Below are 51997 nucleotides of genomic sequence, written 5' to 3' on the forward strand. Positions count from 1 at the left end.
CATCACCGAGAATCACATGAACGACAAGGAGATCGAGATCGACGTGCTCGATCAGCCCAACACCCCGTTCGAGATTCCCGGCATGGGCGGCCAGGTCGGCATGATCAACCTCAGCGACATGCTCGGCAAGGCGATGGGCCAGCAGCCGCGCAAGAAGCGCAAGATGCGCGTCGCCGACGCCTGGGACAAATTGATCGAGGAGGAATCGGACAAGCGCCTCGATCCCGACGACGTGAACCGCACCGCGCTGAAGGACGCCGAGGCGAACGGCATCGTCTTCCTCGACGAGATCGACAAGATCGCTGTCTCGGACGTGCGCGGCGGCAGCGTCTCCCGCGAAGGCGTGCAGCGCGATCTGCTGCCGTTGATCGAGGGCACGACCGTGGCCACCAAATACGGGCCGATGAAAACCGACCATATCCTCTTCATCGCCTCGGGCGCCTTCCATGTCGCCAAGCCCTCGGACCTGCTGCCCGAGCTGCAGGGCCGCCTGCCGATCCGCGTCGAGCTGAAGGCGCTGACCGAGGAGGATTTCGTCCGCATCCTCTCGGACACGCGCGCGAGCCTCACCGAGCAATATCGCGCCCTGCTGGGCACGGAGGGGGTGACGATCGACTTCGCCGAGGACGGCATCCGCGCGCTCGCCCGCATCGCCGCCGAAGTGAACGGCCAGGTCGAGAATATCGGCGCCCGGCGGCTGCAGACGGTGCTGGAGAAATTGCTCGAGGACGTCAGCTTCGAGGCCGAGCAGCGCCAGGGCGAGACGCTCACCGTCGACGCCGCCTATGTCGAGGCGCAGCTCGCCGAGATCGCCCGCGACACCGACCTCAGCAAATACGTGCTCTGACAGGTTCGTTCTTCCTTTGTTCGCGCGCTGCCGCTAAGCTGCGGCGACTCGCGGACAGGGAGGACGAGATGCTGACTGGCGGCTGCCATTGCGGGGCGATCCGTTACGAGGTTGAAGGCGAGCCGGCGCACAGCGCGCTCTGCCATTGCAGCGATTGCCGCCGCCATGCCGGCGCGCCGATGGTCTGCTGGACCCTGTTCGGCAACGACCATTTCCGCGTCACGCAGGGCGAGGCGACGGTCTATGCCTCGTCCGAACATGGTCGTCGCCATTTCTGCCCGACCTGCGGCACCGGCCTCTTCTACACCAACGACCAGATCTTTCCGGGGCAGACCGATATCCAGTCGGCGACGCTCGACACGCCCGAGGCGCTGCCGCCGACCGCGCAGATCCAGGTGGCGGAGCGGGTCGCCTGGATGAAGGATGCGGATGCGCTTCCCGCCTTCCAGCGTTATCCGGGCATGGATTAGGGGCTCGCTCCCGCAACGAGCAGATTGAGCCGCGCTTCATCGCCCGACTCCCACGGTCCGTCCCGGGGTCGTGCAACCTCGATCAAGCCCGACCTTTGTCTCTCCAAAATAACCCTTTGGAGGATGACATGACCCTGAAGACCCGCTTTCTGGCGGCCGCCGCGGCGTTGACGCTGCCTGGCCTGGCCCTGGCCCAGCAACCGACCCAGAGCCCGCCGTCCGGCCCGCCTGCCGCGACCCAGCCGCCGCGGCCGAGCACGACCCCGCCGGCTCCGTCGAGCACCACGACCCCGCCGAGCCAGCAGGAGCAGGACGCGACGGAGACCGAAGCCCAGCAGCCCGAGAATAGCGACGACGATCAGCCGCCGCAGCAGTCTGCCCAGACGCCGCCGCCGGCGACCACGCCGCCGGCCACGACTCCGCCGGCGCCTGCCGCAAATGCCCGCGCCGGCACCACGCCGATGACGACTCCGCCGACGACCACCCCGCCGGCCAATGCCCGGGCGGGAACCACCCCGACCACGACGCCGCCCACGACGACCCCGCCAGCCAATGCGGCCCCGACCGCGCAGGCGCGTTCGCAGTCGCAGGCGACGCCGGGCGCTCCGGTGCCGCCGGGCGCGCTCGTCAGTGCGACCGCCGGCGATCTGCGCGCCGGCGCGCAGGTTCGCGATCAGCACGGTGCGGTGGTCGGCACCATCGAGTCGCCCGACGCGGGCGGCGCGGTCATCAACACCGGCACCGCCAAGGGCCGGCTGGCGCTGAACGCCTTCGGCCGCAACAGCCAGGGCCTGGTCATCGCCATGACCAGGGCGCAGCTCGAGGCCGCCATTGCGGCGGCAAGGCCGAGTGCTTCGACGACGCCGAGCACGACATCGACGCCGAGCACGACATCGACGCCGAGCACATAAAGTCGATCGCTTCCCAACACGATCGGCCAGGAGCCGCGCCGGTTCCCCCTCACCGGCGCGGCTTTTTGGTATAAGCGGGCGGCCATGGCCCGCTTTTTCCTGCCCGCCACTTTGCTGCTCCTGCCCGGCGCCGCTTCCGCGCAGGGACAGGAGGTGGTCGTTACCGGCCATGGCCTCGGCGCCGCGCCGGGCGACGCGGCCTATGACATCAGCGAGATCGGCCGCGACCGGCTGGAGCACAGCGCCTCGAACCGGCTCGAGGATGTGCTGCGCGCCATTCCGGGCTTCCAGCAATTCCGCCGCTCGGACGCGCGCAGCGCCAATCCGACCAGCCAGGGGGCGACGCTCCGCGCCTTGGGCGGCAATGCCTCCAGCCGCGTGCTCCTGCTCCTCGACCGCGTGCCGCAGACCGACCCGTTCGGCGGCTGGATCAGCTGGCCCGCCTACGATCCGCGCCGGCTCGAGCGCATAAGGGTGACGCGCGGCGGCGGCACCGGCGTGCACGGCCCGGGTGCGCTGGCCGGGACGATCGAACTGGAAAGCGCCGGTCCGGAAAGACTGGACGGCCCGACGGCAGGCCTGGCCTATGGCAGCCGCGACGGAATCGACGCCCATGCGGGCTATGGCGCGCGGCTCGGCGGCGGCTTTCTCGGCCTGTCCGCGTCCTATGCGCGCGGCGACGGCTTCATCCCGGTGGTCGCGCGCCAGCGGGGGCCAGTCGACCGGCCCTCGCCCTACGAGCAGGCCAGCCTCGCGGTCCGGGCCGTCGCCCCGCTGACCGGGACGATCGAGTTGCAGGCCAATGTCTCCGCCTTCGTCGACGAACGCGAGCGCGGAACCGCCTTCAGCGCGATCGAGACGCGCGGCGCCGACGCCTCGCTGCGGCTGGTCGGCCGGGGCCGGCTGCCTTTCTCGGCGCTCGCTTATGTCCAGGTCCGCGACTTCGCCAATGCCTTCGCCGCGGTGAATGCGGGCCGCACCACCGTCAACCAGACACTCGACCAGAATAATGTCCCGTCGACCGGCCGGGGCGCGCGGTTCGAGCTGCGTCCGCGGCTCGGCTTGCTCTCGCTGCGGCTCGGGGCGGACTGGCGCGACACGGAGGGACGGACGCAGGAGCTGTTCCAATTTGTCGCCGGCGCTCCCACGCGCGGCCGCGTCGCCGGCGGGCGCACGAGCACGATCGGCGCGTTTGCCGAGGCGAGCCTGGAGCAGGGCCCGCTCACCCTCACCGGCGGTATCCGGCTCGACCGCTGGCGGATAACGAACGGCAGCCTTCGCGAGCGCATCCTCGCGACGCAGGCGCCGCTGACCGACAGCGCCTTCCCGGACCGGAGCGGCTGGGAGCCGACGGCGCGCGCCGGTCTCGCCCTCAGCGTCGCGGCGCCGCTCACCCTGCGCGCCGCCGCCTATCTCGGCTGGCGGCTGCCGACGCTGAACGAGCTCTACCGGCCGTTTCGCGTCGGCGCGGACGCGACCGCGGCCAATGCCGCTTTGTCGCCCGAGCGGCTGGAGGGGATCGAGGCGGGCCTCGACCTCCGCCCGGCACGCTGGGCGCGGATCGGGATGACCGTCTTCGCCAACCGCCTCACCGACGCCATCGCCAACGTGACCCTTGGTCAGGGGCCGGGGGCCTTTCCCGGCGTCGGCTTCGTCGCCGCCGGCGGCGCGTTCCGGCAGCGGCAGAATGTCGACGCGATCGAGAGCCGCGGGATCGAGGTGGATGCCGCCCTGAGCTTCGGCCGGTTCCGGCTCGCCGCCGGCTACAGCTTCGCCGATGCCGAGGTGACCGCAGCGGGCATCGCCGCGCCGCTGGACGGCCGGCGTCCTGCGCAAACGCCCCGGCACAGCCTCACCGCGAGCCTCGCCTGGCAGAATGCGCGCGGCGCCCTGGCGTCGATCGGCCTGCGCTATGTCTCCACCCAATATGAAGACGATCTGGGCAGCCAGCGGATTCCCGACGCGCTTACCGTCGACGCCGTGGCCGTGCTCCCCCTCACGCGCAGGCTCGCTCTCGAAGCCCGGGCCGAGAATCTCACCGACGAAGAGGTCGTGGCGGGGATTTCCGGCGCCGGGATCGTCGAGCGCGCGACGCCGCGGACGCTGTGGCTCGGCCTACGCTGGCGCGGCTAGATTCTCCTCCATCCAGCGCGCCCCGAACGCGACGAGGTCCGCGGCGTCGATCAGCTCGCTCTGCGCCTTGCCCACCAGGCCCTCGCCATGTCGGCCGAGCGCCAGCCAGGCCTTGAGGATCAGTGCGAAATAATCCTCGCCTTCCCACTCGGCGATGCCGCGTGAATCGTCGAGGCAATCGATCCAGACGTGCTCGCCCTGCCCGTCCGGGCCCGCCAGGACATAGTCCCAGCGTGTGCGGCGCTTGTCCGGCAGGTCGGCCAGATATTCGGCATAATGGAGCGCGGTCACGGTGTCGGGATTGGCGCCGAGGCGCAGGATCTTCCCGCCCCGGCGGCAGAGCTTTTCGAGCGGCGAGCCCGGGCCGTAATAATCGTGCCAAGGCTGGTCCGCGAGCAGGGCCGCCGCCTGCGCACCGCGGGCGCCGAAGCGACCGCTCGGATTGTCGCTCAGCAGCGTTCCGGGCCGCTTGCGAAACACCTCGGCCAGCCAGCCCACATCCGGCATTGCCGGTGCATTCCGATGATCAAATGGCGGCACTCCGGCCAACAATTGCGCCCGCGTCTCGGGCGGCTGCTCGTTCACCCAGTCGGTCGGGCAGTCGGTGCCGAGCACCATCAGCAGCGTGCCCTCCGGCCCGACCGCCGCCTCGAGCGCGTCGAGCAGACGCTCCGCGGCACCTTCGCCAGCATCCGCGCGCCCGAGCCCGAGCCTCCTGAGCGAGGCATGGACCATCAGCAGATCCCCGGCGCGCACGCCCAGCGCCTCGAGATCCCCGCGCAATTCTTCCTTCGTCATGGCAATATCCCTTGTCAGAAAACGAAAACCGCCCGTCCCGGTCCAGCCGGGCGGGCGGTTCCCTTGCTCTGACGCCGGGCGATCGCCGGCGAAGCTTCTAGCTCAGGTGACGGGAAAGATGCTTGTTCATCTCGAACATGGAGCAGCGATCCTTGCCGAAGATCTTCTTCAGCTTGTCGTCCGCGACGATCTCGCGCTTGTTCTGCGGATTCTGGAGATTGTTCTTGCGGATATGGTCCCAGACCTTGCTGACGACCTGGCTGCGCGGCAACGGATCGGAACCCGTGATCGCGGCGAGGTCCGCCGACGGCTTCACCGGACGCTGCAACCCGCTCTTACCATCTGCCATTATTGCCTCCCTGTGGTGTTCGTGAGGTCGATAGAGCGCAATTCCCCTCTGTTGGCAATGGGGGCAGAGAGACGAAATGGGCTGGTTTCGCGTCGTTTTGCGCGATTTCTGTGGATTGAAGCCGTCAGAGAGGGGCCAGCGCTCAGAAACGGCCGAATGGAACCACCTTATTGGCTGAGTCGTGACCGATGTCGGCCCGGCCCAGAAAGGCGATCCCGGCGCGCTGGCACCAGTGTCGCGCGACGCTTTCCTCGTCCTCCCCGAAGTCCGGATCGTTGTCGGGAACGTCGCTCACCCGGCCGAGCCTGATCCCGGCGACATTGCGCACCGAGGCCTGTCCGGTGACGTGGGAGAAGCTGCGGTCGATCCGGTACATGTGCTCGGACACCTCCTCCAGCAGCAGGACATGGTCACTGAGGTCAGGCTCGAGCGCGGTGCCGAGCAGCTGGCTGAACACGGTCAGATTGAAGGCGGCATGGTGGTCGCCGATTGCGAGCTTCCGTTCGAGCGCATCGGCATCGCGCCGCACCAGCCAGTCGAGCCCGCGCGCGACCGCCGCCTCGCCGCCCTCATGCATGGCATCCGAGGGCATGGGCCCGTGCGCGAGATCGGGGAAGCCGGCCTTGTAGAGCGCGGCGAGCAGGTAGCCGGCGTCGCTATAGCCGAGCCAGGCCTTGCGGCGCGCCGCCTCCCCGAACCGGGCCAGCGCATCCTCCACCACGCGGCAGGCACCATAGCCGCCCCGCGCGAGCCAGACCGCGCCGAAGCCCGGATCGTTCGCCACCTCCACCAGGGCCGCCGCCCGCTCGGCGTCGGTGCCTGCGAAATGATTGTGCGTCAGGAAGCACTGCGGATGGAAGAAGAGCTCTACGTCCGGATAGCGGGCGGCAGCGATCTGGCGAACGCGGGCGGCAGCCTCCTCCTTGAAGCGTGAGCTCGGCGCTACGATCGCAATCCGCATGGTTGCTCCCTTCAGCATCCGCCAATAGGGCGGGCCGATGGGCGAGGCCAAATCCTATTTCTTCGTGGGCATCGGCGGCAGCGGAATGCTGCCGCTGGCGATGATCGTGCACGGCCGCGGGCATGAGGTGAAGGGCTCGGACCGTTCGCTCGACCAGGGCCGGCTGTCCGCCAAGTTCGAGGAGCTGCGGCGCGCCGGCATCGAATTGTTCAGCCAGGACGGCAGCGGCATCACCGGCGCCGACCAGATCGTCGTCGCCTCGGCCGCGGTCGAGGACAGCGTTCCGGACATGGTGAAGACCCGCGCCGTGGGCGCCGCCCGGCTCGGCCGGCCCGAATTGCTCGCCGAGTTGTTCAACGCCGCCGGGATGCGGATCGCGGTCGGCGGGACGAGCGGCAAGTCGACCGTGACCGGCATGATCGGCTGGATCCTGCACGCCGCCGGCCGCGACCCGACCGTGATGAACGGCGCGGTGATGAAGAATTTCGTCTCGCCCGACCGGCCCTTCGCCAGCGCGCTGGTCGGCGGCGGGCCGGATTTCGTCAGCGAGGTGGACGAGAGCGACGGCTCGATCGCCCTCTATCGGCCCGACATCGCCGTGCTCAACAACATCACCCTCGACCACAAGTCGCTGGACGAGCTCCGCCATCTCTTCCGGGACTTTGCGGCCAATGCCGGAAAAGTCGTCCTCAATCTCGACGACGATGAGACCCGCCTGCTCGCCGCAGCCCTGGCGCCCGAACGGCTGCGCACCTGCTCGCTCAAGGACCAGGGCGCCGACCTGTTCGGCGCGGACGTGGTCGAGGAACCCTTCGCCATCTCCTTCACCGCCAACGGCGTTCCGGTCCGGCTGCAGGTGCCGGGCCGGCACAATGTCGAAAACGCGCTCGTCGCGCTCGCGGCGGCCGAGGCGGCCGGCATTCCGCTGGGCGAGGCGGCCGGGGCGCTGGCCGGCTTCCGCGGCCTCAGGCGGCGCTTCGAGCTGGTCGGCGAGGCCGGCGGGGTCCGGGTGATCGACGATTTCGGGCACAATCCCGAGAAGATCGCGGCGACGCTCCGCACGCTGCACGCCTTCCCCGGCCGCCTGCTCGTCTTCTTCCAGCCGCACGGCTACGCACCGCTCCGCGTCATGGGCAGCGAGTTCATCGATATGTTCGCGCGCGAGCTCGCGGCCGACGACATCCTGCTCATGCCCGACCCGGTCTATTATGGCGGCACCACCGACATGAGCGTCGGCACCGGCAGCGTCACGGACGCGATCGTGGCGCGGGGCCGGAAGGCGGAGCATATCGCCGAGCCGCCGCCCGAGCGCCGCCTGTCGGCCGCGCGGCTGGTCGCGCTGGCCCGGCCCGGGGACCGCATCGTCATCATGGGCGCGCGCGACGACACGTTGACCCTGTTCGCCGAGGAGCTGCTCGCCAGGCTCGGCTAGCTTCGGTTCATCCAACGGGTCGTAAAGGAGCCGTCATGATCCTCGCCGCGCTCGCCCTGGCTGCCCAGCTCGCCAATCCCGGCTTCGAGCGGGGGCTGGACGGCTGGCAGGTCGAGGCCCATCGGGGCATCCGCGCCTATCCCGCCGACAACCGCCACGATGTCGTCCGCCAGTCCGCCGAGGGCGAGGCCTATGTCACCATGGGCTGGCGGGCGCGCAGCGCCGCCCCGCCCGGGGCCGGGGGCAGGCTGTTCCAGCGGATCGACGCTCGCCGCTATCGGGGGCGGACGATCCGCGTCTCCGCGCAGGCCAGGGCGCCCGGCTTCGCGCATCGCAATGGCAGCCTGATCGTCAGCGCCGGCGCCGCCAATGCCCGCGCCCTGATCGCCGCGAGCGAGCACTGGCGGCGGCATGGCGTGACCGTGCGGGTCCCGCGCGACGCCCGCACGATCGAAATCGCTTTCCAGGTCGAGGGCACGCAGGCCGAGCTCGCCGTCGACGACGTCCGGCTCAGAATCCTGCGCTGAACAAAGAAGCGGCGGACCGCTGGGTCCGCCGCAATTCTTCCAGGGAGACCGGCAGCCTCAGTTGGCGACGGCGGTGTCCACCTTCTCCACCCATTCGGGGAAGAAGACGGGCTCGCGGTTCGACCAGCCGGGCGCCGTCGCCGCGGCCTCGCTGATCGACTGGAGCAGGGTGCGCCGGCGATCCGGATGGAGGTGCGGCAGCGCGGAGGCGGCGCAGAAGGCGCCGGGCAGCCAGGGGCGGACGGCGGCGCCGATCAGCCGCTCGTAGAGGAAACGGTAGGAAGCGAAGCAGGGCAGCCGGTCCTGGCCGAGGTCGAAGGCGGTCATGGTGATGAGCGGCGCCATCAGCGGCTCCATCGCCTCGAGGCCGCTGTCGTCGGGAATGGCGGCGCGGATCGGATCGAGGCGGCGATAGATGCGCTCCTGCGCGCGGATGCCGGCGGCCTCGGCCGGATCGCGCGACCAGCGCTTCACCGCGTCGCGACGGGCAAGGCCCACGTCGAGCGACCGGCGAATGTAGCGCTGCGTGCCCTTCGAAAAGGACGCGAACTCGCGCATCTCCGCCAAACTTGTCGCCCCGCTTGCGGGCCGAGTCCTGGTACTCATGATCCCACTCCTTTTGCCCCCGAGAAAGGATCATGCACCAGAACGACTTTCCAAGCCGTTAACCACAACCCCACCCCTCGTTCATAAAAGTGAATCAGGAAAGAGTCGGGGCTGCAACGCCGAATTACTACGATTCGTCGCGGGACGGGCGAACTGATGCGGCCGGGCAACAGCCGCCGGAAGCGAAGCCGCGCAAATGCGCCCTGTTTGCGCAGCCGGAACGACTGCTCGTCCTTCAAATCGCAGGCGAAATGCTGGCGATGACCGGTCCCGCGGGCCATGCTAGAGGGGCGCGGGGCAAGAGAATCAGGCGTGGGCAACAACAAAAAAGAAAAGGGCGACGGGGACGGCGAGCCCCTGCTGGGCGAGCCTGACGCGTCAGGATATCGCCGTCCGCTGCCCGGCTTTTCGACCAACGCGCCACGCCTTTCGTCAAACGACCCCGCGGCGGAAAGCTTTTCAGGGGAGCGGGCGCTAGGAGGAGCCATGGACAAGGCCCTCCCGGACGGCGAGCACCGCCGGCTGCCCGATCTCGGCATCGCGATAAAATCGATCGTCGGGTTCTGGGTGCTCTATTTCGCGCTGACCACGGTGCGCTCGGTCGTCGTGCAATATCCGGATTTCTGGGAGATGATGGCGCGGCGCAGCTGCGTGTCGCTCGCCGGCATCTTCATCACCTTCCTCCTCTACCTGGCGCTGCGGCCGATCGCGGCGAAAAGCCTCAACGTGAAGGCGGCGGTGGCGGCGGTGCTCTGCCTGCCTGCGGCGATCGCCTACGCCTCGGTCAATTATTACGCCTTCTACGTCTATGCGCCGCTGAACGCCGTGAAGCAGGAGCAGGAGCGCAACTCGATGGGCTGGAGCCCGCTCGAAATGGCCGCCCGCTCGATCCTCGACAGCTCCTTCGCCTGGTTCTTCCTGTTTGCGGCATGGGCCGCCTTCTACGTGGCCATGAGCTATGCCCGGCAGCTGCGCGTCGCCGACCGCCACGCCGCCATGCTTGCCCGCGAGGCGCAGGAAGCGCAGCTCCGGGCGCTGCGCTACCAGATCAACCCGCACTTCCTGTTCAACACGCTGAACTCGCTCTCCTCGCTGATCCTCTCGAAGCGGACCGACACGGCCGAGCAGATGCTGATGAACCTCTCCACCTTCTTCCGGGCCACGCTCTCCGCCGATCCCACGGCCGACGTCAGCCTGGACGAGGAGATCAAGCTGCAGCGCCTCTATCTCGACATCGAGCAGATCCGCTTCCCGGAGCGGCTCACCGTCGAGGTGGACGTGCCCGAGGCGCTGCAGTCGGCGCGCGTCCCGGTGCTGATCCTCCAGCCCGTCGTCGAGAATGCGGTCAAATATGGCGTCGCCCGCTCCCGCAAACACGTGACCGTGCGCATTTCGGCCCATGAGGAAGCGGGCCGGCTGCACATCAAGGTGAAGGATGACGGCGAGGTCCCGGCCGAGGAGGGCGGCGAGGGCGGCACCGGCGTGGGTCTCAGGAATGTCTGCGACCGGCTGACCGCGCGGTTCGGCTCGCGCGCCGGCTGCCTTTCCGGCCCGGATCCGGACGGCGGCTATACCGTTCATCTCTATATGCCGGTGGTGAGGAATGGCTGAGGGGCGTGATTTGCGTGTGATGGTGGTGGACGACGAGCCGCTGGCGGTCGAGCGGCTGCAGCTGCTGCTCGCCCGGCTGGAGGGGGTGACCGTGGCCGGCACCGCCAATGACGGCGAGGCGGCCCTGCGCATCGCCGAGGCGGTCGCGCCCGACGTGGTGCTGCTCGACATCGCCATGCCGGGCATGGACGGGATCGACGTCGCCCGCGCGCTCTCCAGGTCGGACGTCGACCCCGCCGTGGTCTTCGTTACCGCCTTCGACAATTTCGCGGTCGCCGCCTTCGACGTCGCGGCGATCGACTATCTGATGAAGCCCGTCCAGTCCGACCGGCTGGAGCGGGCACTGGAGCGGGTGCGCTCCTACCTCGCCGGCGGCCGGCCCTCGGGCGCCAGGCCGGCCTCGCGCCATGTCGAGGAATTCTGGGTGCCGGACCATACCGGCCTGGTCCGCATCGCCGCGTCGGACATCCAGCGGATCACCGCCGAGCGCGACTATATGCGCCTCCATGTCGGCCAGCGTTCCTGGCTGATCCACCGCACCATCGCCAAGCTCGAGGAGGATCTCGATCCCGCCTTGTTCATGCGCGTGCACCGCTCCGTGATCCTCCGGCGCGACACGATCACCGGCCTCTACCGCGACGAGGCCGGCCACTGGACCGCGCGGCTCAGCGACGGCGCCGAGCAGCGGATCGGAAGGTCCTATGTCGACGAGGTGAAGAGGTTCGCGGGGCGCTGACTGACCGGCGCTACTGCAGGGCGTCGGCAGCAGCGGCCGTCCCCACGCCTTCGTCATAGAGATAGAGCGTTACGGGACTGCCCTGGGCATTTGCCCAGGCGACGGCCTCCTGGATCGAGAGTCCGTTTCTCTCTTCATAGTCCACCCTCAGCATAGGGTCGACGGATGGCGCCTGGTCGGAATCGGCGCAGGCATTGTCATGCTCCACCGCTTCGATGATCGTATTGACGCATTTCCAGCGATAGGGGCGTTGCCGCCGATCGATGATGTTCCAGATCATTCCCCGGCCCTAGCACGATGGCACGGGCGGCTGGACGGAATTGCGTTCGCCCAAATGAATAGGGAGGCGGCGATGGGGCATCGCCGCCTCCCATGAGCTTTGCCGCCTGGTGGGCTCAGTTGGCGGCGCGGCTCATTCTGCGGCCCGTCACCGCGAGGTCGCGCGCGCCGGCGAGGGCGGCGGCGGGAAGACGGGCGGACGCGATTGCTTCCTGGCGGCAGTTCCGGACCAGGGTGAACATCTCCAGGTGCGCCGGAACATAATTGCCGCAGATGCTGCGCGCGGCGCCGGCGATGCGGCGGTCGAGCCGGGCACGGCCTTCCGCGCTGGCGAGGTTGAGATCGGCATAGGAGACGCGGACGGTCACCGTCGCGGGCGTGACGACGATATCGGACGCGGCGGCCGGAGCGGCGGTCAGGGCGGTGGCCGCGCAGGCGGCCGCGGCGAGGGCAATGGTACGCAGGGACATCACTCTTACTCCTGTTCGGCCCCGGGGGAGGCCTTCGGTTCGGGTTTGCGGCCCGGCGATCGGGTGGGGGACCAGGTGCCGCCGGGCCGCTGTCCCTTTCCTCGCCGAACCGCAGCGCCTTCGCCGCTGCGTTTCGATCATGATGGACTTCGTTTCGGCCAATGCCCGTCCGGTTCGACGAAGCGCGGCGCCGGTTCGACCGGAGGCGGGCAACCCCGCCGGCGGCGGTTCGTTGAGCGGCAAAGGAGACGGATGATGCGCGAGCATGGCGGCGCCGAAGGCGGCAAGAACAACAACCGCAACCCGACGCTGAGGGATGCCGAGGCCGCGATGGGCAAGAGCGGCGAGGCGATTTCAGGCGAGAAGCTGAAGCAGGCCGAGCCCAGCCGCAAAGGCACAGCCGGCGGCTGACCCACCCCGTCATTGCGAGAAGCGCTAGCGACGAAGCAACCCAGTCAGGCCTGATGCGGCACTGGGTTGCTTCGCTCCGCTCGCAATGACGGACCTGGCTTCGACTGCCGCCTCGTTCTTTGCGCTTACGTCAACACTTCCTGCACCTCTGTCCACTATTGGGACGCCCCAAAATCAGGGGGCGCGGAGCGTGCGGACTGCAGTTATGCGACGCTCTGGGACACCTCGTCCCGGGCGGAAGGCATGGCGAACAGGATGCGCAGGAGCGGCAACAGGAGACGTGGCTTCGGCCGCGACGCGCGCAGCTTCGCGCAGCTCGCCCTGATCATCCCGATCGCCTCCTGCGTCCCCGCTCTGGCCGGCTCCGGCCCTGCTGCCGACCTGCAGGTGAGCGACGCTTCCGTCATCGCCGCGGCCGCGCCGGCAGTGCCGCAGCCCGGCGCCGCGACCGGCGTGCTGCCCGCCTTCGAAGGGGCCACCGGCTCGCTCGAGGGCGCCGGCGCCTTCACCGCCAATGCCAATCTGCCGATCGCCGGCACACCCAGTCCGGCTGCGGCGTCCTACGCCTTCCGGCCGACCACGCCGGTCGACCAGATGCGCTCGCTCGATTGCCTCAGCCAGGCGATCTATTACGAGGCGGGCAATCAGAGCGAGGACGGGATGCGCGCGGTGGCGCAGGTCGTGCTGAACCGCGTCCGCCATCCCTCCTGGCCCAACACGGTCTGCGGCGTCGTCTACCAGGGCGCGATGCGGCCCGGCGGCGGCTGCCAGTTCACTTTCACCTGCGACGGCTCGCTGGCGCGCACGCCCGTGCCGACGCTCTGGGCGCGGGCGCGGCAATATGCGGCCGAGGCGCTGGCCGGGCGCACCTATGCAGGGGTCGGCCTCTCGACCTTCTACCACGCCAATTACGTCTTCCCGTCCTGGGCCCCGCGGCTTGTGAAGACGGCGACGATCGGCGCGCACATCTTCTACCGCCTGCCGGGCCTGGCCGGCGCGCCAGGCTCGTTCAGCGACGCTTATGCCGGCGGCGAGCCGGTCGTGCGCGGCTCCTCCTACATGGCGCGCGCCTCGCGGGGCGGCGCACTCCCGGCCGTCGCCGACGCGCCCGCTTTCGCCGGTACCGCCTACCAGCCGACCTACTCGCCGGCCCCGGCTCCGGTGCCGTCCGATATCCCGCAGGATCCGCGCTGGGCGGCGAGCAACCTGCCCGCCTCCGGCATCCGCGAGGAGTTTCAGCAGTCCGGCCAATGGCGCTCCGACGCGCCCGGCGCGGTGACCGGCGCGCGCTAGCCGACCCGCGTCAGCCTGGCCGCGAGCTTCGCCAGCCCCGGCCAGCCGGCCAGCCCCAGCATCAGCTTCCGCCTGACCGGCGCCTCCGCCATATGGCGAAGGGTCTCGGCGATCGCGATCGGGCGCTTCGCGCGGGCCGCGAAGGCGCGCTGATAGGCTGGCGCGCCATCGTCGTCGTGAAGGCAGGCATGAGCGGCGGCCGCGCCGCTCGCCAGCGCCACCGCAATGCCGTCGCCGGCGAGGCTTGCGATCACCGCCGCCTGGTCGCCGATCCGGAACCGGCCCGGCTCCGCGCTGCGGGCGCGCCAGCCATAAGGCACGCCGGCAATCGCTTCCCAGTCGGCGGGGATGACGCCGCCCAGCCGCTCGGCGAGCAAAGGCGCTTCCCGCATCAATTCGGCGAGCAGCGCCTCCCGCCCGCCGGCCATGCGCGATTGCGCGACCGACAGGCAGAGATTGGCAGCGCCGTCCTCCTGCAGCAGCAGGCCTGCATAGCCGCCATTGTAGAGATGCAGCTCGATCGTGCCCGCGAGATCGGTCGGAGGCGCGATCGCGGTGCGGAGGCCGACCGAGACGGGCCGCGTCCCGATCGGACGGACGGCACCGCGCAGCTCGTGCTTGCCGGTGGCGAGGAAGAGGGCGTCGGCGGCCATCTCGCTGCCGTCGTTGAGCCGGACGCAGCCCTCCTCCAGCGCCCGCGCCGTCCGGCCGCGCAGCACCGCGGCGCCCGCTTCCTCGGCCATGCGGAGCAGGGTGGCATCGAGGCGGCGGCGGGAGAGACCGGCCGCGGCCGCCGGCAATTCCGTCTCCACGACCTTGCGCCCGGCAACGAGGCGCAGCCGGTGGATCGGCTTCGCGCCAAGCGCAGCCGGATCGAGGCCCAGCTTCTTCAGCGCCGCGATCGCGTCCCAGCCGAGGAAGCCGCCGCACACCAGGTCGCGCTCGCCCGGGCTGCGCTCGATCACGACCGGCATCGCCCCGCCGCGCGCCAGCGAAATCGCGGCGGACGCCCCGGCCGGCCCCCCGCCGACGATCAGTGCAGCCGTTCGACGCACAGCCGGAAGGGGAAGCGGCGGACGACGCGCGCACCGGTTATGCCCGCTTTGGCGAGGATCGCCTCCCAGTCGGCGGGGCGGAAGGACCGCCCGATCGAGACCTTGCCGTCCTCGCGCACGATCCGGTGGGCGCCGAGCAGGCGGGCGAGCAGGGGAAAGGTCGCATATGGGAAGGCCAGGCGGTGCAGGTCGTTGACGATCCAGCCCCGGGCGGCGCGCGCCTCCATGAAGCGCAGGAACTCCTCCAGCTCCGCATCGGTCATATGGTGGGCAACGAGACTGGAGACGACGAAATCGAGCGGCCCCGCGACGTCATGATAGTCGCCGGTCCGGTACTCGATCGGCCATGCAATGGGGGTCGCCGCGCGCGCCGCAACGGCGCTGCGCGCATTGAGGTCGACGCCGATCAGATCCGCGGCGAGCCCGCGCCGTTTCGCCCAGCGCGAGATCCGGCGCAGCATGTCGCCATGGCCGAAGCCGACGTCGAGCAGGCGGAAGGCCGTCATGCCCTTCGTCCCGCGCGCGAGGAAGCTCAGCGTCGGCCGCGCGGCGAGGGTCACCGCATTGACCCGCGCGAGATCTTTCAGCACCCGGTCGTAGGTTTCCGGCGCCAGGCCGGGATCGTCCATCTGCTCGTCGACGCGGATCCGCGCGGCGAGCTTGCTCATCCGGCCTGCTCGAAATGGAAGCCCTCCGCGGCGAGGCCGGGGCCGAAGGCGATGGCGACGCCCTTGCCGGTGTCGGGCCGGCCGATCAGCTGGGCGAGAATGAACATCAGGGTGGCGGACGACATGTTGCCGTAGCGGGCGAGCACCTCGCGCGAGGCCCAGAGCGCGCCCTGCGGCAGCTCCAGCCCCTTCTCCGCCGCGTCGAGGATCGAACGGCCGCCGGCATGGACCGCCCAGCTCGAAATCTGCTCCGGCCCCCAGCCATTGTAGATCGTGGCCCTTACCATCTCGTCTGACAGCGCCTGCTGGATGCGGCCCGGCACCTCGCCAGACAGCGTCATTTCGAAGCCGGTATCGCCGATCTGCCACTGGATCAGCTCGGCCGATTCCTCGAGCTGCATGGAGAAGAGATGGCTCATCTCCAGGCCGCCGGGCTCGCTCGTGACGAGGGCCGCGGCGGCGCCGTCGCTGAACTGGAGCTGGGCGAGCAGGGATTCGAGCTGCTGCGTCTCCTGCAGGTGCAGCGAGCAGAGCTCCACGGTGACGGCGAGCACCCGCGCCTGGGGCTCGGAGCGGACGATGTGATAGGCGGTCCTCAGCGCCGAGACCGCGGCATAGCAGCCCATGAAGCCGACCAGGGTCCGCTCCACGCCTTCCAGCCCGAGCGCGCGGGCGATGATCTGGTCGACGCCGGGCGCGACGAAGCCGGTGCAGCTCGCCACGACCAGATGGGTGACGCCGTCCAGCTCGGCCTGCTCGCGCAGCTTCGCGATCGCGCCGAGCGCCAGCTTCGGCGCTTCCTCCGCATAGGTCTGCATCCGCTGCGAGGTCGGCGGCGGCCCGCCATGGTAGAAGCCGCCCGGCCGGTCGTGCATCTCTCCGCCCGGCGGCGCCAGCACCGACCAGCGATGCTCGATTCCGCTACGGTCCGCCATGCGCAGGAAGAGCTTGCGCATGCGTCCGTCCTCGACCTGGCCCTGGGCCCAGTCGATGAACAGCCGGTGCACGTCATGTTCCGGGACGACGCCCGCGAGGGCGTTGATATAGGCGCGTCTCTCAGTCACGCGTACGGACCTCTCGGCTCGACGCCCCCGTTTCCCGGTCAACGGCTACGCCCGCTCATGGGTCCGTTGCAAGGCCGAACTAATTGCGCGCATTGCCGAGCGCGACGGCCAGATCGTGGATGTGCTCGAGGCCCGCATAGAAGCTCGCCACGGGGATCCGCTCGTTGAGGCCATGGGCGAACATCTCGTCGGGCTTGATGAAGATGCCGGAGGTCGCCCAGGTCGGAATTCCGGCCAGCCGGTAGATGAGGCCGTCCGTGGCGCCCGATTCCAGATAGGGCGAGATGGCGACACCCGGATAGCGGCGGTGGATGGAGGCGGTAATCGCGGCATCGACGGCCGGATCGGGCTCGGAGACGGGGCCGACGCGCGGATTGCCCAAAGTCTCGACGCGCACCGCCTCGTTGCCGATCGCGGCGACCAGGGCCTGCCGGACCGCCTCCGGCTGGACGCCGGGGAAGATCCGGCAATTGACCACGGCCGAGGCCCGCTGCGGCAGCGCGTTCTGGGCGTGGCCGGCGTCGAGCATCGTCGCGACGCAGGTCGTCCGCGTCGTGCCGACATATTCGGGGGCATGGCGCAGCGCTTCCGCCGCCTCCGCATCCTCGGGATTGGCGGCGAAACGGGTCAGTACTTGTCCAGCCGGCCCGGGCACGATCCGGCCGAGCGTGCCGAGATAGGCGCGGGTCAGCGGCGTCGCCCGGACCGGGAAGCGATACGCCTCGATCCTGAGCAGGGCGCGGGAGAGATCGTAGATCGCATTGTCGTCGCGCGGCCTGCTGCTGTGGCCGCCGGGATTGGTGACGGTTAGCCGGAAGGAGGTGAAGGTCTTCTCGGCGCCCTGCACCAGATAGACGAGCGGCTGCGCGTTCGGGGCGAGCATGCCGCCGCCCGCATCGGTGTTGATCGCATAGCGGGCATTCCGCACCCAATTGTGCCGGGCGACCAGCTCGGTCGTGCCGAAAGTGGTTTCCTCGTCGCCGATGAAGGCGAAGACCAGAGTGTTCTGGAGTTGCTGACCCGAGGCGCGGAGGCGCAGGATCGTCGAGACCAGCGAGGTGACGCCGGTCTTGTTGTCGAGCACGCCGCGGCCGAAGAAATAGCCATTCTCCTCGACCAGGGTGAACGGGCTGCGCTGCCAGTCCTCGGGCCGGGCGTCGACCACGTCCATATGGGCGGAGAAGAGGATCGGGCGGGGCTCGCCGCGCCGCGCATAGTCAGCGCCGGGGACGCGGACGATCAGTGCGGCGGTCTCTTCGTGCGGGATGACCTCCATGTCCGCCTCGGGCACGCCGCCGGCGCGCAGGGTCTCGCGGATATAGGCGACCATCGGCGGGACCTGCCCGTGACCGGAGGCGGTGCGGAAGGAGACGAGCCGCTCGAGGATCTGCCGCGCCTGGCGCTGACGGGGCTGGTCCTGGGCGATGGCGGGGCCGCCGGCGATCAGGACTGAAAGCAGCAGAGCCGCACGCTTGAGCATCTTCATCTCCCCCCATGGCAGCGGCGCGACCATGGGACGGCCGCCCTTTTCGCTCAAGCGGATTCCGACAGGATCAGGTCATTCGAGGCTGGCCTGGCCATAGGCCGCGACGATCGCCGGACGGCCGGCGCGGAGGACAGGTTACGGCGATTCACATCCATCCTGACCTCCCGCCTATTCTACAGAAAATGACGGGCGGCCTGCACGCCGCCCGTCACCTCCCTGGAGCTTTTGGGGGGCAACCCGCCGCCCTGGGGATTCGTCAGTCGCTGTGGCCCTCGCCCATGCGGCTGGCGGCCTCGCGCATCTCGCGGGCTCCCTCGCGCATGCCGCGGGCGCCTTCCTCCATGCCCTGCGCGGCCTCGAGCAGGTCCTCATGGGTCACATTGTGACCGCGGGCGCGCTGGCGGGCGATTTCCTGCTCGCGCCAGGAGCGGTCGCGGAATTGGCGGACCTGCTCCTCCATGCGCTGGGCGCTGCGCTCCATGCCCTCGGCACCGCGCTCCATCCCGGCGGCGCCGGAACGCATGGAGATGGCGATCGCCTGCGGGGCGATGGCGGCCGCGCGATGCGCTTCGCGGACCGCCATGGCGATGCGCGGCGCATTGGCCCGCATCTCGGCGCGGACGCGGGCCATGTCGGTGCGCACGCGGGCCATGTCGACGCGGGCACGCGCCATCTGCTCGCGGGCCTGCTGCATCGCCCGGCGGATCTCGGCGCGGACGCGCTCGCGGTCCGGTCCGTTCAGCCGCCGCAGCTCCGGCTCCGCGTCGCGCAGGGCTTCCTGCACCTGCCGGCTGACCTGCTCCGGATCGACCCCGGACATGGAGGCGGCGACGATCTGCGGAATGTGCGGCAGCACTTCCGCGAGCACGGCATGGACGTCGCCCGACACGTCGGGAATATCGATGTCGATGTCGAAGTCGGCGGCCGGCGCGGCTGGCGCGGCGGGGACGGCCGGCGGAGCCGGAACGCCGGGTGCTGCCGGTGCGGCCGGGACGGCACGCGGCGCCGGCGGTGCCGCAGGCGCGGCCGGCGCCTCGGGCTGGGCCGCCTGGACGAGCTGAACGGCGGCGATCGGCGCGGCCAGGCCGATGCAGGTCAGGGCCGCGATCTTGGTCCAGGCCGAGCCCCGCGGCCGCTCGCGGCGGTCGAGGATGGCACGGATCCTTTTGCCCAGCGCGCTGTGCTTCGGCGCGATCGAATTGGCGGCATAGGCTCCGCCGTTCATCTGCGCCCAGGTCAGCAGGGTCTGCGCATAGCGGGCCGGCTCGACATGGGCGGCGGCCTCGAAATCGGCGGCCTCCTCGGCCTGCTGGACGATCTCGCGCTCCAGCAGCCAGACGACCGGGTTGAACCAGAAGACGACTGACGTCATCCGGGCCAGCATCAGGGCGACCCAGTCGCGGCGCGCGACATGCGCCATTTCATGGGCCAGGATCGCGTCGGCTTCCTCCGGCTCGTCCAGCGTGTCGGGATCGATCAGGATAACCGGGTTCCGCCAGCCCCAGCTGAGCGGCGAGGGCACCGAATCGGAGACCATCAGCCGCACGCGGTCATCGGCGCCGCGCACCCGGTCGAAGGCGGCGAGCCAATCGGGATCGGTCACGTCGCGCGCGCCCTTCGTCCAGCGGCGCAGCATCAAGAGGCCGATCAGCAGCCGGCCGCCGACCATCAGCAGCCCGCCCAGATAAGCGAGGAGAACGAGCGGGGTCGGATCGTCCCAGATGGACGTTGCGGCGGCCGGCTCCGGCGCCGCGGCCAGCGCGTCGGGAAGCCGGATTTCCGGGCCGGGCGCATATTGGTAGGTCGCGGCCAGCTCGGGCGCGACCGCCGGAGCGACGGCCGCCGTGGCCGGCGTCTCGGGCGCGGAGAAGGCCTCGATCTGCAGCGCCGGCAGGGCCAGCGCGGCGAGCGGCAGCAGCAGGAGCATGGTGACGCCGATGCGCAGCACCATCGCCCGGTCCGACGCCGCGCGGGAGCGCAGCACATAAGCGAGACCCAGCGCGGCCCCGGCGATCAGGGCGGATTTCCAGGCCATCTGGACAAAGAAAGACACGTCCATCTCAACGCTCCCTGGCTTCGTCGATCGCCCGCTGGAGGGCGTCGATCTCGTCTTTTGACAGGCTCTTGGTCAACCCGAGCAAGGCGGTGGCGGCATTGGCCGCCGAGCCGTCGAAAAAGGTGCGGACCATCTGGTTCATGGCGGTCTCGCGGACCTTCGCCGGCTGCGCGACGCTGCGATAGACATAGGCCTGGTCTACCGTGCGGTGCTTGATCACGCCGCGCGCCTCGAGTCGGGCCAGCAAGGTGCGGACCGCCGAATAGGACGGCGGTTCTTTCATGGAAGCGCGCAGCTCGGCCGCCGTGGCCTCGCCGGCGCTGCACAGCAACTCGAACAGCTCGCGTTCGCGTCTTGGTAGAGAATCGATCATCATCATGCCTTACATTGCTACATCTGTAGCATGTCACATTTGTGGCAGGATGCAAGTGGTTTCGTCGCGCCCTGCTGTCATTTCGTCGCCGTAAGATGAAGCGGGCGTGAACCGCGCCATTTGGCCAGGGTCGCAAGCCGCGTTAGGCAGGGCCGATGCTTGCTTCGCCGCTCCTGCTCCTGGCCGCCGCGCTGCTGAACAACCAGCAGCCGGGGCCGGCGCGCTGCGCCTTCGACGTCGGGCGCCTGTCTTTCGCGGGCTCGCCGATCGAGCAGGCGCGCTGCCTGCTGAGCCCGGTCATGATCCACGGCGAGATCGGACCGCCGCGCCGCCGGCTCGGGCGCTTCCTCGAGGCGCATGTCGGCAAGAGGGTCCGGATCGACCGCGGGCGGCTGCGCGCCTTGCTCGCGGCGGAGCGGCTGCCGGCCTTGGCCGCCAGCGTCGAGACGCCCCTGTCCCGCGCCCGGAACAACGATCCGCAGGCGCCCTTCGCCCGCTATTTCGTGATCCACGACACCAGCCGGGAGCTCGAGCTCCCGGACTTCCCCTCGAACGACTCGGAACTGGCGAACGAGCTGGGCTGGACCTATCCGGACGGCACCCAGGTCGCTCACACCTTCACCAACCGGCGTGGCGAAATCCTCTTCTCGCATGATTATGCCATTCCCTGGCGGGCGACGAAGCGGGAGCGCGACACGATCAGCGGCGGCCACGCCAAGGGCCTGTTCCTGCACAACGAGCTGAACCAGATCCGGCTCAACGAGCCGTCGGGCCCGCCCGGCAATCACAGCCGCGCGCCGGTGCCGGGCTTCACCGCGGCGCAATATGACCGGCTCGCCTTGCTCTACATCCTGGCGAGCGTGCGCGGCGGGCGCTGGCTGATCCCCGGCTTCCACGCGCTCATCGATTCGGGGATTCCCGAAGCGCATGACGATCCCCAGAATTTCGACATGGCCGCCTGGGAGGCCGCGCTCGTCCGGCGCACCGCCCAGCTACGCCGCTGAGCAGGCGTCCTCGGGAAATTTCCGGTTCATGTAGGCGAGCGTGTCCGCGGTCAGCTCCTCCAGCACGGCCTCGTTCACGTCTTCGAGCTTCTTGATGTAGAGGCAGCATTTGCCGGTCTTGTGCTTGCCGAGCCGCGCAAGCTGGGCCTTCTCCCGCTCCCCGCCCTCCTCGGTCAGAACGTAGAGCACCAGCTCGGCCTTGCGCGGCGAAAAGCCCATCCGGGCCATCGTGCCACTATGCCCGCTGGCATATTTATAATGATATTGGCCGAAGCCGATTATCGTCGGGCCCCACATCTTCGCGGGCTCTCCGGTCAGCCGCTCGAACATCGCGCGCAGCTTCTTCGCATCCTCGCGCCGCTGCGGGATGGGCAGGGCCTCGATGAAATCGTCCACCGACACCTCGGTCGCCCTGGTCTTGATCTCCGCCATTCTGCCCTCCGCCGCGAGTCGCGCGGGCCCGAGCATGGCGCGGGATCAGGCGTCGGGAAAGAGCCGGCTGATCGCCGCACAGGAAGCTGCAGCCACCGCCTCCGGTGCGGGCGCGCCGCCCCTCCTAGTCGCGGCGGCGAAAGGTCCAGCTCACCGCGTTGGAGCCGTCGAGTCGCGAGATCGTCGCCACCATCCGGTCGCCCGTCCGGACATAGCGGATGCGCTGGGGGAAATCGTGCTGCGGATTGTCGAAGGTGGCGCTCTGTCCCTCGCGCGCGGTCAGTCGGAAGGCCGTCGCCGGGCGGCCGCCAGGCTGGGCGAGATAGGCCGGGATACCGTCGCTGCCCGCCTGCAGACGGAGGAACTCGAACTCGCGCAAGCTCTGGCCGGCCCCGGAGCGGCTGTAGCCCAGCATTACGCCGCCGCGCGGCGCCGACCAGCTCTCCTCGGTCCAGCGTCCGTTGGCCGAGACGCTTTCCCAGCGCCCGCTCATCCAGGCCAGATCGGCGACGCTGGCGGGCGGGGCCGCCTGCCCCATGAGCAGCAGCGCCAGCCCGGCAGCGAACAGTCTCTTCATCTAGGCCTCCCTCGTTCGCGCGCATCATGGCCGATCGTGACGCGGCCGTCTTGAACGGATGCGACAAAAGGGGTCTCATCCCGCCGATGGACTATCGGGAAGAGCCGCCGCCGCCCGCGCTGGAGGGCCTGGTCAAGGTCCGCTGGACACTGGCCGGGAAGGGCGCCCCCGGCGATTGGGTCGGCCAGCAGGCGGTGCCGGACGGTTGCGTCGAGATCATCTGCCGCCGCGCCGGGCGCTCACGCTGGGGGACCGACCAGCCGGCGCGCTTCGCCGTCGGGCTGATCGAGCGGCCGGAAGGCTTCGAGATCAGCGGCGACGCCTCGTTCGAGGCGATCCGGCTCTGGCCATGGGCCTGGGGCGTGGTCGGCGACCGGCCGCTGGCGGCGCTGCGCGGCCGCTGGTTCCCCTATGACGGACCCGGCCTCGACGGGATCGAGGCGCGCCTGGCCCGAGAGACCGAGCTCGCCGCCGTCGGCCGCGCGATCCTCGCCGCCGCCACCGTCGAGGACATGGCCCGCGGCACCGGCATGAGCCCGCGCACCCTGCAGCGCTGGTTCGCGCGCCGTGTCGGCCTGCCGCCCCGTCGCTATTTGCGGCTGCTCCGCTTCCAGAAGGCGTTCGAGCGGGTGCCCGACCAGCCTTCGCTTGCCGACCATGCGGCGGCGCAAGGCTTTGCCGACCAGGCGCATATGGCGCGCGAGTTCCGCGCCATGGCCGGCGTGCCCGCCAGGCACGCCCGGCGCAGCGCGAAGGGGCCGTTCCTGACCTAGCGCGAGCGGAGCGGCCGCCGGAAGCGGTAGATGAAGCGGTCCGTGCGGCCGCGGATGCCGGGATCGAACACGTTCTTGCTGCGGTCGTCCGCCGGATTGCGGAGCATGTCCGATTCGGCGACGAACTCGAAGCCCGCCCGCTCGAAATCGGCACGCACGGTCGCCGGCAGAATCCGGTGGGTCGCCTCCACCTCGGCGCGGGTGTCGCGGCCTTCCGCGGCGACATGGTCGATCACGGCGACCGTACCGCCCGGCCTGGTCGCCCGGAACAAGGCAGCGGTGATCGTGCCGGGATCGATCCGGTGGATCCCGAACCGCTCGCTCTCCCAATAGGTGTCGTGATAGACCAGATGGAGCAGGATGAAGTCATAGGCCTGTTCAGGCAACGCGAAGGCATTGTTCGGAGTCCCGTAAAAGGCGGTGTTCGGGCTCCGCTCGTGAATCCCGTTCAGCGCGGTGCGGATGCGCTCGTTGCGCATGAAGCTCGGCGTGTTCCAGCCGGTCACGTGGCCGGTCGGCCCCACGGCGCGGGCCATGATCTCGGCATAATAGCCGTTACCGGTGAGGAAATCGAAGACGCGGTCGCCGCGCCGCAGGCCGAGCCAGCGAAGCACCTCGACGGGCTTGCGCACCTCGTCGAGCGCGACCGCATCGGCCGGTCTGCCCGGCGCCGAAACCGCAGTCGCGACATCGGCGGGCACGGCCTGGGCGGCCGCGAGCGGCGCAAGGGCAAGCGCCGCGGCAAAGATCAGCTTCTTCATGGCAGTCCCTCCCAAATGTTGCGGTGGTGCTAATCGCTCCACCAATGCCTCCCATCCCGTTTCGACGGAGCTCTGCTCCGCTTCGACGGAAGCCTCAGGCCGCGCGGCGTGCCGCCGCCTGCTCGGCGAGCACGCGCAGCGCGGCATGCGCGGACAAAGCCGCCCCTTCCTGCCAGAACGGCACGTAGGACAGATGCTCGCCGGCGAAGAGGATCGGGCCCTCCGGGCGCAACAGCTCCTCATAGGCGGCGGTGCGCGTCCCGCCCTGCGGCCCGCCGCCGAAGGCGGGGCCGACCGGGCCGACACCCTCGGACCAGGGCGTGAGCGGCCAAGAGACCGTGACCGGCCGGCCGAGCAGCCGCGCCTTGCCCGGATGCAGCGCCTCCACGGATTCCCGACAGACGCGGAACCGTTCCTCGTGGCTCATCGCCATGAACTCGGCCGGATGGTTCTGCCCGGTCCACCCGGACGCATAAGCGGTGACCAGCACGCCCTTGTCCGAGAGCCAGCCATCCGACGGGTAGAAGATGTTCTCGTTCGGCCGCTCGGTCCAGGCGAGGCCGCCGAAAATCCCCTCCTCTTCCCAGAAGCGCGGCGATTCGAACCCGACCTTGGTGCTTGCCAGATAGTTGCTGTTCTCGCGGATCGCGGCCTGCTTGGCCGGCGAGAAATCGGTCTGGAGGCGACCGAGAAGGTTGAGCGGCAGCGTGCAGATGCAGAAGTCCGCGTCGAGCGCGCGGTCGCCGGGGCCGTGATGGATGCGCACCCCGTCGCCGCGCCGCCGGATCGCCGTGATCGGGCTGCTCAGGCGCACCCGGGATCGCACCTGCTCGTAGAGCGCATGGGCGATCCGGTCCATGCCTCCGACCGGCTGGAACATCGGCGCCTGCATGTCGAAAATGTCCTCGAAGACGATCGGGAAGCCGGCGGTGGGGCCGATCCGCATCAGGTCGGCGGCGGTCAGCGCCCTGGCCACCGGCCGGCCTGTCTCGCGATAGCCGCCCGGCAGCGGATCGAAGCCGGAGCGGCCGTCCGGCACATAGGTTCCGCCATTGCCGAGGCTGCCGTAGAAAGCGAGGAACTGGCGCATCGCCTCCTTCTCGCCGCCCCGCAGCTCGCCATCGAGCGCGCCCCCGTCGATCGCTTTGGCGAGCAGCTCGCTGAAGCGCCCGCGCGTGTCGTAGGTGAGCTGGCGATTGCTGTAGATCCGGCCGCCGAACTCGGAGCGCGCGGCACGGTTCGAATTGACCATCACCTCCATCGCCACGCCGAACCTTTTCGCATAGCCGAGGATGACGTGGTGGTGGTGCGGGATCCGGGCGGGCCCGGCATTGAGATAGAGGCCGTCCGAAAACCGGCAGAGCTGGTCGGGCCGGCCGGTCTGCACGACGCGGTCGCCGCCGCGCACGGTCCAGACCCGGCCGCCGATGCGGTCGCGCGCCTCGAGCACGGTCACGTCCCAGCCCGCGCGGCCGAGCTCATAGGCCGCGACCAGGCCGGCGATGCCGGCGCCAAGGACGATCACCTTGCGGCCGCGGCCGGTGCCGCGCGGCAGTTCGAACGGCTCGGCCGAGGCGGGCGGGACGTTCAGCAGCCCCAGCGCCTCCATGCCGAGATAGGCCGCGCTGAAGCCGCCGATCGCGCCGAGGCGCTCGAGGAACACCCTGCGCGTGAGGCTCATTGCCCGCCTCCCCGCTGCGCCATTGCTGGCGTCGCCGCGGTGACCTCGATCTCGACCAGCCAGCCCGGATCGACCAGGCCTGCGACCTGCATCGTTGACCGGGCCGGGCGCATCGGCTGCGCCTCGGTGCCGAAGAATTCGCGATAGGCGGTCATCATCCCGGCAAAGTCCATGCGGCTCTGCCCGGCCGGCGCGACGAGGAAGACGCGCATCATCACCACGTCGCGCAGCGAGAGATTGTGCTGGCGAAGCTCGGCCTCGATCTTGCGCAGGACCGACCGGGTCTGGGTCGCAGTGTCGCCATAACGCTGGACCGAACCCTGCGGCGCGTTCGCATCTGCCGGATCGGGGACGGTGCCGCTGACGTAGACGAGCCGGCTGCCCCAGGGGATTTCGACCGACGAGGAGATTGGGGATTGCGGCGGCCCGACTCTGCGGACCTCCTGCGCCCGGGCGGCCGTGGCGGCGGCGAAAGCGGCGGCAAGCAGGATCGAAAGGCGCATGCGCGAGTCCCCCTTGTGCGCGAGGCTAGCCCGGCGCGGCGCGCGCGTCACCTGCCCGTTCTGCGAATGGCGCCTGGACGTCGACAAAGGAAAGGGCGGCGCCCCGATGGGAGCGCCGCCCTGGCAGCCGGGGACAAGGCTGCTTTATCCCTTAGTGGGTGCCGGCGGTCACCGGCGCCGGACGGCGCACATTGGCGCGGGTCTCGGCGATGCAATCCTGCACCGCCTGCCTGCGGGCGAGATCGAAGCTGGCCGCCTCGCCGCAGACGTCGCGCACGGCGGCCTCGATCCGGCGGTCCAGCCGGGCCTGGCCGGCTGCGGTGGACAGGTCGAGATCGGCATAGGAGACGACACGGACTTCGGGGGCGATGGGCTTCGCGAACGCCGGCGAGAGGCTGACGGCCGAGGCAAAAGCCGCGGCGGCGAAAAGAACGGGCTTCAACATGGCAATTCTCCTGTGGGGGCTTTCAGTCATGTTCCGCCGCGCGCCGGAACGAGAGCCCATATGCTTCAGCCCGCGCCCGTTCGCCAACGAAACGAGCGACAGAGACTATAAGGAGTATTTATGGATGCGCTGCGCCCGTCAGGCGCCGAAGACGAGCTTCACATGGTCCCGGAAGAGGCGCGTGTGCCGGCCCATCAGGCCGCGGTCGTTCAGCGCCTTGGAAAGGATGATCGCGCCTTCCACGATCACCGTCACATTGTCGGCCATCGCATGCAGGTCGACCGGATATCTGGGCGGATGGCGGGCCGCGATCTCCAGCAACCAGTTGGCGAAGCGCAGGCGCAGCGCGATGACGCTCTCCGCATTCATCTCGCGCACGGCGCTGTCGAACATCTGCTCCTGATAGGTGATGGTCGCGACCAGGCAGCCGGGATGCAGGTCGGGCATCTCGTCCATCATCTCGGCATAGAGATTGAGGAAGATGAGGAAGCTCTGCAGCGGATCGTCGGCCAGCGCGCGGGCGCGCTGCTCCAGCGTGTCGAGGATCTCATTGTCCTCGGCCAGGAAGCGCTCGAGCAGCTGTCGCGCGAGGTCGTTCTTGTCCTTGAAGTGGTAGAAGAAGCCGCTCTTGGTGATCCCCGCCGCCTCGACCAGCTCGTCGATCGAGGTCGCGGCGAAGCCCTTGTGGACGATCGAATCATAGGCGACGTCGAGGATCCGCGCCCGCGTGCGCTCGCCCTTGGTGGCGCCGGCACCCGATAACTGTACCGCAGGTGCGGTTTTCTCGACGAGCTTCTCGACCATCACTTTTCTCCGCTCCCCGAACGCCCGACAAACTACCCGAAATGCGCGATTTTCGCCATTTTCTGGAAAAGCGACCGCAAAGCTTCTAGAGAGCGGGGCGCCACAAGCATAATTACGCCGCCGGTTCAATCACTGGATTATCCGGGAGCAAGTCATGTTAGGGCTTTACCATTATATCGCGCTCGGCCTGTTCGCCGCCTTCGCGGCGGCGGACTTGGCGTTCAGCGCGCGGCGCTACCCCGACGTTCGCCACTGGCGGATCAAGGGCATCGTCTCGACCCTCGTCTATTTCGCGGCGGCGACCTACGCGCCCTTGCTGTGGGACGCCTGGCTCGGCGAGCACCGCCTGTTCGCGGCCGACACTTTGCCACTCTGGGCGCAGATCCTCGGCGGCTTCCTCCTGCTCGAGCTGTTCATCTATGTCTGGCACCGGACGATGCACAACGTGCCTCTGCTGTGGCGCTGGTTCCACCAGATGCACCACAGCGCCGAGCGCGTGGATATCTGGGGCGCCTTCTATTTCTCCCCGCTCGACATGCTCGGCTGGGCGTTCCTCGGCAGCCTGGCGCTGGTGCTCGGCTTCGGGATCAGCGCGGAAGCGGCGATCGTGATCAACGTCGCCTCCACCTTCATGGGCATGTTCCAGCACACCAACATCAGGACGCCGCGCTGGGTGGGCTATCTCATTCAGCGGCCGGAGAGCCACTCCTGCCATCACGAGCGGGGCGTCCATGCCCGCAATTACGGCGACCTGCCCGTGTTCGACATGATCTTCGGCACCTTCCACAACCCGAAGACCTTCGACGGCCAGTGCGGCTTCTATGAAGGCGGTTCGGCGCGCGTCGGCGCAATGCTGGCCGGGAGGGTGATCGCATGAGCCGGATCATCATGGGCACGACCCTCCTCTTCTGCGTGCTGCTCGTCCTCGCCGTGCCTGCCACTTATGCCCAGCCGGCCGGCCCGCCGATCGACCAGGCGGGCTGGGCGGCGCGGAAGCGGACGGTGGCGCTGCCGAACGGCGTCCGGCTCGCTTATGTCGAGCTCGGCAATCCCGCGGGCAGGCCGCTGCTGCTGCTCCATGGCTATACCGACAGCAGCCGCGTCTGGACGATCCTCGCGCCCTGGCTGGCGGGGCATCGCATCCTGATCCCCGACCAGCGCGGCCATGGCGCGTCGTCGGCGCCGCGCTGCTGCTACGGGCCGTCGGACTTTACCGAGGATGCGCGGCTGTTCCTGGATGCGATGCATGTCGAGCGTGCCGCCATAGTCGGCCATTCGATGGGCAGCATGGTCGCCCAGACACTTGCCGCCGAATATCCGGAGCGGGTGACCCGCATCGTCCTGATCGGCTCCACCGCGCTAGTGCCGGTCCGTCGCGGCGACTGGATCTGGACGCAAGTCATGGGTCTGCGCGAGCCGATCGCCGGCAATCCCGCCAATGCGGAGTTCCTCCGGCTCTGGGGCCCGAGGTCCAGCCCGACCCCGGTCGATCCCGTGCTCACCCGTTATTACGAGCCGGAGATCGCGGCGACTCCGCCGCATGTCTGGCGGGGCGTGCTGCGGAGCCTGGTGGAGGTTCCGGTGGGCCGCCTCGCGGCGGACGTGCGGGCGCCGGTCCAGATCCTCTCCGGCGGCCGCGACGAGCTGTTCCCGGCCGAGCATCATGCGGCGCTGGTCGCCGCTTATCCGGGATCCGAGGCGCACGTCTTCCCGGCGCTCGGCCACAACCTCATCCTCGAGCGGCCCGAAGAGCTCGGTCCGGTTCTTGCGCGGTTCCTCGCGCAGGAGCCGGCGGCCGGAGGGTCGGCGGGCGGTTGCGGCTTGTCCTGTGCCGCGGCGGGACAGCGGCCCAACGGGGCGCTCGCGCCTCTGCCGCCCGGCATGCCGTAATTCCCGCAGATTCCGCTTGCCGGAGACGCGGGCGGGGCAGATGATGCGGCGATTGACGCGGAGGGAGAGGCCAATGAACACCGCGCGCAAGCTCAATCGCCGTTCATTTGTGACGAGGGTCGCCGGAGGAATGATCGTGGCGGGCGGCGCAGCGGCACTGATCGTGGAGCCGGTCGGAGCCCAGACCTATTCGGGGGTGACCGATTGCGACTCTGGCAGCGGGCATGACAGGCCCGGCTACGGCACCGGCCAACGCAATCAATATACCGATAGCGACACGGGCCCGACCGGAGATCCGCGCTGCCGCGGCCGCGGGCCCACGCGCCGGGAAGGGACGCCGTCCGGGCACGGCCGCTACTCCGGCCCGGCCCCGAACTGCTCCGACTCGGACGGCGGGCCCGGAGCCGATCCCGGCGGGCGCGGGGTGCGCTGCAACGGCCAGACCCCCAATCCGCGCCTTCCGCCGGGGCGCACGCGTCACTGCAGCGACTCCGATCGCGGCAACCATGCCGACCCCCTCCAGCAGGGCGTGCGATGCTGAGCCGAGCGGCGCTGCTGGCGCTCGCGCTCGGCGCCTGCAGCGGCGCGGCTGGCAATGACAAGGGACCGCAGGTCGGCGGGAATGAAACCGCCGCGGCCACTGCGGCGCAGCAGGCGTCCGTCACCTCGCCGCTCGTCGGCCTCTGGACCCAGACGAACCCGCCCTGCGCGACTGGAACGCCGCCGCCGGCCAAGGTCGAGGAACTGGAGTTCGAGCCGGGCGGGCGCGCGCTCGTCACCTTCGGCGCATTCGAGACCTATCATGATTATTGGGGCCCCTATCGCCACGACCCCGCCAGCGGGGCGCTGCGCATGACCGTCGAACGCGGCAATTCCATCCCGCGCGACGTCGACCTCGACGGGAGCGCCACGATCACGCCCGATGGCGAGCTGGTGCTGAGCGGCATCAGCTTCGGCACGCCCGCCGGCGCAAGCCCGGAGGCGCGGAACTGCACGTTGCGCTTTACCCGCCGACGATGAGCAGCAGGAAAGGATTTGTCATGCGTCTCTTGCCGATCGCTGCCGCCTGCGCGCTGACTGCGCTCACAGCCACGCCCGCGGCTGCGGCGCTGCCCCCCAATTACCAGCGCCTCGCCGAGCTGCGCGCGGTGCTTGCCTTGCCCGAGGTCGGCCGCGCCTTCGATCTCGAGCCGATCGAGCGGATCGAATATGCGGCGCGGGACCTTTATCGTCTCAGCGCCGGCCGCTGCCATCTCGACGTCAGGATCGTCGACCTGCCCACCCCGCGCAACGTCGTCGGCGCCCGCCGCTTCGAGGCCCGGGCCGGCCGCCGCATCTGCCGGCGGTAGCGCGTCGCGCCCGACTCCTCGCCTTTGCGACACGATTTCGGCTCCGTTCAGCGGCGGGCTGGCAGGGTTGCGCCACATTCGAGGGCGGGAGGAAGGCGCATGCGGAGCGGGCTTGTGGCACTGGGCATGGGTGCGGCGCTGCTGGCGGCCGGGCCGGCGGCGGCGGCGGTCCCGGCCAACATGCAGCAGCGTGGCCAGCTTCGGCAGATCATCGACCTGCCCGCACTCGCCGATTTCTTCCCGGTCACCCGCCTCGAGCTGGTCGCGGCGGACACCTGGCGACTGACCGCGGGCCGCTGCCATGTCGACGTCCGCATGGTCGCGGTGCGCTGGCGCGGCGAGGGCCTGCTCGGCCCGCGCCTCGAGCCCCGCGCCGGGCGCCGGGTCTGCCGGCGCTGAGCGCCGTGATCGCGGTCACGCGGCGAGCCTCCGCCCCGGCGCTATCCGTCCTTCCCCCGAGAGAGGAGAGGGACAATGGAGACCTTCAAGAATGCGACGCTGCCGCAGCAGGATCGCGAATTCTATCTGAACGGACGCGGCGTGCGTGCCGCCCAGCTCGGCCCCTATGGCGTGCCCGTGCGGATCCGGACCCGGGCCTACGGCTTCCATCGCGGCGGCGGCGGCTCGACCGCGTCGCTGACCCTGCTCCATGGCGGCGCTCCGGCAGGAACGGCGACCGATGCGAATTTCGACCTCGCCAATCTGCAGGTGATCTACAACATCATCCTCGACCCCGGCCAGGCCGCCACCTTCGCCATCAAGTCCGACAATCATGGCGCGACCGAGCGCTATGTCGGCTTCGAATTCTGGCTGAGCGTCGCCTGACGCGGGGGCCTCGTCAGCGGGCCAGCTGCCCGCGCACCGCGCCGTTGGGAAAGGCGGCGTTGTGGACGTTGACGTAGAAGCCCGCGGGCGTCCGGATCAGCTCCTGGGCAAGCTCGCGCGCGACGCTGACGCAGCCTTCGCTCGACCCGTCGGCGGGCGGATCTAAATTGACCACGACCGGGCCGGCGGCGTCCGCCGCACCGCGATGGATATGGGCGAGCGTGGCGGCGTCGATATTGGCGACGTTGATCGTGTAGCAGACCTGGCCCTGGCCGGCATTGATCCGGAGCGTGGCGGTGCCGCTGCCGTCGGGATCGCCGGGGCCGGGCCGCTCGGCGGCGCCGGTCAGCGCGACGGTGTAGGGACGGCCACCCTCGGGGTCGGGCGGCGAGGCGGGCTGCCCGGCGGACGCGACGGCGGCGGTGGCGAATGCCGCAAGCGCCGCGGCAAACGGAAGGTGTGCAGTCATGATGATGCTCCTTGCTGGCGCGCGGGCGTCCGACGACGGGCACGACAAGGGCCGCACCGGAGGGCGCGCTGGCCTAGGAACGGGCGGAGACCGTGCGGGTTCCCCCGGAGGGCCGGAGCCCGGCCCTACTGAAACGTGCCCTTGCGGCCGAAGCTTCCGGCGGGCGGACGGGGCGGCGTCTCGCCACCGAAGGACGCCGGCGCGCCCGACGGAGCGCCGGGCGGCACGGCCGTGCCGGCGCCGCGGCGGGCGAGATAGCGCGCCATGGCGGCATCGGCGTCGAAATCGCTCTTCGGCTCCTCGATCGCACCGTCGGTCGCGCTCAGGCCGGCCCTGGGCGGCGGCGGGGTCGCGGCCGTCTTGAGCCGCCACAGGAACAGCAGGGCGAAGAGGATGGTGAGCGCGCCGAGGCCGATCCGCGTCGGGCCGAGGGCGCCGTCCAGCAGGCCGTAGGACGCATTGTTGACGCTCGTGAAATAGAGGAACAGCCCGCCGAAGAACAGGATCGGAATCAGCGCCCCGACCAGCCCGAACCAGGATTTCGCCGTCTTCATCGTCCGCCTCCGACAGATGGGAGGCATTTATGATGCGGAATTGGTAAGACATGGTGAACGCGGGCAAGCGCCGTCGCCGCAATCGAGTCGGGCGCGGAACGATTGCCGCGGCGGACGGTTGACTGCCGGTGGCGGGCAGGGACCGCCGGCCGGGGAGACGCGACATGGCCAGGGACAGGAAGCCTAAGCAGGAAGCGGAGCCGATCGCCGACGAGGCGCTGGACGAGGTGACAGGTGCGGGCAACACGCCGCCGCCCCCGCCGCCGCCCTCGCCGCCGCCGCGCCGGCCGGGCAATGTGATCCAGGGCAATTATATCGGCACCGACGCCAGCGGCACCAGCTGAGCGCGCAGCGCGGGCCGGTCCCGACCGGACGGGGAAGGGAGGCGGGCGACCGGCCTAGCCGCCGGTCTCGGCGATGCAGGCGCTCATCGTGCCCTGGAAGCGGCTCTCATAGTCGCCGGAGCGCTCCTCGGCCTCGAGCTGGGCGAGCGTGCGGCCGGCCATGACGCGATCGACGGCGCAGGCGCAATGCCGGTCGACCGGCGTGCCCGGCGGCGCCGTTTCCCGGCCGCCTTCGACGCAGCCGCGCATCGCATCCTGCCGGAAGGCGGCGAGCCCCGCGGCGTCGGCGGCGGCGGGGGCCGGCGTGGCGAGAGCATTGGCAGGAGCGGCGGGGCCAGGCGGCGCGGCAGCATTGACGGCGGCATTGCCGGGCTGCTGCCCCGATGAGCCACAGCCGGCGAGCGCAGCGAGCAGGATCAGGCTTGTCGGCAGGCGCATCGCATCATCTCCTTCCAGACATCAGCGGCCGATCTTCGGGAGCAGCCAGGCCTTGGCGTCGGCGAATTCGGCGTCGGTGAGGGCGCCGTCCTTCCAGAGCCCGGTGAGCCGCTCCAGCTCGGCGACCGGGCTGTCATCCGCCTCGTCCGCGGCATCGCCCCCGGCGGCGCGGGCGCGGGCGAACATGTCCTTCACGTCGGCGGGCGCGCTGTCTTCCATGTCGACCCCGAACATCCATTTCTCCTCGTCGGCCCGGTCGTACCAGACCGGGAAGCGCTCGCCCGCGCGCGGGATCGCGACCCGCGACACGGTCACCGTCTTGCTGCGCTCGACCGGCGGCCCGCCGTCGATCGGGTCGACGCGCATGCGGATTTTGACGTGCGGATTGTCGTTGATCGTCATGCCGGTGTCGGTGACCTCGACGATCGTGCCGACCCCCTTCGCGCCTGTCTGGTAGAGGGTCTCGGCCAGCTCGCGCTTTCGCGCGAGCATCCGCCCCCCGGCCAGGCCGAGGAAGAGCGGCAGCAGCCCGCAGAGGAAGAAGATGCCGCCGAACAGCCAGCCGAACAGCTCCATGTCCGGCATCAGCCCGAGCCAGGTCGGGATCAGGGCGGAGAGGCCGACCGCGAGGAACAGGCCCGCGAAGACCAGGAAGCCGCCGCCCAGGAACATCCCGATCACCGCGAGCACGATCCCGCCCGGAATGGCGAGCGCGACCCAGCCGGACGGGCTGGACGAGCAGCTGCCGGAGGCGGCGACCCGGGCGGCGCTCTCGAGGCAGGCCGCGGTGAAGGCGGTGAACAGGGCCCAGCCCATCAGGCCGGCGCCGGCAAGACCGGTCAGCATCCCGATCCAGGTGCGGCCCTTCAGCATGAGGCGAGTGTAAGCGGGCCGTTTCGGGGTCGCAAGGAGGGGCCGGGCGGATGGTCCGAATGTTCGCACCGGCCATGGGGATGACCGGCGACGGAAGCTGACGGTCTGGAACCTGACAAAGCTGACACGATAATCCAACAGCCTTGGGCAGCGCCGCGCGGCGGGCATCGGCGGCACAAGGGCCGCCCGGCGGGCGGGTGCGAGGGCTGACCATCGGCAAGCGTAGGACAGAGGAAATCCTACATTGCAAGGCGAGGCTGGCCCGTTCCGGAGCCAAAGCCAGGGCGGCACCGAAGCGTGACGGCGATCACGCATCGCCCGCGCTCATGCCTGTACGGATCGTCCACCAACCAGAGGGGAGACGATCGATGCGCATGATAATCGCAATTTCCGGCCTGCTGGCCCTGTGCGTGGCGCCGCCCGCGGCGGCGCAGACACTGCCCGCCAACCGGACGCTCGAGCCGACGCCCGAGGTCGCGGCGGCGATCCGCCCCGGCAGCACGCTCCGGATCGAGGCCGATCTGGCGCCGCGTGCGGCGGGCTGGCGCGGAGTCCGCAACTGCCACAGGGCCGAGCGCGCACGGAGCGCGCTCCGCGCCGCCTTCGACAGCTGGCTGGGCGCGCAGGTCCGGGCCCACCCGGGGCGGCGGGTCTTGCGGCACGGCTGGAACACCGCCCGCTATACCTACCGCAACGGCCGCGATCCCTGGCCAGACAATTCGCGCTGGTGCCGGGGGCGGTTGGTCCGCGCCCCCGCCTATGTCGAGTTCCACTAGAGCGTGACGAACGCTCCGGATAATAGCCGCCTTGGCGCGGGTCCGGCTTGTCATAATTATAGGCCGCCCAGGTGGCATAGTCGGCGCCATAGGTCGTGCAGCCGCCGGCCGCGGAGGCGGCCAGGGCCAGACACAATGCCTTGCGCATCGTCTCTGTCCTCGTTTCAGGAACGGAGGGATAATGGCGGGGCGCGCTTTGGTTGCGGTGGAGCGCGCGCGCCCTGGGAGCGGAGGACCGCGACCGCCCGATGCGGGCGCCTCACCCGGCAACCGTGATCCGGATCACGCGCGGACGGCGGGACTTCAGACGATCCTTCGATCGGCGATTCGCGCCGAACAAGGGAGGAAGCAATGAAGTCAATGTCTTTGGCGGCCGCAATTCTGCTTGGCTCCGCAGGAGCCGCCGCGGCGACGGGAAGTTCGGCATCCGTCGAAGCCCAGGTGAGCGGTCCCGGGGTGGCCACCCACTGCGTCGTGTTCATGACCGACGGCAGCCGTATCGTGGTCACTTACGGCACGACGAACGCAAGCTGCGTCGCGCTCGGGCGGCGATGCGCGGGGGATGCGTCCTATACCGGGATCACTTTCTATTCCTCGCCGGTCTATTCCGGGTCGCCCTTCCGGATCTGCAATCTGACGCGCTGACGTTTCGCGGCACCGGCCGCCCACGCCCCGGTCCGTTCCGGAGCCAAGGCAAGGCCTGCGCCAGGGCGCGACGGCGAGCACCGCATGCGCAGGCCCCGTGCAGACGGCGGCCGGCCCACCGGGCGGGACCATGGAGAATGACGCTCTGGCCTGCCGTTTCGGAGCCGGGAACGTCCGTCGGGCCGCTAATGCCCGCGGCGGGCGAAACTGGCGGCGGAGAGAATCAGGGCGGCAGCGTCCTCGCGCATCGCGCGGCGGACCGCCTCCTCCTCGCGGAAGCGGGCGGTGCGGGAGGCGCGCGCGGCCATCTCCTCCCAGGCGGCCGCGGCGCGCAGATGGCGCGCGCGGACGTTGGCCAGCGTGGTCGCGTCGGCGGCCTGCCGGGCCTCGGTGGCGCGTTCCTCGTAGAAAGCGAGCGTGGTCACGGGTCTGCGCCTCCGGAGCGGGAAAGATATGCCGGCGGGGGCCGCGGCCCGCTATTCGAATCCGCGCCCCCGCCGGTGCCCCCGGTTCGGCACGGCCGCCAACCGGAGAGAAGGCGGCGGCGCCGGAGCCATGGGGCACGCCGCCCGCCCCGGGGAAAACCGGGCGAACGGCGGCAAGGGTCAGGCGTTCTGCAGGTTGACCGCGCTGGTCTTGCCGCGCTGGTCCTGCTCGAGCTCGTAGGAGACGCGCTGCTCGGGGGCGAGCGTCCCCATGCCGGCCTTCTCCAGCGCGCTGATATGGACGAAGGCGTCGTTCCCGCCACCTTCCGGCGTGATGAAGCCGTAGCCCTTGGCCGCATTGAAGAATTTCACTTTACCGATGGGCATTGACCTGTTCCTTTCAGGTGGACGAAGCCGGAACTGGCGCGTCCCTTGGTTCGGGTTGCGGGGAACAGGCGCCGGCCCCCGGCGGGACCGGAGGCCGGCGCCACCCCTTAGAGGCGGGGCGCGCGGACGCCGGGGCCGAGCCCGGCCGCGGTGAGCGTGGCGCGCCGGCGGATGTCGATGCGGTCGCGATAGAGATCGGCGAGGCCGAGATGGGCGTCGCGCGAGGCGATACAGCCGGCGGCGATCGCGCGCAGGCGTTCGACGCCCTCGCGGTGAATCAGGGCATTGAGGTCCATGACGGGCGCTCCTTACATGCAAGCGGGAGCGCGCGGAGGGCGGCCGGGCCGCCGAACGGAGCGGGGCAGGCCCCGCAGTCTCTCAGCCGCCGGCAGGCTCACGAAAGGTGGAGGCCGGCGATGAGCGGGGCTTAGCATGGTTCGGGGGGAATGCCTAATCGGGAGGTGAGGCGTTAGTGCACCGTCCCCGGTCCCGACGAAGGAGGCAATGATGCTGAAACCCACACGCGTGGCGGCGAGGCTGCCGGCGCAGGATCTGGAGCGGGCGCGGGCCTGGTATCGGGACAAGCTCGGGCTGGAGCCGGCGGAGGAAAGGCCGGGCGGGCTGCGCTATCTGGTGGGGGGCTGCGAGTTCGTGGTCTTCCAGTCGGCGGGCGCGTCGGACGGGTCGTTCACCCAGCTGGCGTTCGAGGTGGCGGACATAAAGGCGACGGCGGCGGCGCTGAAGGCGCGCGGGGTGCGGTTCGAGGAGTATGACCTGCCGGGGCTCAGGACGGAGGACGGCATCGCGACGATCGAGGGGCAGTATCCGAGCAAGGGGACTGGCGAGCGGGGCGGCTGGTTTCGGGACAGCGAGGGGAATTTGATCGGGGTGGGGGAGGTTCTTGAGCGCTCGGCGGCGGGCTTCCCGGTGAGTTAGATGCATTCAGTAACCTGGCACCGTAAACGCCCCCGTATCTACCAGAATCGACCTCATTCATGTGGCCATGATCGCCTTCAGGCGGTTTTTTGTGGAAATCCCACGAACAATGCTATGAGAACTCGGAAACACGATGCCAGCCGAGGCCGCGATGCTCATATCCTTCAAGGTCAGAAACTATAAATCGTTCTTGGACGAGGCGCACCTGAGTGCCATCGCGAAGAGCAGCGAAAAGTCTCTTCCCGACACCCCCATCCAAGCCGGCCCAAGACTCAAGATTCTGCCTGCTGTTGCTATCTACGGCTCAAATGCATCGGGCAAAACAAACTTACTCAAAGCGCTAGCATACATGAAAGAAGCCGTCGGCGCTTCCCATGCCCGCTGGAAGCCCGACTCTAGTACTCAAATTGACCCCCATACCGCTAATAGGAAGGGAACCTCGCTCTTCGAAGTTGAAATTATGCTTGACGAGGTCCGTTATCGCTACGGCTTTTGTGGCACTATCACACATTTCTGTGAGGAGTGGCTTTATAGCTATCCAAAGGGTCGTGAAAGGATACTATTTCATAGACGGAGTCGAGGCGACGCCGTTAGTCATGACGACTCTTTCGAATTCGGTAGCTTTCTCAAGGGAGGAAAGCGGGATAATTCATCGACAGCCCGCCGGACGCGACAAAATAGCCTTTTTGTATCCGCCGGAGCCCAAGATAACCAAGAGGACTGCTTACGTATTTATAACTGGTTCACAGAGCGCGTATTTCAACAAACAGACCCCGCCACTCAAGGTCTTGAGGTTCAATTTACGGCTCGATTAGCTCGCGATTTCCCGAAATTCAAGCGCTTGCTGCTTCCTACTCTGAGACTCGCGGATGAAAGCATCAGTGACGTTGAGCTTCTTACTGAGGACGGCCCTTCAGACGACACTTCACGAGATGATGCCGAGAGATTCTTCCGCGAGAATCTAAGGATCCGGACTGAGTTCCTTGTGAACATTGTTGGGGAAGTTGAGAGACTGCCGTTTGACAGGGAGTCACGAGGAACCAAGAAATTGTATGCGGTTGCGGGCGAGCTAATTACCGCCCTTTTGGTTGGCGGAGTGCTAGTGATAGACGAACTGGAAGCTAGCATGCACCCTCACCTGGCGAGCCGCATTGTGGCCATATTTCAAAATAAAGCGTCAAACCCTAATGGAGCGCAACTGGTATTTTCAACTCATGAGAGTAGGCTTTTGAATCTCAAACACCTGCGACGCGATCAAGTATGGTTTGTCGAGAAAGAGGATGGCAAGTCGAGTGTATACTCACTACTGGAATTCTCTCCTCGGAAGGACGAGAATTTTGAAGCCGGCTATCTTCGAGGGAGATATGGGGCATTGCCCTCTTTGGGGATAAGCCCAGAGTGGATTGAACTGATCAACACGACCACGCTGAAGCCGAGTGACCGTGCCGGTGCCTAACCCGAGGAAACTTGAACGTAAAGCCGCTGGTCGCTCTGCCAACGATTATACTATTATTGTTGCATATGACGGGGAGAAAACCGAGGACTCATATTTTCGGGGCTGGCAACTCATCCTTCCCCCAGCACGATTAACCTTGGAGCCTATTTTCATTCGGAGTGGGGGCAATCCGCTACGGGCCGTTGAAATGGCCTCGAGGCATGCGCGTCGCGCTCGCGATTTCGCCGAATTCTGGTGCGTTTGTGACGTAGACGATTCAACTGATCAAACGTTGGAGCAGGCTTTTGCTCAAGCTGCTAAGCATGCGATCAAACTGTGCTTATCGAGACGTAGCTTCGAAATCTGGCTCCTTCTCCATTTTGAGCGCACCGACCGAGCAATCACTTCGGAGGCGGATGCAGTAGCGCAAGTGGCGGCCCACATCCCCCAATATACACGCAGCTCTAAGGTAGCACCCTTCTACACTCTGCTGCCTCGCACGGACGCGGCAGTCGCGAATGGAGCCTGGTTAGACACTAGGCAAACGGTAAACCCGTCAACCCAAGTTCATCATTTGGTTCGCAAGCTGAATCAAAACCTGAAATAATCCTTCAATGAAGCCCAGGGCTCACTCAGCGGCCTCCCGCTCCCGCTTCGGAGCCCGGGCCCGCCCCTTGCTCAGCTTCATCGCCGGCCCGGACTCCGCCCGCTCAGAACGCGCCAAAATATCCTTCAGATACTGCCCCGTATAAGACCGCGGCGCCTCGGCCACATCCTCCGGCGTCCCCTCGGCCACGACCTCCCCGCCCTTGTCGCCCCCTTCCGGCCCAAGGTCGATGATCCAGTCCGCGGTCTTAATGACCTCGAGGTTATGCTCGATCACCACCACGCTGTTCCCCTGCTCCACCAGCGCGTGGAGCACCTCCAGCAATTTCCGCACATCCTCGAAATGCAGCCCCGTGGTCGGCTCGTCCAATATGTAGAGCGTCTGCCCGGTCGCCCGCCGCGACAGCTCCTTGGCCAGCTTCACCCGCTGGGCCTCGCCGCCGCTGAGCGTGGTCGCCTGCTGGCCGACCTTGATGTAACCGAGGCCGACCTCCTCCAGCATGCGCATCTTGTCGCGGATCGGGGGGACGGCCTTGAAGAATTCGGCGGCGTCCTCGACGGTCATGTCGAGCACGTCGGCGATCGACTTGCCCTTGAACTTCACCTCCAGCGTCTCGCGATTGTAGCGCTGGCCGTGGCAGACGTCGCAGGTGACGTAGACGTCGGGCAGGAAGTGCATCTCGATCTTGATCAGGCCGTCGCCCGAGCAGGCCTCGCAGCGGCCGCCCTTGACGTTGAAGGAGAAGCGGCCGGGCTTGTAGCCGCGCGCCTGGCTCTCGGGCAGGCCGGCGAACCAGTCGCGGATGTTGGTGAAGGCGCCGGTATAGGTGGCCGGGTTGGAGCGCGGGGTGCGGCCGATCGGCGACTGATCGATGTCGATCACCTTGTCGAGATATTCGAGGCCGGTGATCTTCTCGTGGCGGCCGGCGGTGACGCGGGCGCCGTTCAGGTGGCGGGCGGCGGCGGCGTAGAGCGTGTCGATGGTGAAGCTCGACTTGCCCGAGCCGGAGACGCCGGTGATGCAGGTGAAGGTGCCGAGCGGGATCGAGGCGGTGACATCCTTGAGGTTGTTGGCGCGGGCGCCGCTGAGCGTGAGCTTCCTGCCGGTGCCGGGGCGGCGGAAGGGCGGGAGCGGGACGGCGCGGCGGCCGGTGAGATAGTCGGCGGTGAGGCTGTCGGTGCAGGCGAGCACCTCGTCCAGCTGGCCGTGGCAGACGATCTCGCCGCCATGGACGCCGGCGCCCGGGCCCATGTCGATCACATAATCGGCCTGGCGGATCGCATCCTCGTCATGCTCGACGACGAGCACGGTGTTGCCGAGATCGCGGAGGCGCTTGAGGGTGACGAGGAGGCGGTCATTGTCGCGCTGGTGGAGGCCGATCGAGGGCTCGTCGAGCACGTAGAGCACGCCGGAGAGGCCCGAGCCGATCTGGCTGGCGAGGCGGATGCGCTGGCTCTCGCCGCCGGAGAGCGTGCCCGAGGTGCGGTTCAGGTCGAGATAGTCGAGGCCGACATTGTTGAGGAAGCCGAGCCGCTCGTTAATCTCCTTGAGGATGGCGCGGGCGATCTCCTGCTGGGTCGGGGTGAGCTTCTCCTCGAGCGTGGAGAACCAGGCCAGCGCATGGCGGACCGAGCGGGCGGTGGCCTGGCTGATATGCTCGCCGGCGATCTTCACCGCGAGCGGCTCCGGGCGGAGGCGGGCGCCGTGGCAGATTTCGCAGGGGGCGGGGCTCTGATATTTGGAGAGCTCCTCCTGCATCCAGGCGCTCTCGGTCTGCAGCATGCGGCGGTTGAGATTGCCGATCACGCCGTCGAACGCCTTGTTGACCTCGTAGGACTTGCGGCCGTCGACGAAGCGCAGGGTGACCGGGCGGCCCCTGGTGCCGTTCAGGATGATGTCGTGGATCTCGGGCGGGAGCTCCTGCCAGGGCGTGTCGAGGCTGAAGTCGAACTCGCGGGCGAGGCTGCCGAGGACCTGCATGTAATAAGGCGAGGGCGGGTTGGAGCGGGCCCAGGGGACGATCGCGCCCTTCTTGATGGAGAGCGCCTCGTTGGGGACGATCAGCTCCGGATCGAAGAGCTGCTTCTCGCCGAGCCCGTCGCAGCCCGGGCAGGCGCCCTGCGGGGCGTTGAACGAGAAAAGGCGCGGCTCGATCTCGGCGATGGTGAAGCCGGAGACCGGGCAGGCGAACTTCTCGGAGAAAATGATGCGGCCCTCGGGGGCGTGGGTGGCGAGGACGTTGCGCTCGGCCGCGGCCTCCAGCGCGGCGGCGACGCCGGTGCGCTCCGTGGACTCATCGTCGTCCGAGGGCTCGGGCGTGAAGGTCTGGCGTGCTTCGTTGACCGCCGCTGACGGCGCGTCGGCCGGGTCGAGATAGACGAGGCCGTCGGCGAGCTTGAGCGCGGTCTCGAGGCTGTCCGCCAGGCGGGTCTCGATGCCCCCGCGCACGACCAGCCGGTCGACCACCACCTCGATGTCGTGCTTGAAATTCTTCTCGAGGGCGGGCGCCTCCTCGATCTCGTAGAATTTGCCGTCGATGCGGACCCGCGTGAAGCCGGCCTTCTGCCATTCGGCCAGCTCCTTGCGATACTCGCCCTTGCGGCCACGGACGACCGGGGCGAGCAGATAGAGGCGCGTGCCCTCGGGCAGCTGCATGGTCCGGTCGACCATCTGGCTGACCGTCTGCGCGGCGATCGGCTCGCCGGTGACGGGTGAGTAAGGCACGCCGACCCGCGCCCAGAGCAGCCGCATATAATCGTAGATCTCGGTGACGGTGGCGACCGTGGAGCGCGGATTCCTGGACGTCGTCTTCTGCTCGATCGAGATGGCCGGCGAGAGGCCCTCGATATGGTCGACGTCGGGCTTCTGCATCATCTCGAGGAACTGGCGCGCATAGGCGCTCAGCGACTCGACGTAGCGGCGCTGCCCCTCGGCATAGATGGTGTCGAAGGCGAGGCTGGATTTGCCCGAGCCCGAGAGCCCGGTGATCACCGTCAGCGTCTCGCGCGGGATATCGACGTCGATATCCTTGAGATTGTGCTCGCGCGCGCCGCGGACAGAAAGATGAGTCAGCATCGGTGAGGCCGTTCCAGATTTGTTCTTGTGATTAAAGGGCGCGAGGACGAGCGTCAACGCGGATGCCGCCGAGATGGGGGCATGAGTGCGTGGGGGCAAGTATCACGCGTCGAGCGCGGCGAGCTTATCGCGGACCCGGGCGAGCGCGCACGTCGCCTTGTCGTGATAATAGGCCATATGCTCGGGCGTGTAGACGTCCAAAGCGGCTGCAAACGCCGCCTCCGCATCGAGGAGATGCGCGCGCGCATTATCCGGATCGGCTCGAGCCATTGACTCGAACGCCAACCCGATATTTTCCTGCGTCATCGCCCAGTCGACGGGCATCTCGGCGCGGGTGCGGACGCCGAGCGCATCGCGATATGCGGTACGGCTTCGCCGATCAGGCGCAGTCCCTCCTCGCCGCCAGTACGCTCACCCTGATTCCAGAGCACGGTACCGAGATTGTTTTGCGTCATCGCCCACTTGGCAGGCATGTCGGCATGGGTGCGCAAAGTTAGCGCGTCGCGATAGACCTCGACGGCTTCTTCAAGCAGGCGCAAGCCCTCGGCGCCGCGGGTGCGTTCGCCTAGATCCGCGAGCGCAGTGGCGAGATTGTTTTGCGTCGACGCCCAATCGACCAGCATGTCGGTGCGGGTGTAAACGGTGAGCGCGTCGCGATAGGCCGCGACGGCTTCGTTGAGAAGGCGCAAGCCTTCGGAACCGGCGGTGCGCTCGCCTTGGCTCGTGAGCACGTTACCAAGATTGTTCTGTGTCATCGCCCAGTCGGCGGGGCTGTCGGCTCGAGTGTAAACGGCAAGCGCGTCACGAAGGGCTGTGACAGCTTCGTCGAGCTGGCGCATGCCGTCGGAGCCACCGGTGCGCTCGCCCAAGACGTGAAGAGCGATGCCGAGATTGTTCTGCGTCATAGCCCATTCATTGGGCATGTCAGTATGAGTGTAGACCGTGAATGCGTTGCGATAGGTAGCAACCGCTTCGTCCAGTAGGCGCAATCCCTCGGAGCCGCCGGTCCGCTCGCCTAGAGCCCTCAACGCAAGGCCGAGGTTGTTCTGCTGGCGTAAGGCTTCGCATTCGTCGCCGCGCAGTTGGGCGGACTCGGCCAACCTGCGTCTGCGATTAATAGCGACGGTCAACGCTCCCGCACGAGCATAAAGCTGGCCATGTAACTGCAAGCGATCACACGCCTCATCGGCAAATTCTTCGGCCGCGCCCGGGTCGAACGGCGCCAGCATTGCCGCAGCCTCCGCCCAGGCGGCATCCGCGCCCTCCCAGTCGAACGCGAGCAAATGGGCGCCGGCTTCGGCAGCCTTCAACTCGGCGGCGGTCCGAACTGGCTCGGCGGCCTTGTCGCGGGCGGCGTCAGCGGCCTCGCGATAGGCGGCGCGGGCCTTGTCGAGATCGCCCTCGGCGAGCGCCTCTTCGGCATCGGCCTTGAGCGAAGTGACGCGATCGTCGGTTACGGTGATCGCCGCGAGCTGCTGCTCCAAGGCGCGATAGCCGGTCTCGAAGCGCTCGATCGCCTCGGCCAGCTCGGCCTGGTTCGCCTCGGGCCTGACGTCGACGAAGCGCGCGATCGCGTCGCGGACGGCGCGATCCGGCAGGTCCGAGCCGCCGGCCGCCTGGATCGCCTGCAGGCCGACCGCGATCGCGGCCTTCTTCGCGAACTCGTCCTTGCTTGCGAAGCTCTCGTACATACGTTCGGGGGCGGCATCCGGATCGATGCGCTTCGCCTGCCGGAGGAACGCTTCGAGCTTCTTGCGCTTCTTCGCATCCGGCTCGATGTCGCCCTTGGTAACCGGGTGGTCCTCGGCCATCAGGAACAGCAGGATCGGCCGGCCGAGCCGGCGCGCCTCATTGAATTCGAGCTCGGTGATCGACAGGCCGTTCGGATTGCGGACGGCATCGACCGGCGTCTGGCCGTATCTGTGGCCGATGACACAGAGATAGGCGGCCGAATCGCGGACCATGCGGAGGCTTGCATCGATCACGTCTGCATCGCTGCGGGCGCCGCTATATTCCATGACGTTGGCGTGAAAACCGAAGCGATGGATGGCTTCGATTGCCTCGCGCCGATGCGCCTCCAGATCGGTGAAAGTACTGGACACCATGATCGCTCGATAGGTCCTGGGCTCTTCTGGCATTGCCTTCCCCCGTTACACGACCTGTCGGCAATCATGGGAACGAAGGCAAGAAAAAGGCGCGGAAACAGCGCCAAGGCCCGCCAGATTGTTAATTCTGTCAGTGGGCGCCGTGCCGGGCGTCAAGGCGGGCGGTTGCGAGATGGGCCCGGGTTGCGCACAAAGCAAGGATGAGGCTGCGGGTGACGATGATCGCGCTGCTGTTGCTGCCCGGCGCGGCCGGGTCCGCCCAGGCGCAGCGGCTGCACGACCCGGGCGGCAACCGGATCGAGAGCTTCCATTGGAGCAACCAGAGCCGGCCCGACGGCGAGCCGATCCGCCATTGCAGCCGCGACCGGATCTGGTGCGCGGAGCTCCATTTCCCGCGGGTCGGGGAGCGCAGGCCACGGGAGCTGCGGGTCGTCGCCCGCGCGACGAACCGCGATCCGCAGCAGCGGCGCTGGCGGTACACACTGCCCGACCGGCCGGGCGACGGCTTCAGCATCTGGAGCGAGATCGTGCGCGACTGGTGGGGCGGGGCACTGATCGGCATCGAAACGTGGCAGACGACCGGCGCGCGGCCGGGCTTCTTCTCCAACCAAAGGCGGCTGCTCCTGCTCCACATTCCCAGCGTGGCGGGCGGCGAACCCTATGTCGTGCTGGAGACGCCGCTCAGCGGCTATATCGAGCAGCCCATGTGCCCCCGCCCGACGCCGCCGCCCGGCGCGGAGAGCGTGCCCCTGCGGGTGCTCCCGGACGAGGAAGCCGCCGCGATCGCCGCCTGCGAGGACCGGTTCGAGTACAGCACCCTGCTCACCTTGCTGCCCTCTTCCCAGCCGGCGGACCAGCCGCCTGACCTGATCGTGGCGACGGTCGCGCAGACCTCGCCGGGCCGCCGCCTGCGCACGCCGCCGGGGACGCGGCGCGACCCGATCCCGTGGAGCGAGGGCGACGTCGTCCGCGACCCGGCCTGCACCTTCACCCGCACCTATTATTTCGACGCGGCCACGCGCCGCTACCGCCCCGACGTCCCCCTCCCCGCCTGCCGGGACTATCTGGAACCCTGAGCGGCCGCGCCCGCCGCGAGGCTGAATCCGAAAGTTTCGCAAGCGTGACGGGCGTCACGCGGCCAGGCTGTCGCGGCATGGCACGACTCCTTCCAGCAACGTGGGAGGATGATCATGTGCGCTGCCGCCAAGGGCTATTCGCTGCATGTCGGGCTGAACTTTGTCGACCCGGCGCATTATCAGGGTTGGGACGGCGAACTCAAAGCCTGTGAGAATGATGCCGACGACATGCAGGCGCTGGCCGCCGGCGCGGGTTACGAGACCCGCAAGTTGCTGCGGGCCGCAGCGACGCGCCAGGCGTTCATCGACTCGCTGACCGCCGCGGCCGCAGCCGCGGAGGCGGGCGACATCTTCCTGCTGACCTTCTCCGGCCATGGCGGACAGCTCCCCAATGCGGCCGGCGGCGACATCGAGCCCGACGGCATGGACGAGACGCTGTGCCTGTTCGATGGCCAGCTGGTCGATGACGAGCTGGAGCTGCTCTGGCGCCGGTTCCGGCCCGGCGTGCGCATCCTGATGATCTCCGACAGCTGCAATTCGGAGACGGTGGCGAAGCTGGCGCCCCCCTTTCCCGGCGGGGAAGCGATAGCCGACAGGCCGCGGATCAAGTCGATGCCCGAGGCGATCAAGCGGCGCGTCTACGAGGCGCACCGGGCCGCCTATACCGAGATCCAGCTCGCGGCGAAGGCCGCCCTCGACCAGCGCCCGGGGCCGGCAGCCTATACGGTGCGCCTGCTCGCCGGCTGCCAGGACGGAACGAGCTCCTATGACGGGCCGGAGAACGGCGCGTTCACCGCGGCGCTGCTGAAGGCCTGGAATTATGGCCGTTTCGCCGGCGATTATCGGCGCTTCCACACGGAGATCGTCCGCGTATTGCGGGAGGACCAGGTGCCGCAGCTGCAGCATCCGCAGCACAATGTCTTCGGCACGGCCGACAGCGCTTTCGATGCGCAGCAGCCGTTCTCGATTGCGGGCGGATCGGCCCGCCAGGCGGCCAGGGCCGCGGCGCAAGCGGCGCGGTTCAGCGGGAGCTTCACCCAAGCCAACGCAGAGCGGGTCATTCAGGCGGCCGCACACGACCTGACGAACGTCCATGTGGGCCTGACCGAAACCGTGTCGGATCGCTTCGGCGACGCCAGCGAGATGCGCATGCTTCTCGGCCGCACGCAGGACCTCATCCTTCAGGATTTCGACATCTGGGTGGACCTGGCGAGCGGGACCGACGACGATCTCGAGGACTTGCGCGGCAAAACCTATCTCCAGGTCGCCAGCTGGGTTTTCGGGCAGGTCAGCGACAGCGGTCAGCCGTCGCGCCGTCGGTGGGAGCTGGCACGATGACCCGGCAGCTGATCGGTCTCGGCATCCTGCCCGTTCTGCTGGCGGCGAGCCCGGCGCGGGCGACGGCCGATCCGCGCCTCGTCGAAAAGCTGGCGCCGGAAATCTCGTCCCGGTGCAGCGCGTCCAGCGGCAGGATTTCCGCGGAGGGGCTGAGGGCGGCGATCGGCGCATCCACGATGGCTCCGCTGAACTACAGTTACGAGCATGCGGGCAATCAGGAGCGGGCGCTCGCCCGGGCCGCCTTCACCACCGCCGGCGGCGACAATGCCGATACGCTTCTCCTTCTCCGTCGGCTGGCGGAGACCTGGACCGACCCGAGCGACGGCAGCAGCGGCGCGCTGCTGCCGAGGAGCGCCGGCGGCATCGAAGTGACATACCGGAACGGCGCGCCCGTGGCGCGCGACCAGGCCGAAGCCGTGCTGCTCGCGATCCTGCGCGGAGACGACAGCAGCTTTGCGTTCGGCTGCGACATCATCCCACCCACCGGGGGCGAGACCCCGACAACGCCGGACCAGGACCAACAAAGACGACCCCGGCCGGTTTTCGCCTTGGCGCGGGATCCCGACGACCTGGCGATCGCGGACCTGAAGGACAAGCCGTTCGCGGAATTCGCCTATGTCCGCGACGAGGAAACCGACGAGGACAGCTATTCCATTCATGCGACGGCCGGGATCATCTGGCCCGAGCTTTTCGGGCCAGGCCGCGAGCGGGCGGAACGGCGCCCCTGGCTGACCGCCCGGGGCCGCGCGGTGACGTTCGTGCAATATGAACGCGAAGGCAGCAGCGCGGCCGGCAGCGATGAGGTCAACAATCTCAATTTCGGGGTGCAGCTCGCGGGTTTCCTCCAGACGAGAAGCCGCGACACGCTCACCCACTATTACACGCTATCGGCCCGTTATCTGACCGACGACCGGTTCAACTCCAGCGCGTGGTCGCTCGGCGCGACCCTCACGCCTCAGATACCGCTGCCGGGGAACAGGGTCACGTTCAACATCGTCCCGGACCGGCTGCGTTTCCGCTGGCTCTTCACCGCCGCCGCCGATCATTTTTCGGTCTCGGATCCGGGCGCGAAGACCGAATTGCAGACTGCGAACGAATTCACCCGGGTAGGTTTCGACCTCGAGGGGCAATTCCGGCTCCTCCTCGGCGGCCCCAATGACGGGGCGATCGCGCTCTGGGGCCAGTACCGCCTGCGCGAGGCGCTGGGCGGCAGCACCGGGGATGTCGAACTGCTGACCGCGCGGCTTACCTTCGAGCCGGTCCCGAACGTCGGCGTCGGCCTCACCTATACGCGCGGCGAGAATATCGATTCCCTGGAATTCTCCGAACAGTGGAAATTCACATTCGGCCTCAGGTGGTAGCGGCAGCGAGCCGCTTTCCGAACGGGAGGATCTCATGGCCATCAACAACGCAAACCATGCCCCAATCGACCTGCCCAATGGCATGGAGGAATACAGCACCCTGGCCGAAAAGTGCGAAGGGCTGAAAATTCACCTGATCGGCTTCATCGAGACTTTCCTGTGGGTTGCGATCATCCTCGCGGTGGCAACGGCGCTGGCGGACCTCGTCATCCGGCTCGCGCCGCTGTTCAGGAAGGAGAGCAGCTATACCGCTTCCCGCGCGCCAGTTCCGGTCGATCCGGTCAAGTTTATCGAGGCACTCAAGGGGTTGGTCGACGCCCTTGCCAAGGCGCCGGCCTGGCTCGCGCTCTTCTTCGCCGCCATCGTCCTGCTGTGGGCAAGCCGGGATCTCATGCCGAGCTACTGCAGCGCGGCTGGCAATGCCGTGGCGGAGCGAAACGGACAGGCGCCAGCCGGCAGCGGCAACCGTTCGGCGGAGAATGTGCAGACCCCCGCCAATGGCGCGACGCCACGCTGACCGGGGGACCGCGGCAGGGGCTTGAGACTTGCCGCGGCCCTAACCGTCCGCGCCCAAAGCCTCCCGCAGCGCTCGCCCCGTGCGGCACAGCCCCTCGGCGATCGCCTCGGGCCTCGCTGGCGCCTCGCCCCGTACCCAGGCGCGGACCGGCGCCAGCGCGGCTTCGGCGAGCTGGGCGGCGGCGAGCGGCGGCGGGACGATCAGGGCCGCGCCTTCGAGCCGCTCCGCCACCATCTCCGCGAGCAGGCGGGAGACGCGGCCCTGCATATGCCCGTTGTCGAACAGCTCGCGGGCCCGCGCCCTGTTCTCCCAGAAATGGTCCATCAGCCAGCGCGTCGCCGCCGCGTCGCCGCGGCCGGCGGCGGTGTCGGCGAGCGTGGCGAAGGGGTGGCGCAGCGCCTCGAGCAGCAGGTCGTCGGCGCTCGAATAATGATCGTAGAAGGTGGAGCGGCCGACGCCGGCCTCGGCGATCAGGTCGGCCGCCCTGATCCGGCGCCGGCGCCGGTCGAGGAACAGCTGGTTGAAGGCGCCGAGCAGGACCGCCTTCGTCCGCCGTGCGCGCCGGTCCTTCGTCTCCGCCATGTTTCCGGACTTCTCCAATCCCCTGTCCGCGAACCGGCCGCGCCGGCTTGCCAGGCCCGCGCCCTGTCTCCACCCCGGAGCGGGAAATGTCCATGACGGGGGCGGGAATGACGGAGACTGAGCAAGCGCGCGCCGACCGGGCGGCGGGGATCGCGCTGACCGGGGCGGCGGGGCTGGGCATGCTGGCCATGGCGCATCACCCCTCCAGCCTCCATGCCGGCGCCCTGGTCGGCATCGTCCACGGCGCGATGATCCTGTTCGCGGCGATGCTGGCCTTCGGCTTCACCCATTATGCGCGGCGGCGCGGCCTCGGCCGGCCGGCGGTACTGGCGGGGCTGGTCGCGTTCGCCATCGGCACCTTCGCAAGCATCGGCGCGGCGATCGTCAACGGCTTCGCGGCGCCGGCCCTCGCCGCCGAGGGCGCGGGCCATGACGCCTTGCATATCCTCTGGGCGGTCAACCAGGCGCTGGCCAGGCTCGGCGTAGTCGCGGTGGGCGCGGCCTATCTCTGCTGGTCGCTGGACCTGTGGCGGCAGTCGAAGCCCGTAGCGTTGCTCGGCCTGCTGGCGGGGGGCGTCCCCGCATTGCTGCTCGCCGGCGGCTGGATCGGCATGCACCTGCACGCGGCGATCCTCGTCTATGGCGCGCAGTTCCTCTGGGCGATCCTGGTCGGCTGGCTGCTGCTCCGTGGCGACTTCCGGGATGAGGGGCCCTCCGGCGATTGATCATCAAGGTGTATTATGTTTATATAACACCGTGGAGAATGGCGAGCTTCCTGCGATCATCCTGCCCGACGGGCCGCTACGCCGGCAGCTTGCCTATTACCCGCCGGGCCTCGATCAGGACGCGCACGGCCATCATGAGCCGCATGTCTCGGTGGTCATTGCCGGTTCGTTTCTCGAGGTCACGCCGGCGGGCGAGCGGCTGGTGTGCCAGGGCCAGGCCGGCTTCCGCGCCGACGGCGCGCGGCACGCGGTTCGCTACGGTCCGTCCGGCGCGCTGGTGCTTACCCTGGACTTTGCCGACTGGGTGGCCGACGGCGCGCCGCCAGCCTCGGGCGTCGACTGGGTTCCAGCCTCGGCCTTCCTCCCGCACGCGCCGGCCCCGGACGACTGGGCGGAATGCCTGCTCGATCTGTGGGCCCTGCGCGATCCGCCGGAGCGCGTGCACGCAGACAGGGCACCGCACTGGCTGCGCGAGGCGGCGGAGGAGATGCTCGCCGAGCCCGGGCCGGTGGCCGTCGCGGCGCTGGCAGCGCGCTGCGGCGTCCATCGGGTCCATTTCTCGCGGCTGTTCACGCGTCATTTCGGCATTGCGCCGAGCAGCTTCCGGCGCCGGTCAATGGCGGCCCGGGCGATCGCTGCCTCCCTGCATCCGGGAACCAGCCTGGCCGCGGCGGCGGCCGATGCCGGCTTCGCCGATCAGAGCCACATGGCCCGCACGCTGCGCGAAAGCTGCGGCATGGGCGCGGGCCGGCTGCGCGCCCTCCTGACCCGGCATGTTACATCCGTTCAAGCCCGGGTCGCCTGTCCGTCCTAGCCATCAGGCAGATGGGAGACGGAAATGCAGCGACCCGGCCATTGCCTTTTGCCCGCCGTCCTGGCGGCCGCCCTGTTGCTGCCCGCACCTGCGGCGGGCGCGCAGGCGCCGACCGTGACGGCGACCGTGCCCTCCCCTGAAGCCGACCGCAGGCTCGTCCGCGATCTCGAGGCGTTCATCGGCGAGGCGCTGGCTCGACTGCCGACGATTCCCGCCCTGTCTGTCGCGGTCTCGCGGAGCGGCGGGCCGCTCTTCGTCCGCGGCTTCGGCCGGGCCGATGTCGAGGCCGGCGTGCCGGCCGACGCCGACACGCGCTTCTACATCGCCTCGTCGACGAAGAGCTTCGTCAGCCTCGCGCTGGCGCTGCTCGAGGAGCGCGGCGTGATCGACCTCGACTGGACGCTGGCCGAGCTCGCGCCGGACGTCCGCTTCGCGCCGGACATCCGCGCCGGCGAGGTAACCCTGCAGCATCTGCTCAGCCATACGCACGGCCTGCTCGACGAGCCGATCGTCTTCAGGCTCGGCCTGAGCGGCGAGCATGACCAGGCGACTTTGTGGCGCCTGCTTGGCCGGCTGGAGCCCAATAGCGGGGCGCCGTTCGGCACCTTTCGCTATGGCAATATCGGCTACAACCTCGCCACCTTGCTGATCGAGCGTCGGCTCGGCAGGCCGTGGCAGGACATCGTCGAGCGCGAGGTCTTCGTGCCGCTGGGGCTGCGCCAGACGCTGACCCGCGGGCTGGAGCGGGCGCGGACGCGGGCGCGCTTCGCGGCGCCCTATACCAGCCTGGGGCCGAACAGCCCCGTGCGGCGCTATCTCATCCGGCATGACGATACGATGCAGTCGGGCGGCGGCATATATTCCAGCGCGAAGGACATGGCGCGCTGGCTCCGGTTCAATCTCTCGGCCAGCCGCGGCGGAGAAACGGCACTGCC

62 protein-coding genes (1 of these 62 cut by a window edge) are annotated in these 51997 nt (G+C 68.8%); 32 read left to right on the forward strand and 30 right to left on the reverse strand.

The window, feature by feature from the left end; translation table 11 throughout:
* The 4 genes from VEC11_RS05975 to VEC11_RS05990 form a co-directional block, all read left to right on the forward strand.
* Positions 1–847: AAA family ATPase (locus tag VEC11_RS05975; protein WP_464129717.1), on the forward strand; the 847-nt coding region annotated here is incomplete at its 5' end.
* 68 nt (positions 848–915) lie between these two features.
* Positions 916–1317, forward strand: coding sequence for a GFA family protein (locus VEC11_RS05980; protein WP_464129718.1), 402 nt, complete (start codon positions 916–918; stop codon positions 1315–1317).
* A gap of 128 nt (positions 1318–1445) precedes the next feature.
* Positions 1446–2228 carry a hypothetical protein gene (locus tag VEC11_RS05985; RefSeq protein WP_464129719.1) on the forward strand — a complete coding sequence of 261 codons (783 nt, stop codon included), beginning with the start codon at positions 1446–1448 and terminating at the stop codon, positions 2226–2228.
* Between the two features lie 84 nt (positions 2229–2312).
* Positions 2313–4361, forward strand: coding sequence for a TonB-dependent receptor (locus VEC11_RS05990; protein WP_464129720.1), 2049 nt, complete (start codon positions 2313–2315; stop codon positions 4359–4361).
* On the opposite strand, the gene VEC11_RS05995 is transcribed toward VEC11_RS05990, so the two are convergent.
* The 3 genes from VEC11_RS05995 to VEC11_RS06005 all read right to left on the reverse strand — a co-directional run bounded on the left by VEC11_RS05995 (position 4344) and on the right by VEC11_RS06005 (position 6469).
* Positions 4344–5159, reverse strand: coding sequence for an AAC(3) family N-acetyltransferase (locus VEC11_RS05995; protein ID WP_464129721.1), 816 nt, complete (start codon positions 5157–5159; stop codon positions 4344–4346). The genes VEC11_RS05990 and VEC11_RS05995 overlap by 18 nt on opposite strands.
* A 97-nt stretch (positions 5160–5256) precedes the next feature.
* Positions 5257–5508 (reverse strand): SWIB/MDM2 domain-containing protein, encoded by a 252-nt coding sequence (locus VEC11_RS06000; protein WP_464129722.1) that lies wholly within the window; start codon positions 5506–5508, stop codon positions 5257–5259.
* A 142-nt stretch (positions 5509–5650) separates the two neighbouring features.
* Positions 5651–6469 carry an LD-carboxypeptidase gene (locus tag VEC11_RS06005; protein ID WP_464129723.1) on the reverse strand — a complete coding sequence of 273 codons (819 nt, stop codon included), beginning with the start codon at positions 6467–6469 and terminating at the stop codon, positions 5651–5653.
* A 37-nt stretch (positions 6470–6506) separates the two neighbouring features.
* Between VEC11_RS06005 and VEC11_RS06010 the strand changes: the two genes are divergently transcribed.
* Positions 6507–7901, forward strand: a complete 1395-nt coding sequence (locus VEC11_RS06010) for a UDP-N-acetylmuramate--L-alanine ligase (RefSeq protein ID WP_464129724.1) — start codon at positions 6507–6509, stop codon at positions 7899–7901.
* A 35-nt stretch (positions 7902–7936) separates the two neighbouring features.
* A complete protein-coding gene (locus VEC11_RS06015) occupies positions 7937–8428 on the forward strand; it encodes a hypothetical protein (protein WP_464129725.1) in 492 nt (163 codons plus the stop codon).
* Positions 8429–8485: 57 nt separating this feature from the next.
* Here VEC11_RS06015 and VEC11_RS06020 read toward each other — a convergent pair whose 3' ends face one another.
* A complete protein-coding gene (locus VEC11_RS06020) occupies positions 8486–9034 on the reverse strand; it encodes a hypothetical protein (RefSeq protein ID WP_464129726.1) in 549 nt (182 codons plus the stop codon).
* Positions 9035–9520: 486 nt separating this feature from the next.
* Here VEC11_RS06020 and VEC11_RS06025 point away from each other — a divergent pair, with 486 nt between their 5' ends.
* Both VEC11_RS06025 and VEC11_RS06030 read left to right on the forward strand, forming a co-directional pair.
* Entirely contained in the window at positions 9521–10645 is a 1125-nt protein-coding gene (locus tag VEC11_RS06025) for a sensor histidine kinase (RefSeq protein ID WP_464129727.1), read from the forward strand.
* Entirely contained in the window at positions 10638–11381 is a 744-nt protein-coding gene (locus VEC11_RS06030; protein WP_464129729.1) for a LytR/AlgR family response regulator transcription factor, read from the forward strand. The genes VEC11_RS06025 and VEC11_RS06030 overlap by 8 nt, the downstream gene beginning before the upstream one ends.
* A gap of 10 nt (positions 11382–11391) precedes the next feature.
* Here the strand turns inward: VEC11_RS06030 and VEC11_RS06035 are convergent, their stop codons facing one another.
* Positions 11392–11661 (reverse strand): hypothetical protein, encoded by a 270-nt coding sequence (locus VEC11_RS06035; RefSeq protein ID WP_464129730.1) that lies wholly within the window; start codon positions 11659–11661, stop codon positions 11392–11394.
* Between the two features lie 115 nt (positions 11662–11776).
* Positions 11777–12130 carry a UrcA family protein gene (locus tag VEC11_RS06040; protein ID WP_464129731.1) on the reverse strand — a complete coding sequence of 118 codons (354 nt, stop codon included), beginning with the start codon at positions 12128–12130 and terminating at the stop codon, positions 11777–11779.
* 252 nt (positions 12131–12382) lie between these two features.
* Here VEC11_RS06040 and VEC11_RS06045 point away from each other — a divergent pair, with 252 nt between their 5' ends.
* Together VEC11_RS06045 and VEC11_RS06050 are read left to right on the forward strand one after the other, a co-directional pair.
* Positions 12383–12541, forward strand: coding sequence for a hypothetical protein (locus VEC11_RS06045; RefSeq protein WP_464129733.1), 159 nt, complete (start codon positions 12383–12385; stop codon positions 12539–12541).
* Between the two features lie 243 nt (positions 12542–12784).
* Positions 12785–13834 carry a cell wall hydrolase gene (locus VEC11_RS06050; protein WP_464129735.1) on the forward strand — a complete coding sequence of 350 codons (1050 nt, stop codon included), beginning with the start codon at positions 12785–12787 and terminating at the stop codon, positions 13832–13834.
* Here VEC11_RS06050 and VEC11_RS06055 read toward each other — a convergent pair.
* The 6 genes from VEC11_RS06055 to VEC11_RS06080 form a co-directional block, all read right to left on the reverse strand.
* A complete protein-coding gene (locus VEC11_RS06055) occupies positions 13831–14889 on the reverse strand; it encodes an NAD(P)/FAD-dependent oxidoreductase (protein ID WP_464129736.1) in 1059 nt (352 codons plus the stop codon). The two genes, VEC11_RS06050 and VEC11_RS06055, sit on opposite strands and share 4 nt — an antisense overlap.
* A complete protein-coding gene (locus VEC11_RS06060) occupies positions 14868–15557 on the reverse strand; it encodes a methyltransferase domain-containing protein (protein ID WP_464129737.1) in 690 nt (229 codons plus the stop codon). The genes VEC11_RS06055 and VEC11_RS06060 overlap by 22 nt, the downstream gene beginning before the upstream one ends.
* Positions 15554–16621 (reverse strand): type III polyketide synthase, encoded by a 1068-nt coding sequence (locus tag VEC11_RS06065; RefSeq protein ID WP_464129738.1) that lies wholly within the window; start codon positions 16619–16621, stop codon positions 15554–15556. The genes VEC11_RS06060 and VEC11_RS06065 overlap by 4 nt, the downstream gene beginning before the upstream one ends.
* Before the next feature lie 79 nt (positions 16622–16700).
* Positions 16701–18101 carry a M20/M25/M40 family metallo-hydrolase gene (locus VEC11_RS06070; protein ID WP_464129739.1) on the reverse strand — a complete coding sequence of 467 codons (1401 nt, stop codon included), beginning with the start codon at positions 18099–18101 and terminating at the stop codon, positions 16701–16703.
* Between the two features lie 262 nt (positions 18102–18363).
* Positions 18364–20166: a M56 family metallopeptidase gene (locus VEC11_RS06075; RefSeq protein ID WP_464129741.1), complete on the reverse strand. Its 1803-nt coding sequence runs from the start codon at positions 20164–20166 to the stop codon at positions 18364–18366.
* A gap of 1 nt (position 20167) precedes the next feature.
* Positions 20168–20542, reverse strand: coding sequence for a BlaI/MecI/CopY family transcriptional regulator (locus VEC11_RS06080; RefSeq protein ID WP_464129743.1), 375 nt, complete (start codon positions 20540–20542; stop codon positions 20168–20170).
* A 149-nt stretch (positions 20543–20691) separates the two neighbouring features.
* Here VEC11_RS06080 and VEC11_RS06085 point away from each other — a divergent pair, with 149 nt between their 5' ends.
* On the forward strand, positions 20692–21540 hold the full coding sequence (locus tag VEC11_RS06085) for a hypothetical protein (RefSeq protein WP_464129745.1): 849 nt from the start codon (positions 20692–20694) through the stop codon (positions 21538–21540).
* Here the strand turns inward: VEC11_RS06085 and VEC11_RS06090 are convergent.
* Positions 21529–21972 carry a DUF1801 domain-containing protein gene (locus VEC11_RS06090; RefSeq protein ID WP_464129746.1) on the reverse strand — a complete coding sequence of 148 codons (444 nt, stop codon included), beginning with the start codon at positions 21970–21972 and terminating at the stop codon, positions 21529–21531. The genes VEC11_RS06085 and VEC11_RS06090 overlap by 12 nt on opposite strands.
* A gap of 124 nt (positions 21973–22096) precedes the next feature.
* On the reverse strand, positions 22097–22549 hold the full coding sequence (locus VEC11_RS06095; RefSeq protein ID WP_464129747.1) for a DUF6265 family protein: 453 nt from the start codon (positions 22547–22549) through the stop codon (positions 22097–22099).
* 86 nt (positions 22550–22635) lie between these two features.
* Between VEC11_RS06095 and VEC11_RS06100 the strand changes: the two genes are divergently transcribed.
* Positions 22636–23322, forward strand: a complete 687-nt coding sequence (locus VEC11_RS06100; RefSeq protein WP_464129748.1) for a helix-turn-helix domain-containing protein — start codon at positions 22636–22638, stop codon at positions 23320–23322.
* Here VEC11_RS06100 and VEC11_RS06105 read toward each other — a convergent pair.
* The 5 genes from VEC11_RS06105 to VEC11_RS06125 form a co-directional block, all read right to left on the reverse strand.
* Entirely contained in the window at positions 23319–24083 is a 765-nt protein-coding gene (locus VEC11_RS06105; protein WP_464129749.1) for a class I SAM-dependent methyltransferase, read from the reverse strand. The genes VEC11_RS06100 and VEC11_RS06105 overlap by 4 nt on opposite strands.
* Before the next feature lie 94 nt (positions 24084–24177).
* Positions 24178–25764, reverse strand: a complete 1587-nt coding sequence (locus VEC11_RS06110) for a flavin monoamine oxidase family protein (RefSeq protein WP_464129750.1) — start codon at positions 25762–25764, stop codon at positions 24178–24180.
* Positions 25761–26267, reverse strand: coding sequence for a RidA family protein (locus tag VEC11_RS06115; RefSeq protein WP_464129752.1), 507 nt, complete (start codon positions 26265–26267; stop codon positions 25761–25763). Before VEC11_RS06115 ends, VEC11_RS06110 begins: the two co-directional genes overlap by 4 nt.
* Before the next feature lie 151 nt (positions 26268–26418).
* Complete coding sequence (locus tag VEC11_RS06120) at positions 26419–26712, reverse strand: UrcA family protein (protein ID WP_464129753.1); 294 nt, start codon at positions 26710–26712, stop codon at positions 26419–26421.
* A gap of 138 nt (positions 26713–26850) precedes the next feature.
* Positions 26851–27516 carry a TetR/AcrR family transcriptional regulator gene (locus VEC11_RS06125; RefSeq protein WP_464129754.1) on the reverse strand — a complete coding sequence of 222 codons (666 nt, stop codon included), beginning with the start codon at positions 27514–27516 and terminating at the stop codon, positions 26851–26853.
* A 154-nt stretch (positions 27517–27670) separates the two neighbouring features.
* Here VEC11_RS06125 and VEC11_RS06130 point away from each other — a divergent pair, with 154 nt between their 5' ends.
* The 7 genes from VEC11_RS06130 (at position 27671) to VEC11_RS06160 (ending at position 31580) form a co-directional block, all read left to right on the forward strand.
* Positions 27671–28393: a sterol desaturase family protein gene (locus tag VEC11_RS06130; RefSeq protein ID WP_464129755.1), complete on the forward strand. Its 723-nt coding sequence runs from the start codon at positions 27671–27673 to the stop codon at positions 28391–28393.
* Positions 28390–29406, forward strand: coding sequence for an alpha/beta fold hydrolase (locus tag VEC11_RS06135; RefSeq protein WP_464129756.1), 1017 nt, complete (start codon positions 28390–28392; stop codon positions 29404–29406). The genes VEC11_RS06130 and VEC11_RS06135 overlap by 4 nt, the downstream gene beginning before the upstream one ends.
* A 73-nt stretch (positions 29407–29479) precedes the next feature.
* A complete protein-coding gene (locus VEC11_RS06140) occupies positions 29480–29947 on the forward strand; it encodes a hypothetical protein (protein WP_464129757.1) in 468 nt (155 codons plus the stop codon).
* A complete protein-coding gene (locus VEC11_RS06145) occupies positions 29941–30426 on the forward strand; it encodes a hypothetical protein (protein WP_464129758.1) in 486 nt (161 codons plus the stop codon). The genes VEC11_RS06140 and VEC11_RS06145 overlap by 7 nt, the downstream gene beginning before the upstream one ends.
* A 20-nt stretch (positions 30427–30446) precedes the next feature.
* A complete protein-coding gene (locus tag VEC11_RS06150; protein WP_464129759.1) occupies positions 30447–30755 on the forward strand; it encodes a hypothetical protein in 309 nt (102 codons plus the stop codon).
* A 99-nt stretch (positions 30756–30854) separates the two neighbouring features.
* On the forward strand, positions 30855–31154 hold the full coding sequence (locus VEC11_RS06155; protein WP_464129760.1) for a hypothetical protein: 300 nt from the start codon (positions 30855–30857) through the stop codon (positions 31152–31154).
* A gap of 75 nt (positions 31155–31229) precedes the next feature.
* Complete coding sequence (locus VEC11_RS06160; protein ID WP_464129761.1) at positions 31230–31580, forward strand: hypothetical protein; 351 nt, start codon at positions 31230–31232, stop codon at positions 31578–31580.
* Positions 31581–31593: 13 nt separating this feature from the next.
* On the opposite strand, the gene VEC11_RS06165 is transcribed toward VEC11_RS06160, so the two are convergent.
* Both VEC11_RS06165 and VEC11_RS06170 read right to left on the reverse strand, forming a co-directional pair.
* Positions 31594–32049 carry a CHRD domain-containing protein gene (locus VEC11_RS06165; protein ID WP_464129762.1) on the reverse strand — a complete coding sequence of 152 codons (456 nt, stop codon included), beginning with the start codon at positions 32047–32049 and terminating at the stop codon, positions 31594–31596.
* A 125-nt stretch (positions 32050–32174) separates the two neighbouring features.
* On the reverse strand, positions 32175–32603 hold the full coding sequence (locus VEC11_RS06170) for a hypothetical protein (RefSeq protein WP_464129763.1): 429 nt from the start codon (positions 32601–32603) through the stop codon (positions 32175–32177).
* Positions 32604–32767: 164 nt separating this feature from the next.
* On the opposite strand from VEC11_RS06170, the gene VEC11_RS06175 reads away from it, so the two are divergent.
* Positions 32768–32947, forward strand: coding sequence for a hypothetical protein (locus VEC11_RS06175; RefSeq protein WP_464129764.1), 180 nt, complete (start codon positions 32768–32770; stop codon positions 32945–32947).
* A gap of 54 nt (positions 32948–33001) precedes the next feature.
* Here the strand turns inward: VEC11_RS06175 and VEC11_RS06180 are convergent, their stop codons facing one another.
* On the reverse strand, positions 33002–33385 hold the full coding sequence (locus tag VEC11_RS06180) for a hypothetical protein (protein ID WP_464129765.1): 384 nt from the start codon (positions 33383–33385) through the stop codon (positions 33002–33004).
* 21 nt (positions 33386–33406) lie between these two features.
* A complete protein-coding gene (locus VEC11_RS06185) occupies positions 33407–34258 on the reverse strand; it encodes a hypothetical protein (RefSeq protein ID WP_464129766.1) in 852 nt (283 codons plus the stop codon).
* Between the two features lie 368 nt (positions 34259–34626).
* Here VEC11_RS06185 and VEC11_RS06190 point away from each other — a divergent pair, with 368 nt between their 5' ends.
* Positions 34627–35034, forward strand: coding sequence for a hypothetical protein (locus VEC11_RS06190; RefSeq protein WP_464129767.1), 408 nt, complete (start codon positions 34627–34629; stop codon positions 35032–35034).
* A 351-nt stretch (positions 35035–35385) separates the two neighbouring features.
* Entirely contained in the window at positions 35386–35679 is a 294-nt protein-coding gene (locus VEC11_RS06195; RefSeq protein WP_464129768.1) for a hypothetical protein, read from the forward strand.
* A gap of 185 nt (positions 35680–35864) precedes the next feature.
* Here VEC11_RS06195 and VEC11_RS06200 read toward each other — a convergent pair whose 3' ends face one another.
* The 3 genes from VEC11_RS06200 to VEC11_RS06210 form a co-directional block, all read right to left on the reverse strand.
* Complete coding sequence (locus tag VEC11_RS06200; RefSeq protein WP_464129769.1) at positions 35865–36104, reverse strand: hypothetical protein; 240 nt, start codon at positions 36102–36104, stop codon at positions 35865–35867.
* Between the two features lie 180 nt (positions 36105–36284).
* Positions 36285–36491: a cold-shock protein gene (locus VEC11_RS06205; RefSeq protein WP_464129770.1), complete on the reverse strand. Its 207-nt coding sequence runs from the start codon at positions 36489–36491 to the stop codon at positions 36285–36287.
* 107 nt (positions 36492–36598) lie between these two features.
* Positions 36599–36787 (reverse strand): hypothetical protein, encoded by a 189-nt coding sequence (locus VEC11_RS06210; protein WP_464129771.1) that lies wholly within the window; start codon positions 36785–36787, stop codon positions 36599–36601.
* A gap of 211 nt (positions 36788–36998) precedes the next feature.
* Here VEC11_RS06210 and VEC11_RS06215 point away from each other — a divergent pair, with 211 nt between their 5' ends.
* The 3 genes from VEC11_RS06215 to VEC11_RS06225 all read left to right on the forward strand — a co-directional run bounded on the left by VEC11_RS06215 (position 36999) and on the right by VEC11_RS06225 (position 39469).
* Positions 36999–37427 carry a VOC family protein gene (locus tag VEC11_RS06215; RefSeq protein WP_464129772.1) on the forward strand — a complete coding sequence of 143 codons (429 nt, stop codon included), beginning with the start codon at positions 36999–37001 and terminating at the stop codon, positions 37425–37427.
* A 190-nt stretch (positions 37428–37617) separates the two neighbouring features.
* On the forward strand, positions 37618–38883 hold the full coding sequence (locus VEC11_RS06220; RefSeq protein WP_464129773.1) for an AAA family ATPase: 1266 nt from the start codon (positions 37618–37620) through the stop codon (positions 38881–38883).
* The gene (locus VEC11_RS06225) at positions 38876–39469 is read left to right on the forward strand and encodes an RloB family protein (RefSeq protein ID WP_464129802.1); all 594 of its coding nucleotides are present in this window, start codon (positions 38876–38878) and stop codon (positions 39467–39469) included. Before VEC11_RS06220 ends, VEC11_RS06225 begins: the two co-directional genes overlap by 8 nt.
* 21 nt (positions 39470–39490) lie before the next feature.
* Here VEC11_RS06225 and uvrA read toward each other — a convergent pair whose 3' ends face one another.
* The 3 genes from uvrA to VEC11_RS06240 form a co-directional block, all read right to left on the reverse strand.
* Positions 39491–42544, reverse strand: coding sequence for an excinuclease ABC subunit UvrA (uvrA, locus tag VEC11_RS06230; protein WP_464129774.1), 3054 nt, complete (start codon positions 42542–42544; stop codon positions 39491–39493).
* Between the two features lie 102 nt (positions 42545–42646).
* Positions 42647–42868: a hypothetical protein gene (locus VEC11_RS06235; RefSeq protein WP_464129775.1), complete on the reverse strand. Its 222-nt coding sequence runs from the start codon at positions 42866–42868 to the stop codon at positions 42647–42649.
* On the reverse strand, positions 42847–44649 hold the full coding sequence (locus VEC11_RS06240; RefSeq protein WP_464129776.1) for a DUF4062 domain-containing protein: 1803 nt from the start codon (positions 44647–44649) through the stop codon (positions 42847–42849). The genes VEC11_RS06235 and VEC11_RS06240 overlap by 22 nt, the downstream gene beginning before the upstream one ends.
* Before the next feature lie 200 nt (positions 44650–44849).
* Between VEC11_RS06240 and VEC11_RS06245 the strand changes: the two genes are divergently transcribed.
* The 4 genes from VEC11_RS06245 (at position 44850) to VEC11_RS06260 (ending at position 48941) form a co-directional block, all read left to right on the forward strand.
* Positions 44850–45725: a hypothetical protein gene (locus tag VEC11_RS06245; RefSeq protein WP_464129777.1), complete on the forward strand. Its 876-nt coding sequence runs from the start codon at positions 44850–44852 to the stop codon at positions 45723–45725.
* 114 nt (positions 45726–45839) lie between these two features.
* A complete protein-coding gene (locus VEC11_RS06250; protein ID WP_464129778.1) occupies positions 45840–47063 on the forward strand; it encodes a caspase family protein in 1224 nt (407 codons plus the stop codon).
* On the forward strand, positions 47060–48424 hold the full coding sequence (locus VEC11_RS06255) for a hypothetical protein (RefSeq protein ID WP_464129779.1): 1365 nt from the start codon (positions 47060–47062) through the stop codon (positions 48422–48424). The genes VEC11_RS06250 and VEC11_RS06255 overlap by 4 nt, the downstream gene beginning before the upstream one ends.
* A gap of 34 nt (positions 48425–48458) precedes the next feature.
* Positions 48459–48941 carry a hypothetical protein gene (locus VEC11_RS06260; protein ID WP_464129780.1) on the forward strand — a complete coding sequence of 161 codons (483 nt, stop codon included), beginning with the start codon at positions 48459–48461 and terminating at the stop codon, positions 48939–48941.
* A 39-nt stretch (positions 48942–48980) separates the two neighbouring features.
* Here VEC11_RS06260 and VEC11_RS06265 read toward each other — a convergent pair whose 3' ends face one another.
* A complete protein-coding gene (locus tag VEC11_RS06265; protein ID WP_464129781.1) occupies positions 48981–49523 on the reverse strand; it encodes a TetR/AcrR family transcriptional regulator in 543 nt (180 codons plus the stop codon).
* 107 nt (positions 49524–49630) lie between these two features.
* On the opposite strand from VEC11_RS06265, the gene VEC11_RS06270 reads away from it, so the two are divergent.
* The 3 genes in view from VEC11_RS06270 to VEC11_RS06280 are tightly spaced (at most 31 nt apart) and all read left to right on the forward strand, a layout consistent with a single transcriptional unit that may run on beyond the window.
* Positions 49631–50248, forward strand: a complete 618-nt coding sequence (locus tag VEC11_RS06270; RefSeq protein WP_464129782.1) for a hypothetical protein — start codon at positions 49631–49633, stop codon at positions 50246–50248.
* Positions 50249–50279: 31 nt separating this feature from the next.
* The gene (locus tag VEC11_RS06275) at positions 50280–51062 is read left to right on the forward strand and encodes a helix-turn-helix domain-containing protein (RefSeq protein WP_464129783.1); all 783 of its coding nucleotides are present in this window, start codon (positions 50280–50282) and stop codon (positions 51060–51062) included.
* Positions 51063–51086: 24 nt separating this feature from the next.
* Positions 51087–51997: the 5' portion of a serine hydrolase gene (locus VEC11_RS06280; RefSeq protein WP_464129784.1), read on the forward strand. 649 nt of this gene lie beyond the right edge of the window; the window shows 911 of its 1560 coding nt (coding positions 1–911); it begins with the start codon at positions 51087–51089; the stop codon falls past the right edge of the window.

This window comes from Allosphingosinicella sp., assembly GCF_035626655.1.
Classification (GTDB): domain Bacteria; phylum Pseudomonadota; class Alphaproteobacteria; order Sphingomonadales; family Sphingomonadaceae; genus Allosphingosinicella.

What these genes read in the sequence shown, in the direction of transcription:
- VEC11_RS05980 (WP_464129718.1), top strand. Translation starts at nt 916, where the DNA reads ATGCTGACTGGCGGCTGCCATTGCGGGGCGATCCGTTACGAGGTTGAA.
- VEC11_RS05985 (WP_464129719.1), top strand. Translation starts at nt 1,446, where the DNA reads ATGACCCTGAAGACCCGCTTTCTGGCGGCCGCCGCGGCGTTGACGCTG.
- VEC11_RS05990 (WP_464129720.1), top strand. Translation starts at nt 2,313, where the DNA reads ATGGCCCGCTTTTTCCTGCCCGCCACTTTGCTGCTCCTGCCCGGCGCC.
- VEC11_RS05995 (WP_464129721.1), bottom strand. Translation starts at nt 5,159, where the DNA reads ATGACGAAGGAAGAATTGCGCGGGGATCTCGAGGCGCTGGGCGTGCGC.
- VEC11_RS06000 (WP_464129722.1), bottom strand. Translation starts at nt 5,508, where the DNA reads ATGGCAGATGGTAAGAGCGGGTTGCAGCGTCCGGTGAAGCCGTCGGCG.
- VEC11_RS06005 (WP_464129723.1), bottom strand. Translation starts at nt 6,469, where the DNA reads ATGCGGATTGCGATCGTAGCGCCGAGCTCACGCTTCAAGGAGGAGGCT.
- VEC11_RS06010 (WP_464129724.1), top strand. Translation starts at nt 6,507, where the DNA reads ATGGGCGAGGCCAAATCCTATTTCTTCGTGGGCATCGGCGGCAGCGGA.
- VEC11_RS06015 (WP_464129725.1), top strand. Translation starts at nt 7,937, where the DNA reads ATGATCCTCGCCGCGCTCGCCCTGGCTGCCCAGCTCGCCAATCCCGGC.
- VEC11_RS06020 (WP_464129726.1), bottom strand. Translation starts at nt 9,034, where the DNA reads ATGAGTACCAGGACTCGGCCCGCAAGCGGGGCGACAAGTTTGGCGGAG.
- VEC11_RS06025 (WP_464129727.1), top strand. Translation starts at nt 9,521, where the DNA reads ATGGACAAGGCCCTCCCGGACGGCGAGCACCGCCGGCTGCCCGATCTC.
- VEC11_RS06030 (WP_464129729.1), top strand. Translation starts at nt 10,638, where the DNA reads ATGGCTGAGGGGCGTGATTTGCGTGTGATGGTGGTGGACGACGAGCCG.
- VEC11_RS06035 (WP_464129730.1), bottom strand. Translation starts at nt 11,661, where the DNA reads ATGATCTGGAACATCATCGATCGGCGGCAACGCCCCTATCGCTGGAAA.
- VEC11_RS06040 (WP_464129731.1), bottom strand. Translation starts at nt 12,130, where the DNA reads ATGTCCCTGCGTACCATTGCCCTCGCCGCGGCCGCCTGCGCGGCCACC.
- VEC11_RS06045 (WP_464129733.1), top strand. Translation starts at nt 12,383, where the DNA reads ATGATGCGCGAGCATGGCGGCGCCGAAGGCGGCAAGAACAACAACCGC.
- VEC11_RS06050 (WP_464129735.1), top strand. Translation starts at nt 12,785, where the DNA reads ATGGCGAACAGGATGCGCAGGAGCGGCAACAGGAGACGTGGCTTCGGC.
- VEC11_RS06060 (WP_464129737.1), bottom strand. Translation starts at nt 15,557, where the DNA reads ATGAGCAAGCTCGCCGCGCGGATCCGCGTCGACGAGCAGATGGACGAT.
- VEC11_RS06070 (WP_464129739.1), bottom strand. Translation starts at nt 18,101, where the DNA reads ATGCTCAAGCGTGCGGCTCTGCTGCTTTCAGTCCTGATCGCCGGCGGC.
- VEC11_RS06075 (WP_464129741.1), bottom strand. Translation starts at nt 20,166, where the DNA reads ATGGACGTGTCTTTCTTTGTCCAGATGGCCTGGAAATCCGCCCTGATC.
- VEC11_RS06080 (WP_464129743.1), bottom strand. Translation starts at nt 20,542, where the DNA reads ATGATGATGATCGATTCTCTACCAAGACGCGAACGCGAGCTGTTCGAG.
- VEC11_RS06085 (WP_464129745.1), top strand. Translation starts at nt 20,692, where the DNA reads ATGCTTGCTTCGCCGCTCCTGCTCCTGGCCGCCGCGCTGCTGAACAAC.
- VEC11_RS06090 (WP_464129746.1), bottom strand. Translation starts at nt 21,972, where the DNA reads ATGGCGGAGATCAAGACCAGGGCGACCGAGGTGTCGGTGGACGATTTC.
- VEC11_RS06095 (WP_464129747.1), bottom strand. Translation starts at nt 22,549, where the DNA reads ATGAAGAGACTGTTCGCTGCCGGGCTGGCGCTGCTGCTCATGGGGCAG.
- VEC11_RS06100 (WP_464129748.1), top strand. Translation starts at nt 22,636, where the DNA reads ATGGACTATCGGGAAGAGCCGCCGCCGCCCGCGCTGGAGGGCCTGGTC.
- VEC11_RS06105 (WP_464129749.1), bottom strand. Translation starts at nt 24,083, where the DNA reads ATGAAGAAGCTGATCTTTGCCGCGGCGCTTGCCCTTGCGCCGCTCGCG.
- VEC11_RS06110 (WP_464129750.1), bottom strand. Translation starts at nt 25,764, where the DNA reads ATGAGCCTCACGCGCAGGGTGTTCCTCGAGCGCCTCGGCGCGATCGGC.
- VEC11_RS06115 (WP_464129752.1), bottom strand. Translation starts at nt 26,267, where the DNA reads ATGCGCCTTTCGATCCTGCTTGCCGCCGCTTTCGCCGCCGCCACGGCC.
- VEC11_RS06120 (WP_464129753.1), bottom strand. Translation starts at nt 26,712, where the DNA reads ATGTTGAAGCCCGTTCTTTTCGCCGCCGCGGCTTTTGCCTCGGCCGTC.
- VEC11_RS06125 (WP_464129754.1), bottom strand. Translation starts at nt 27,516, where the DNA reads ATGGTCGAGAAGCTCGTCGAGAAAACCGCACCTGCGGTACAGTTATCG.
- VEC11_RS06130 (WP_464129755.1), top strand. Translation starts at nt 27,671, where the DNA reads ATGTTAGGGCTTTACCATTATATCGCGCTCGGCCTGTTCGCCGCCTTC.
- VEC11_RS06135 (WP_464129756.1), top strand. Translation starts at nt 28,390, where the DNA reads ATGAGCCGGATCATCATGGGCACGACCCTCCTCTTCTGCGTGCTGCTC.
- VEC11_RS06140 (WP_464129757.1), top strand. Translation starts at nt 29,480, where the DNA reads ATGAACACCGCGCGCAAGCTCAATCGCCGTTCATTTGTGACGAGGGTC.
- VEC11_RS06145 (WP_464129758.1), top strand. Translation starts at nt 29,941, where the DNA reads ATGCTGAGCCGAGCGGCGCTGCTGGCGCTCGCGCTCGGCGCCTGCAGC.
- VEC11_RS06150 (WP_464129759.1), top strand. Translation starts at nt 30,447, where the DNA reads ATGCGTCTCTTGCCGATCGCTGCCGCCTGCGCGCTGACTGCGCTCACA.
- VEC11_RS06155 (WP_464129760.1), top strand. Translation starts at nt 30,855, where the DNA reads ATGCGGAGCGGGCTTGTGGCACTGGGCATGGGTGCGGCGCTGCTGGCG.
- VEC11_RS06160 (WP_464129761.1), top strand. Translation starts at nt 31,230, where the DNA reads ATGGAGACCTTCAAGAATGCGACGCTGCCGCAGCAGGATCGCGAATTC.
- VEC11_RS06165 (WP_464129762.1), bottom strand. Translation starts at nt 32,049, where the DNA reads ATGACTGCACACCTTCCGTTTGCCGCGGCGCTTGCGGCATTCGCCACC.
- VEC11_RS06170 (WP_464129763.1), bottom strand. Translation starts at nt 32,603, where the DNA reads ATGAAGACGGCGAAATCCTGGTTCGGGCTGGTCGGGGCGCTGATTCCG.
- VEC11_RS06175 (WP_464129764.1), top strand. Translation starts at nt 32,768, where the DNA reads ATGGCCAGGGACAGGAAGCCTAAGCAGGAAGCGGAGCCGATCGCCGAC.
- VEC11_RS06180 (WP_464129765.1), bottom strand. Translation starts at nt 33,385, where the DNA reads ATGCGCCTGCCGACAAGCCTGATCCTGCTCGCTGCGCTCGCCGGCTGT.
- VEC11_RS06185 (WP_464129766.1), bottom strand. Translation starts at nt 34,258, where the DNA reads ATGCTGAAGGGCCGCACCTGGATCGGGATGCTGACCGGTCTTGCCGGC.
- VEC11_RS06190 (WP_464129767.1), top strand. Translation starts at nt 34,627, where the DNA reads ATGCGCATGATAATCGCAATTTCCGGCCTGCTGGCCCTGTGCGTGGCG.
- VEC11_RS06195 (WP_464129768.1), top strand. Translation starts at nt 35,386, where the DNA reads ATGAAGTCAATGTCTTTGGCGGCCGCAATTCTGCTTGGCTCCGCAGGA.
- VEC11_RS06205 (WP_464129770.1), bottom strand. Translation starts at nt 36,491, where the DNA reads ATGCCCATCGGTAAAGTGAAATTCTTCAATGCGGCCAAGGGCTACGGC.
- VEC11_RS06210 (WP_464129771.1), bottom strand. Translation starts at nt 36,787, where the DNA reads ATGGACCTCAATGCCCTGATTCACCGCGAGGGCGTCGAACGCCTGCGC.
- VEC11_RS06215 (WP_464129772.1), top strand. Translation starts at nt 36,999, where the DNA reads ATGCTGAAACCCACACGCGTGGCGGCGAGGCTGCCGGCGCAGGATCTG.
- uvrA (WP_464129774.1), bottom strand. Translation starts at nt 42,544, where the DNA reads ATGCTGACTCATCTTTCTGTCCGCGGCGCGCGCGAGCACAATCTCAAG.
- VEC11_RS06235 (WP_464129775.1), bottom strand. Translation starts at nt 42,868, where the DNA reads ATGCCCGTCGACTGGGCGATGACGCAGGAAAATATCGGGTTGGCGTTC.
- VEC11_RS06240 (WP_464129776.1), bottom strand. Translation starts at nt 44,649, where the DNA reads ATGGTGTCCAGTACTTTCACCGATCTGGAGGCGCATCGGCGCGAGGCA.
- VEC11_RS06245 (WP_464129777.1), top strand. Translation starts at nt 44,850, where the DNA reads ATGAGGCTGCGGGTGACGATGATCGCGCTGCTGTTGCTGCCCGGCGCG.
- VEC11_RS06250 (WP_464129778.1), top strand. Translation starts at nt 45,840, where the DNA reads ATGTGCGCTGCCGCCAAGGGCTATTCGCTGCATGTCGGGCTGAACTTT.
- VEC11_RS06255 (WP_464129779.1), top strand. Translation starts at nt 47,060, where the DNA reads ATGACCCGGCAGCTGATCGGTCTCGGCATCCTGCCCGTTCTGCTGGCG.
- VEC11_RS06260 (WP_464129780.1), top strand. Translation starts at nt 48,459, where the DNA reads ATGGCCATCAACAACGCAAACCATGCCCCAATCGACCTGCCCAATGGC.
- VEC11_RS06265 (WP_464129781.1), bottom strand. Translation starts at nt 49,523, where the DNA reads ATGGCGGAGACGAAGGACCGGCGCGCACGGCGGACGAAGGCGGTCCTG.
- VEC11_RS06270 (WP_464129782.1), top strand. Translation starts at nt 49,631, where the DNA reads ATGACGGAGACTGAGCAAGCGCGCGCCGACCGGGCGGCGGGGATCGCG.